The following is a 57,539-nucleotide window of genomic DNA, read 5'->3' as shown; positions in this document are numbered from 1 at the left end:
CGGCGGCCTGACGCCCTGGGTGTCGTCGATGACCACCAATCTCGGCATCGCGGTCGCGGCAGCGCTGCTTATCTGGCTGGTCGGCCCCGGCGCTTTCCTGATCGTCCATTTGCCGATCGTGATCCTGGCCGGATCGGCCGGAATCTGGCTGTTCTACGTCCAGCACCAGTTCGAGGAGACGGAATGGGCGAAGGACGAAGAGTGGGAATTCCAGCGTGCCGCCCTGCACGGCTCGTCCTATTATGATTTGCCGCCGGTGCTGAACTGGTTCACCGGCAATATCGGCGTCCATCACGTGCACCATCTCTCGGCCAAGGTGCCGGGCTACCGGCTGCAGGAAGTGCTGCGCGACTATCCCGAACTGCGCGGCATCGGCCGCGTCACGCTCCTCGACAGCCTGCGCTGCGTCAAGCTGGCGTTGTGGGACGAGAACCGCCGCAAGCTGATCTCGTTTCGCGAAGCGCGGGCCTTGGCCTAAAAGCAATTCCAGCAAAGTGTGAGGCGGTTTTCCGGGCTTTCGCTTGGGAATTCCGTAAGACAAAGAAAAAAACCGCCGCACCGAAGGCGCGGCGGCATCTCCCAAAAACCGGCTCAGGCAGCCTTGCGCTCCTCGCGCATCCAGACCTTGCAGCCCTGATCATGTCAGGCGCCTTTTCGGCGATCATGATGGACGGTGCATTGGTGTTGCCGCCGATGAGCGCCGATTCCTCCCTCGCGCCCCGCGGATATTTCCGTCCGGACAGCCAGGAGAAGGCCCGATCACAGTCTTTGTAAAGACAGGCGGAATTACCGTCGCGTCAGCTGTTGCGAACGCGCCGCCAGGAGTATTTCGGCCCCTTCGGCTCCGACGCTTCGGTCGGCTGATAGTAAAGGCCCAGCCCGCCTGTGCGGCCTTCTTCGAGGCGCTTCAGCAGAACCGGGTTGGAGATCTCGAACTCGTCGAAGCCGAGGCGCAGCATATGCGGCAGCTGGTCGACGAGCACCTGGCCCGTGGCGCGGACCGCGCCCTCGAAATCGTAGCGGCTGCGCAGCAATTCGCCCTTGGAAAACGAGCGGCCGTCGCTGAAGGCCGGAAAGGCCAGCGCCACCAGCGACAGCTGGTCGAGCAGATCCACGATCTTTTCCAGCTGGTCGCCCGGCAGCAATGCGACGCCCAGCCGCTCCTTGGCCGAGCGCCGCACCTCGGCATCGAGGCCGAGAAATGCCTGCAACGGCAGGATGAAGCGGCCATTGCCCGCCAGTGCATCCGCACTTTCGGCATGTGTCCACTCGTCTTCGCGAAAACCCGTCCGGGTCCAGAGGCGGGTCTCCGCTGTGGTCTGTTCAGTCATAGAAAATTCCTAAAGCCCTAAAAATCGAAAGTCCGCGAAAGCCGGTCCACACGAAACCGGCGGCCTCCGAGCGGAAGCCGCCGTTGCAGGCCAGCCTCACCTGAATATCACCATAGCTTAAAGGGATGCGTCGGTCAGCGACACTTCCAGTCCCGACAGATGGATGCCGCACTCGGTCTTGGCATGACCGGCCCAGCGTCCGCTTCGCGCATCCTCGCCCGGCTGCACCGGCTGCGTGCATGGGAAGCAGCCGATCGACAGATAGCCGTACGCAACCAGCGGATTTTCGCGCAGCGCATGCGCGCGCATGTAGTCAGCCTGGTCGGATGTCGTCCAGTGCGCCAGCGGATTGACGCGTACGCGCGGGCCGACCGCCTCGAACACCGGCAGCGCGGCTCGCGTCGCCGCCTGGAAGCGCTTCCGGCCGGTCAGCCAGGCGCGGAAGGGGGCGACGCCGCGCGCCAGCGGCTCGACCTTGCGCACGTCGCAGCAGGCATCGGTATTGCTCTGGTGCAGATTGCCGGTCGGATCGACCCGCTCGAGCGCCGCGTCTTCGGGCTTGATCACCCTGATGTTGGTCAGCCCGAAATCGGCGACCAGCGCATCGCGATAGCCCAGCGTCTCTTCGAAATGCTTGCCGGTGTCCAGGAAGATGACCGGCAGCGTGCGGTCGACCTTGGCGATCATATGCAGCAGGACGGCGGAATCCGCGCCGAAGGACGACACGGCGGCGATCTCGTCATGAAACAATTCGCTCGCCGCGCGTTCGATGATGTCGAGCGGGCTCAGATGTCCATACAGCGCGTCGAAGCCCGCCGCTTTGGCGGCGATGCTGTCGTCGACGTCGACGATGCGGTCAAGCGGCCTTGGTTTCGCCAGCATAGAGCGCCTCCTTGAACGGCGCGGGACCGACACGGCGGTAGGCGTCGATAAAACGTTCACTGGGACCGAGCCGAAGGCCGAGATAGGTGTCGACGATCTGCTCGATGGCGTCCGTGATCTCTTCCGAAGAGAAGCCGCGGCCGATGATTTCGCCAACCGAGGTGTTCTCGTCGGCCGATCCGCCAAGCGTCACCTGGTAGAGTTCGGAGCCTTTCTTCTCGACGCCGAGGATACCGATATGGCCGACATGGTGATGTCCGCAGGCATTGATGCAGCCGGAAATCTTCAGCTTCAATTCGCCGATCTCGCGCTGCCGCTCCAGCGAGGCGAAGCGAAGCGAAATCTCCTGCGCGATCGGGATCGAGCGCGCTGTCGCCAGCGCGCAATAATCGAGGCCAGGGCACGCGATGATGTCGCTGATCAGGTTGGAATTGGCCGTCGCGAGGCCAATGTCGACCAAAGCGTCGTAGACCGCTTTCAAATCGGCGCGCGCCACATGCGGCAGGATCAGGTTCTGCTCATGGCTGACGCGCAGTTCGTCGAACGCGTATTTCTCGGCGATGTCGGCGACCGCTTCCATCTGGCTGTCGGTGGCATCGCCCGGCACCTCGCCGATACCTTTCAGCGAAATCGTCACCGCGGCATAGTCGGGATGGCGATGGGTCACGACATTCTGGTCGAGCCAATCCGAGAAGCTTTTGGAATCGAGCCGCGCCAGCTTGATCGCCGCGTCGCCTTCCGGCCGGGCGGTCAGTGCCGGCGGCGCGAAATAGGCGTCGATGGCACGGATGTCGGCTTCCGGCAGCTTCAGCTCGGCGTCCTTCAGCTCCTGCCATTCGGCCTCGACCTGGCGGGTGATTTCCTCGACGCCGGTCTCGTGGACGAGGATCTTGATGCGCGCCTTGTACTTGTTGTCGCGGCGGCCATAGAGGTTGTACACGCGCAGGATCGCGGTGCAGTAGGACAGCAGGTCGGCTTCCGGCAGGAAGTCGCGGATCTTGCGCGCCACCATCGGCGTGCGGCCCTGGCCGCCACCGACATAGACGGCAAAGCCGAGCTCGCCGGCGGCGTTCTTCTTCAGATGCAGACCGATATCATGCGTCTGGATGGCGGCGCGGTCGCGCTCGGCCCCGGTCACCGCGATCTTGAACTTGCGCGGCAGGAACGAGAATTCCGGATGCACAGACGACCATTGCCGCAGGATCTCGGCATAGGGGCGCGGATCAGCGACCTCGTCGGCGGCGGCGCCGGCAAAGTGATCGGCGGTGACGTTGCGGATGCAATTGCCGCTGGTCTGGATCGCATGCATCTCGACGCTGGCGAGATCGGCCAGGATCGCCGGAATGTCGGACAGCGCCGGCCAGTTGAACTGGATGTTCTGGCGCGTGGTGAAGTGGCCGTAGCCCTTGTCGTATTTGCGCGCGATGTGGCCGAGCATGCGCAGTTGCGCGCTGTTCAGCGTGCCATAGGGCACCGCGATGCGCAGCATGTAGGCGTGCAGCTGCAGGTAGACGCCGTTCATCAGCCGCAGCGGCCGAAACTGATCCTCGGTGATCTCGCCGGACAGCCGGCGTTCGACCTGGTCGCTGAACTCGGCGACGCGGGCCTGGACAAAATCGTGGTCGAACTCATCGTAGCGGTACATGTTTCGTCTTTCAGGGCGCGTCCGCCCGTATTTTGTTAAGCTGCCCGCGCAGCCTGCTTGCCCAGATCTTCCCGGATGGTCGGGCCGGCAGCGCGGATCTTTTCGCGCAGCCGCACCGGCACGACGATGCCATTGACGACTTCAGCGTCGATCAGATTGACGTCGACAACCTGATTGTTGGCGTTGGCCTTGGCGCCGATTGCTTCCAGCCTGTCCTCTGCCGCTTGGTCATGGGCAAGGTCGGCATGGTCGACCGTCTCGGCCCAGCCACCATCGGTGTACCAGACGGCGATGCCGTCGGAGAGGCGGTTTGCGGTCAGTATCTTCATGGCTGGACCTCTGCGTCGGCCGCATTGGCGGCGCTCTCATGACTATGTGCCGCGAGCGGCTCGGAACGTTCAAAGTTGGCGCCGGCAACCGCGTCGCCGATGATGGTCATCACCGGACCGGCCAGATCGGCGCGCTCTTCCAGCGACGGCAAATCGGCCAGCGTGCCGTGGAAACGGCGGCGGTTCTGCAAGCTGGCATTCTCGACCACGGCAACCGCCGTGTCCGGCGACAGGCCGGCCTCGATCAGCCGTCCGGCGACTTCGGCGGCGACCGAGCGGCCCATATAGACGGCGACGGTGGCGCCGGAAATGGCGAGCTTGGCCCAATCCGGCAGCGAATTGCCCTTCAGATCATGGCCGGTGGTGAACACCATCGACGAGGAGACGCCGCGCAGCGTCAGCGGCAGCTCGAAATCGGCGGCGGCGGCAAAGGCGGCGGTGACGCCGGGGACGACATCATAGGCGATGCGGGCATCGCGCAGTGCGGCCATCTCCTCGCCGGCGCGGCCGAACACCAGCGGGTCGCCCGACTTCAGCCGCACGACGCGCTTGCCCTGCCTGCCAAGCTCGACCAGCAGCGCATTGATCTCGGCCTGGCTCTTGGTGTGGCATCCCTTGCGTTTTCCGACCGGCAGCCGCTCGGCGTCGCGGCGGCCCATGGCGACGATCGCCTCCGGCACCAACGCGTCATAGACGATGACGTCGGCTTCCATCAAAAGCCGATGCGCGCGCAGCGTCAGAAGATCCTCAGCACCTGGCCCGGCGCCGACCAGGGCGATATGGCCCGAAGCCGGAGCCTTCGACAGCAACAGATCGGCGGCGGCGTCATGCGCCTGCGAAAGCTCGCCGGCTTCGACGGCGCGCGCCGGTGCACCCTGGAAAAAACTGCTCCAGAACTGGCGGCGTGCGTTGCCTTTCGGCAGCAGCTTTTCGGCGGCACCCCGGAACGAGGCGGCAAGCGCTGCCAGCGGCCCGAGCGACGGCGACAGCATGCGGTCGATGCGGCTGCGCAGCATCTGCGCCAGCACCGGACCCGCGCCTTCCGTGCCGATGGCGATGGCGACCGGGGCGCGGTTGACCAGCGCCGGGGTGAAGAAATCGCACAGCTCCGGCCGGTCGACGGCATTGACCGGAATGCCAAGGCGGCGCGCATCGTCGGCGACGCGGCAGTCGAGCCTCTCGTCGCCGCTGGCGGCAAACACCAAGACCGAGCCTTCGAGATGCGCGGCGTCGTAGGGGGCGTCGATACGGATGGCGCCGGTCGCGGCGATGAAGCTCAGCAATTCGGCATCGGCAACATCGGCGATGATGCGAAGCACAGCACTTGACTGATCGAGCAGCCGCGCCTTGGCCAATGCTTCGACTCCGCCGCCGACGATGGTCACGGCTTCGCCGTCGACCCGCATGAAGACCGGGAACGCGGTGAGCTTGGGATTGGTGTGCGGCATGACGAACAGATTCCGGAACAATTCGGCAGTTTTAGGCGCGGACGCGAAAAAGCTGAAGGAACCCACTCGCGCATCCCCTGACGGGAGGCAATCGGTTTTCCGCAAGCCAAAGGGCCAAGAGAAAAATATTCCACATCCGCATATCAGGCGGATTCAAGCTGCTGCCGCAGGCCTTGTTCTGCGGCTCTTTTATCCGGCAGTCGGCCAAGCTGCAAAATTGTTTTTTCTAAATTCTACCAATTTAGTAGATTAAAGCCATCACCTCGGACATTGCTCGGATAGACGATAGATCGGGCTCGATATGGCTGCGTGCGATCTCGGCGAACGAAGTGGAACGTTCCCGCTTCGCCACGCGTTCTGCCCCTGCCGTAACAGACAATCGTCGGCTGGATTTGAACCTTCAAACAGGAGCCCGCAAATGAGCAAGATCAACCTGAAACATGGCCTTCTGGTCATGGTGGCCGATGGCGAGAAAGCGCTGTTCCTGAAGAACGAGGGCGACAATCTCTATCCGCACCTGCAGCTCTTCCAGGAGATGAACCAGGACAATCCGGCAACGCGCGAACAAGGCAGCGACAGTCCCGGCCGCTACAATGACGGCCCCTCCGTGCATCGCAGCGCGGTTGAGGAAACCGACTGGCACCGGCAGGGCAAGGAACGCTTTGCCGAAGAGATCGCGGACCGGCTCTACAAGCTCGCCCATCACGGCATCTTCGACGACATCGTGCTGGTCGCGCCGCCGCTGGTGCTCGGCACCATGCGCAAGAAATTGCACAAGGAAGTCACCGACAAGGTGCAGGCGGAGATCCCAAAGACACTGACCAACCGCCCGCTGATCGACATCGAGGCCATGCTGCAGGCGGCGTGACGCTCATCGATCATTCGCTATTGGCGCGCGCAGCGGTTTTGCTGCGCGTGCCTTTCGTTTTCGGTGCCTCTGGCCACCAATTTACGTCTTGCGGGTTGAGTCGCCCGCACCCCCTCCACCATATTGAAAAAGGCGGCGGCTTCGGGCGGCGCACACCCGACATTTCCCGAAAGGCGCTCCATAGACAATGCCGCATGACACGCCCCTTATCGCCACCATCGTCGCCGGTCTGGGGCTGGCATTCATCTTCGGGGCGCTCGCCAACCGTTTTCGCATCCCACCGCTGGTCGGCTACCTCGTCGCCGGCGTGCTGGTCGGACCGAACACGCCCGGCTTCGTCGCCGATGCCGGCCTTGCCAATGAGCTGGCCGAAATCGGCGTCATCCTGCTCATGTTCGGCGTCGGCCTGCATTTCTCGCTGAAGGATCTTCTCTCCGTCCGCGCCATCGCCGTACCCGGCGCCATTGTCCAGATCGGCTTTGCCACCGCGCTGGGCGCCGGCCTTGCCTGGATGCTCGGCTGGTCGATGGGCGCCGGCCTGGTCTTCGGTCTGGCGCTTTCCGTCGCGTCCACAGTGGTGCTGTTGCGCGCGTTGCAGGAGCGACGGCTGATCGAGACCGAGCGCGGCCGCATCGCCGTCGGCTGGCTGATCGTCGAGGACCTCGCCATGGTGCTGGCGCTGGTGCTTTTGCCGGCGTTGGCCGGCGTGCTCGGCGGCCAGCCGCAGGTCGATGACCATGCGAGCCTTTTGTCGCTGCCGGCCAGCTACGGCATCTGGGGCGTCGTCGGCCTCACGCTCGCCAAGGTCGCCGCCTTCGTCATCGTCATGCTGGTGGTCGGCCGCCGGGTCATTCCGTGGATCCTGCATTACGTCGCCCATACCGGCTCGCGCGAACTGTTCCGGCTGGCGGTGCTGGCGATCGCGCTCGGCGTTGCATTCGGCGCCGCCAAACTGTTCGGCGTCTCGCTGGCGCTCGGTGCCTTCTTCGCCGGCATGATCATGAGCGAATCCGAGCTCAGCCACCGCGCGGCGGAGGAATCACTGCCGCTGCGCGACGCCTTCTCGGTGCTGTTCTTCGTCTCGGTCGGCATGCTGTTCGATCCGTTCAGCCTGATGAGCAATGGCTGGCCGATCCTGGCGACGCTGGCCATCATCGTCATCGGCAAGTCGCTGGCCGCCTTCGTTATCGTCATCGCCTTCCGCTATCCGCTGGGAACCGCCTTGATGATCTCGGCCAGCCTCGCGCAGATCGGCGAATTCTCCTTCATCCTGGCCGAGCTCGGCGTCGGGCTGAAGCTGTTGCCCGAACAGGGACGCGAACTGATCCTGGCAGGCGCCATCCTGTCGATCCTGGTCAATCCGCTGATGTTCCTCGCCCTCGACTGGATGAAGCCATGGCTGGACGCGCGCGCCGCCAAGGCAGCACCACCGGAAGAGGCCAAGCCGGTCGGCCCGGCGACGCAGCCCGGACAAGTGGCCTCGGTGGCCGCCGCGGCAAAAGAGAATGGCCCACCGCCACGCACAACGCTTTCGGGCCACACCATCCTGATCGGCTACGGCCGCGTCGGCAGCCTGGTCGGCGCGGCGCTGAAACAGGCATCGCTACCGTTCCTGGTCATCGAGGACGCCGACAAGACGCTGGCGAGGCTCAGAGACGACGGCGTCGAAATCGTCTCCGGCAATGCGGCCAGTGCGGGCGTGTTTGCCGCCGCCAATCCGCAGGGGGCCAAACGCTTGATCCTTGCCATCCCCAACGCCTTCGAGGCGGGGCAGGTCGTGCTCAGGGCACGCGCCGCCAACCCCGGCATCAACGTCATCGCACGCGCCCATTCCGATGCCGAGGTAGAGCATCTCAAGGGGCTCGGCGCCGACACCGTCATCATGGGCGAACGCGAGATCGCCCGCGGCATCGTGCAAGAAGTGCTGGAGCAAAAGCCGATGCCGCGCCCCGAAGCCATTGAGCCCTCCCCGGCCTGAGGCTTGCCACAGGCGCATCGATCATCCAACGAAGGCGGAGCCGCCATTATGCGCGACACTGGCGAGATACTTTGCCGGCGGCTTGCCGAGCGCTTTCTTGAACATGGTGATGAAGGCGGTGACGGAGCCGTAGCCGAGATCACCCGAAACCCGCTGGACACTCGCACCGGAGGCCAGCTCCCGTATGGCGACGATCAGGTGCAATTGCTGGCGCCAGCGGCCGAAGCTCAGTCCGGTCTCCTTCACCACAAGGCGAGCGAGACTGCTTTCTGACAGCGCGACGCGGGTGGCCCACTCGGCAAGCGTGCTGCGGTCGGCAGGGTCTTGCGCCAACGCTTCGGCGATCCGCCGCAAGTGCGGCTCGGCGGAGATCGGCAGATGCAGCTGCTGGACCGGCATGCGCGGCAGTTCGGAGAGCAGGATCGTGGTCAGCAGCACGTCCCTCGCCTCATCCTCCTCCACGCGATCGGCCAGCTCAACGATCAGTTCGCGCAGCAGCGGCGAGATCGACAGCGTGCAGCACCGGTCCGGCAGATCGGCGGCTCCCGGCTCGATATAGACGAAGAAAATCCGCGCATTGGCCGTCGCGATATTGCTGTGTTCCATGCCACCGGGAATCCACACCCCGCAATGCGGCGGCACCATCCACAGACCGCTGGGCACGCGGCAGGTGACGCCACCGCCGAGCGCGAAGACGAGCTGGCCCTTCCGATGCCAATGGGTCGCCACTTCCGCTTTGGTTTCGGTGACATCGACGCGAACCGCAATTGCAGGAGCGATCACATCATCGACGTCGAAATTGACCCAGGGGTAGCGGAGAGGCTGTCTCATGATTGACGGCTTTTAGCGACTATTCGCCATGATAGCTAAATTCTTTGATCCGGGAAGTCGATAGGCTCCGGTTCGTGGCTGGCATTTCACAAACCGGCAGGAAGCCTTCCCATGCGCGCCCTCGTCATCTCTCCCGACAGCCCCACCGGACTGACGTTTGCCGAGGCCAACGAACCTCAACCCCTCGCCAACGAAGCGCTTGTCTGCGTCCACGCAACCTCGTTGAACCGCGGCGAACTGCGCCTGCTCACCATACGCCCAAAAGGCTGGATACCCGGCCAGGACATCGCAGGGATTGTCGAACGGGCGGCAGCCGATGGCTCCGGGCCTGCCGTCGGCGCCCGGGTTGTGGCTTTGGTCGACGAGGCCGGCTGGGCCGAACGGGCGGCCGTTCCGACCGACCGTCTCGCCGTCATCCCGGACGATGTCAGCTTCGGGTCCGCCGCCACGCTTCCGGTCGCGGGCACGACGGCTCTCAGGGTCTTGCGCCATGGCGGCGACCTCGCGGGACAGCAGGTGTTGATCACCGGCGCCAGCGGCGCGGTCGGCCGTTTCCAGATCCAGATCGCCCGCGAGCAAGGCGCCGCGGTGACTGCAATCGCCGCCGCCCGGCACGCCGAGGATCTCCGCGGTCTTGGTGCTCACGAAGTCGCCGAGTCGATCGAACTGGCCGAAGGGCCATTCTCTCTGATCACCGAGTCGGTCGGCGGCCAAAGCCTCGCCCATGCCATCGAACGCATCGCCCCCGGCGGCACCATCGTCATGTTCGGTTCGAGCAGCGGCGAACTCACGCCGGTTGGCTTCAGACAGTTCGTTCCGGGCCATGAGGGAGCGAGGCTTCAGACTTTCGCCTACTACACATCCGGTCCAGCAATTGGCGCGGACATCGCCTCGCTGCTCGCTCTGGTCGCGGCTGGCCGGCTGGAAACCCGTGTGTCCATGACCGTGCCGTGGACAGACATCACCCAGGCCCTGGACGCCCTGCGCCAGCGCAGCTTCAGCGGCAAGGCTGTTCTCACCATCGCCGGATGAGCAGTCTGTCAGTGCTCAGACGTGCTGGCCGCCATTGATGTGGATTTCCGAGCCCGTCACATAGGACGCCTGCTGCGAGCACAGGAAGAAGATGATGTCGGCGACTTCCGAGGTGGCGCCAAGGCGCCTGAGTGGGATCGTCTCGACGATCTTGTCGGTGCCCGGCGACAGGATCGCGGTGTCGATCTCGCCCGGCGCAATCGCATTGACGCGGATACCGTGCGGGCCGAAATCATGCGCCATCTCGCGCGTCAGCGAACCGAGCGCCGCCTTCGAGGTCGCATAGGCGGTGCCGGCGAAAGGATGCACGCGCGTGCCGGCGATCGAGGTGACGTTGACGATCGAACCTTTTGCTGCCGCAAGCTCCTTGAAGAGACCACGCGCGAGCATGATCGGCGCGAAGAAATTCACCTGGAACACATCGCGCCAGACATGCATCGGCGTGTCGATCGAATCCATGCGGCTGTTGCCGTCCTTGAGCTTCGGCGAAATGCCGGCATTGTTGACCAGCGCGTGCAATTGCCCGCCATGCGCTTCCAGCCGGTGACGTATCTCCGAGACGGCGATGCCGACATCTTCCTGGTCGGCGAGATCGACCTTGATGTGGTCCTCTGGGCCGGCCGGCCACGGGCAATCCTCGGCAAAAGCCTGGCGCGAACAGGTGATGACCCGCCAGCCCTCACGCGAAAAGCGCTTGACCGTGGCATGGCCGATGCCGCGGCTGGCTCCGGTCAGCACGATGGTTTTTCTGGTGTCGGTCTCAGCCATGTCTGTCACTCCGGCCGGAGATGTAGCCGAATGCCGCGAAGGTGGCGAGAGGCCGAATTGTCACCGCAGCTCTCATATGAGGAACGGATTGCCAGCTCGCATTTGGTTCGAAGCTAGAATGACGAGCCGCTCAGCCGCCGCCGAGAATATCCAGGATTGAGGTTTTCCGCTTCTTGGTCGGGCCGCCGACGCTGCCCGGCGGTACCGGATGCTTGATCGAGGCCGTGGTGCCGCCGTCGCCCGGCATGTCGAAACCGTCGGCATCGACCGTTTCGGCCGGACGGCGGACCGGTGCTTGTGCGGGTACAGCAGCAGGTGCCGGCGCGGCAGCAGGCTCAGAACGGCTGACGGCCACGGCAGGCAACGGCGCCGCCTGGTTGTTATCCGCAGACGGAATATCGTCGGGCACGATGGTATCGGGCGGCGTCGATTTCCAGGTGCCGGGCAGCGGCTTGACCGGCACGCCTTCATGCGCGGCAACCATGAATTCGTGCCAGGCCTGTGCCGGCAGCGCGCCACCGGTGACCTTCTTCATCGGCGTGCCGTCATCATTGCCGAACCACACGCCGGTGGTGAGGTTTGCGGTGTAACCGACGAACCAGGCGTCGCGCGAATTCTGGCTGGTTCCGGTCTTGCCGGCAGACGGCCAGGCGAAGGCCGCCTTCTTCGCCGTGCCGATCTCGACCGTGCCGGTCATCATCGAGTTCATCATGCCGACAATGTTCTGCTTGACGACGCGCGGCGCGCTGCCGCCATTGTCGTCATAGAGCACCTTGCCTTCGGTCGTGGTGATGCGGCGGATGAAATGGATGTCGGGCTTGTAGCCGCCATTGGCGAACGGCACATAGGCCGATGTCAGCTCCAGCGGCGTCACCTCCGAAGTGCCGAGCGCGATCGAGGTGTTGGCGATCAGATCGGACTGGATGCCCATGCGGTGCGCCGCCTCGACCACCGCGTCGGGGCCGACCTCCATGGTTAGCTGTGCCGCGACGGAATTCAGCGACTTCGCCAAAGCGGTCGCCAACGTCACCTTGCCGAAATACTTGCCGCCGTAATTGTCCGGTGTCCACTTGCCGATCTTGATCGGTGCGTCGTTGCGCACGCTGTCGGGCGTGCGACCAGCTTCCAGCGCGGCCATATAGACGAACGGCTTGAACGCCGAGCCCGGTTGACGGCGTGCTTCGGAGGCGCGGTCGAACTGGCTCGTCGAATAGTCGTAGCCGCCGACCATGGCGCGCACGGCGCCGGAATTGTCGATCGAGACCAGCGCGCCTTGGCTGACATTGAGCTTCTTGCCGCTCTCGTCGATCAGCCGGCGGATCGACTCTTCGGCGAGCTTCTGCAGGTTGAGGTCGACGGTGGTGTCGACGACGATGTCGCTGCGCACGTCGCCGATCAAATCGGGCAGCTCTTCCATGATGGTGTCGGCGACGTAGTTTTCCGAACCGGTCCAGTAGGATGGCGCGCGCGTTGCCGGCGCGCTCATCGCCGAGGCCAGTTCCTTGGCGCTGATCTTGCCTTCGTCGCGCATGGCGGCGAGCACCAGCTGCGAACGCTCCTCCGCCGCCTTCGGATCCCGCGCCGGCGACAGTCGCGACGGCGCCTTCAAGAGGCCGGCGAGAAGGGCCGCCTCCGACAGAGTGACATCGCGCGCGCTCTTGCCGAAATAGCGGCGCGAGGCCGCCTCGACGCCATAGGCGCCGGAGCCGAAATAGACCCGGTTGAGGTACATTTCGAGGATCTGGTCCTTGGTATGCTTGTGCTCCAGCCACAGCGCCAGCAGCACTTCCTGCACCTTGCGCTCCAGCGTGCGGTCGGGCTTCAGGAACAGGTTCTTGGCCAGTTGCTGGGTCAGCGTCGAGCCGCCCTGCGAGAAACGCCGGCCCAGAACATTGGTCACCATGGCGCGCGACAGGCCGATCGGGTCGATGCCGAAATGCGAATAGAAGCGGCGGTCCTCGATGGCGATGACGGCTTCCGGAATGTAGGGCGACATTTCGTGCAGGCCGACCGCCTCGCCGCCGCTCATGCCGCGGTTGGCAAGCAGTTGCCCGTCGACCGAGACGATCTTGATGTTGGGCGCGCGGTCGGGGATCGACCAGGTGGTGGCCGCCGGCATCTTGGCGCCGTAATAGACGACAATGCCGGCCACCGCGATGCCGCCCCAGATGCAGAGCACGAAGCACCAGTAGAACATGCGCGCCATCACGCCGAACAGCCCGCGCCGGGGTTTGCCGCGCTTGCCGCGTGACGATGATTTTGCCTTGGAGGTTTTGCGCGCCGAAGATGATTTGCGATTGGCCGGCACGACCCGATCCTCCTCGTTCACCGAAAAACCGGCCGCGGATTTCGCCTTTGGCGATCCCTCGAAGCTGGGTTCGATGCGACTGTCTCTGCGGTTCGCCATGCGTTGCGCTGTCTTCCCGGTGTCAATGGCGCTCGGGTTGGAGGGTAGATGCGGCGGTTTAAGGGCGCGTTAAAGCAGGGTTTATGCACCCTTCTGAAATTCCTTAAGAATTTCTAAAATCCGCTGCCGCCAACTGGGTCCGAAAGGCGCATCCTCGCGGCCTGTCTGCCGCAAAAGGCAGAGGCCCTGGCTACCCCGAATATTTCAATTCTGCTGGATCGAAATGCCCTTGTCGTCGATCTTCAGTTCGACGCCCTTGGGCTTGGTCTGTTCGTGATAGACATATGCACCGAGCGCGATGACCACGACAACGAGCGCGCCGACAAGGAGATAGAGAGTGTTCTGTTTCACGGCGCGCTCCTTTGGCAGCAATTCCAGGAAAGCACAGGCTTTCTCCTGAGGAATTGCGTTGAATGAAAACTTAGAGCGTCAAGCTCGCTTCAGAACCTTGACCAGCACCAGCAGGATGACGGCGCCGATCGTGGCGTTGATGATGGCAGCCAGAATGCCGCCGCCGATAGCGAAGCCGAGCCTTGGAAATAGCCAGCCGGCGATCAGGGCGCCGATAATGCCGACGATGATGTTGCCGATGAGGCCGAAGCCGAAGCCCGAGACGATGAGGCCGGCGAGCCAGCCGGCAATGGCGCCGATGATGATGAAGATGAGAAGGCTTTCGATGCCCATGACGCGTTCCTCCAGGAAGAGAGGCTACGGAGCGGAAGGCCCCGAATCGGCCTCGATATCAACGACTTCAGGCTATGCGAAAGCAGTTGCACCCGCCAGCGACGCTCATTGGTCGTCGTCATCGTCGCTGGAGACTGGCCGCCAGCTGGTCGGGTCGACCTTTTTCTGGGTATCGCTGTCGGTGTAGACCCACCAGGCGCCGTCGCGATATTGCCCGACGGATTCGCTGACGACGCCGGCGCCGTCCTTCCACAGGACAGTGACCTTGGATCCATCCGTCGGGGCGGTCGCTATCGGTTTGCGGTCTGCCACGTCATCCCCCTCATTGAGTCGACAGAACGCCACGACGCGTGTCTGGTTGCAAGGCTGCCGGAAGAGTTATCCGAAGGCCATCAGCTGTGGGCAAAAATATCCTCTTCGTCCCAACCCATCAAATCGAGCTTGGCACGCGTCGGCAGGAAGCGGAAGCAGGCGTCGGCTTCCTTGGTGCGCCCGTCCCGCGCCAGGCGTCCAGCCAGCACCTCGCGCAGACGGTGCAGATAGAGAACGTCGGAAGCGGCATATTCGAGCTGTTCGGGCGACAGGGTCTCGGCCGCCCAGTCCGACGATTGCTGCGCCTTCGACAGGCCGACGCCAAGCAGTTCGAAGCAGATGTCCTTCAAGCCGTGCCGGTCGGTATAAGTGCGGGTCAGCCGCGAGGCGATCTTGGTGCAGAACACCGGCTCCGGCATGACGCCGAAGGCGTTGTAGAGCACGGCGAGGTCGAAACGGCCGTAGTGGAACAGTTTCGATATGCCGCGGTTGCGGAGCAGGCTGACGAGGTTCGGCGCTTTCTTCTGGCCGGGCGCGATCTGGATCACGTCGGCGGAGCCATCGCCCGGAGAGATCTGCACCACGCACAGCCGGTCGCGGTGCGGGTTCAAGCCCAGCGTCTCGGTATCGATGGCCACCGCGTCGACATTGTAGTGGGCGAGGTCGGGCAGATCGTTCTTGTGGAAGCGGATGTCGGGCATAGTTGTCTCCGGATCGCGGCGTAACTCGTCCTCGCCGCGATCCGCTGAAAAATCAACAAGAAAACTTCCCAGCCTCCTCAGCGCGTCAGCGCATCGAGAATGCGCGCCCACGAGCGCTGGCCCTTGTGGAAGGAGGTCAGCTCGTATTTCTCGTTGGGCGAGTGGATGCGGTCGTCGTCGAGGCCGAACCCGACCAGCAGCGATTCCATGCCGAGATAGGTCTGGAAGTCGCCGACCACCGGTATCGAGCCTCCGCTGCCCGTCGTCACCGCTGGCTTCGGCCATTCATCCGACAGCGCAGTCTTGGCCTTGGCCAGGAATGGCGAGTCGTAGGAAAGCTGAATTGCCGGCCCGCCGCCATGCGGGTGGAATTCGACCGAACAGTCCCTGGGAATGCGCGCCTCGACGAATTCCCGGAACGCGGCGCGGATCTTCTCGGGGTCCTGCTTGTGGACAAGACGGAAGGAGATTTTCGATGATGCTTCCGCGGCGATCACCGTCTTGAACCCCTTGCCGGTATAGCCGCCGATGATGCCGTTGAACTCGGCCGTCGGCCGCGCCCAGGTCAGTTCCATCACCGAGCGGCCTTTTTCGCCCGACGGGATCGAGAGGCCGATCGGTCCGAGGAAGGTCTCGGCTGTCTCGCCCAATGTCTCCCAGGATTTCAGGATCTGCGACGGCGTCTCCTCGACCCCGTCATAGAAGCCGGGAATGGTGATGTGGCCGTTCTCGTCATGGATGTCGGCGAGGATTTTCGCCAGGATGCGGATCGGGTTGGCGGCGGCGCCGCCATAGAGGCCCGAATGCAGGTCGCGATCGGCGGCCTTGACGGTGACCTCCTCGCCGACCATTCCGCGCAGCGAAACGCAGATCGACGGCGTCTCGCGGTCCCACATGCCGGTGTCGCAGACCAGCGCGAAATCGGCCTTCAGCTCATCGGCATTGGCCTCGAGGAACGGCTTCAGCGACGGCGAACCGGACTCCTCCTCGCCCTCGAACAGGATGGTGATGCGGCACGGCAGATTGCCATGCACCTGTTTCCAGGCGCGGCAGGCCTCGACGAAGGTCATCAGCTGCCCCTTGTCGTCCGCCGAGCCGCGGCCGGTGATTACCTTGTGACCGGGCTCGATCTCCTTTACCGCCGGCGCAAACGGGTCGTTCTCCCAAAGCTCGATTGGGTCGACCGGCTGCACGTCGTAATGGCCGTAAAATAGCACATGCGGCGAGCCGGCGGGGCCTTCATGGTGCGCAACCACCATCGGGTGTCCCGGCGTGTCGCGCACGGAAGCGTCGAAGCCGATCAGCTTGAGCTCCGCCACCAGCCATTCGGCGGCCTTGCGGCAGTCGGCGGCATAGTGGGAATCGGTCGAGATCGACTTGATGCGAAGCAGGCCGAACAGGCGCTCCAGGCTATGGTCGAGATTTTTATCGAGACGGTCTAGGACGGAGGAAATAGTGGACATTACTGCGGGCCTTTCTTTTCGGTGCCGGGACCGTAAAGGCAGCGCATCAAAACGAAAAGCCCGCGATCGTTGGACCACGGACCGTAAACACTTGTCAGAAGGCAAAAAAGAACCGCCGTGGTGGAGGGGAACCACGGCGGTCTTTTACTCGAAACGATGCGGCAGCCCGGAGAGGGGGGATAGGCTGCCGCAATTGTCCGGGATAGGCGGGGGACGGGCCTTGCTCCGGACTCGGCGAAAACTGCCGATGACCCTTATTTGTGTCTCGGATCGTGGCGTTTCAAGGGCACAAAAATTACACTTTTGTAACATAGCCGTGAGCGCCGAGGCAAACAGCAGCAGGGCCTATCGGCAGGCAAGCTCTGTCAGCATGTCGCCGCAACACCTGTTGGAAGCCCGCCTTTGCCATGGACCGCGCCGTCCTGCCGCGCTATCCCTGCCGGCATGAAAAAAGGCGACCATCTCTTCCTTATCGACGGCTCCGGCTACATCTTTCGCGCCTATCATGCGCTGCCGCCGCTGACCCGCAAATCCGATGGGCTGCCGGTCGGCGCGGTCTCCGGCTTCTGCAACATGTTGTGGAAGCTGATGCAGGACGCCCGCAACACCGATGTAGGCATCGTGCCGACGCATTTAGCGGTCATTTTCGATTATTCGTCGAAAACCTTCCGCAACGATCTCTACCCGGAATACAAGGCCAACCGCAACGCGCCGCCCGAAGACCTGATCCCGCAATTCGGTCTGATCCGCCAGGCAACCGTGGCCTTCAACCTGCCTTGCATCGAGATCGAAGGCTACGAGGCCGACGACCTCATCGCCACCTATGCCAGGCTGGCGTGCGAGGCCGGCGGCGACACCACTATCATCTCCTCTGACAAGGATCTGATGCAGCTGGTCGGACCCACGGTCGGCATGTACGACCCGATGAAGGACCGCCAGATCGGCATCCCCGAAGTAATCGAGAAATGGGGCGTGCCGCCGGAAAAGATGATCGATCTGCAGGCGCTGACCGGCGACTCCGTCGACAATGTGCCGGGCGTACCCGGCATCGGGCCGAAAACGGCGGCGCAGCTTCTGGAACAGTTCGGCGACCTTGACGGGTTGCTCGCCCGGGCCAGCGAGATCAAGCAGGACAAGAGGCGCGAATCCATCATCGCCAATGCCGACAAGGCGCGCATATCGCGCCAGCTGGTGACGCTGAAGAACGACGTGCCGGTGACCGACGGGCTCGACGATTTCGTGCTGCATGCGCCGGATGGGCCGAAGCTGATCGGCTTTCTCAAAACCATGGAATTCACCTCGCTGACCCGCCGTGTGGCCGAGGCGACCAGCACCGAAGCCGGCGATGTGCAGGCTGTCGCAGTCACCGTCGAGCGCGCCGACACCGCGCACGGCCCCGATGTCGGTTCCGGCATAGCGGCGCCTGCGGCAACACAGGATGAAGCCAAAACCGAAACCGCCAGGGCCGGCGACGCCCCTTCGCTGCTTGCCGCACTTCGCCTTGAAACGGCCGCTGCGGCCAAAATCGATCCCGCCGCCTATGTTGCCATCCGCGACACGGCGACGCTCAAGGCCTGGTTGGCCCAAGCCAAGGAGACCGGGATCGTCGCCTTCGACACCGAAACCACGTCTTCCGATCCGATGCTGGCCGACCTCATCGGTTTCTCCCTGGCGATCGGCCCCGGCCGCGCCGCCTATGTGCCGCTCGCCCACAAGAGCGGCGCCGGCGACCTGCTCGGCGGCGGCACGCTGGAGAACCAGATTCCGGTCCGCGAGGCGCTGGCGCTGCTGAAGCCGCTGCTGGAAGACAAATCGGTGCTCAAGATCGCCCAGGACGCCAAATACGACATCGTCGTCATGAGCCGCCACGGCATCGATATCGCACCCTTCGACGACACGATGTTGATTTCCTATGTGCTCGACGCCGGCACCGGCCACCACACTTTGTCCTCGCTTGCCGACAAATGGCTCGGCCATGCCACGACGCCGCTCAAGGATCTCGCCGGTTCCGGCAGAAGCTCGGTCGGGTTCGACCAGGTCGACATCGACCGGGCGATCACCTACGCCGCCGGCCATGCCGACGTGACGCTGCGGCTGTGGCAGGTGCTGAAGCCGCGGCTTGCCGCCAAGGGCCTCGTCTCGGTCTATGAGCGGCTGGAGCGGCCGCTGGTGCCGGTGTTGGCCCGGATGGAACAGCGTGGCATCTCGGTCGACCGCCAGATCCTGTCGCGGCTCTCCGGCGAGCTGGCGCAAGGCGCCGCACGGCTGGAGGAGGAGATCTACGGCCTTGTCGGCGAGCGCATCAACATCGGGTCGCCAAAGCAGCTGGGCGACATCCTGTTCGGCCGCATGGGCCTGCCCGGCGGCTCCAAGACCAAGACCGGACAATGGTCGACTTCCGCGCAGCTTCTGGAAGACCTCGCCGCCGAAGGCCACGAACTGCCGCGCAAGATCGTCGACTGGCGCCAGCTGACCAAGCTGAAATCGACCTATACCGACGCGCTGCCCGGCTTCATCCATCCCGACACCAGGCGCGTGCACACATCGTATGCGCTGGCCGCAACGACGACGGGCCGGCTGTCCTCCTCCGATCCCAATCTGCAGAACATCCCGGTGCGCACCGCGGAGGGACGCAAGATCAGGACGGCCTTCATCGCCGACAAGGGCCAGAAACTAGTCTCGGCCGACTACAGCCAGATCGAACTGCGCGTGCTTGCCCACGTCGCCGAGATCCCGCAGTTGAAGCAGGCCTTCGCCGATGGCGCCGACATCCACGCCATCACCGCCTCGGAAATGTTCAACGTGCCGGTCGAAGGCATGCCTTCCGAAGTGCGCCGCCGCGCCAAGGCAATCAATTTCGGCATCATCTACGGCATCTCGGCCTTTGGGCTGGCCAACCAGCTGTCGATCCCGCGCGAGGAGGCCGGCGCCTACATCAAGAAATACTTCGAGCGTTTCCCCGGCATCCGCGACTATATCGAGGCAACAAAAGCCTATGCCCGCGAGCATGGCTTCGTCGAAACCATCTTCGGCCGCCGCATCCACTATCCTGAGATCCGGTCGTCAAACCCGTCGATCCGTGCCTTCAACGAGCGCGCCTCGATCAACGCCAGGCTGCAAGGCACCGCTGCCGATATCATCCGCCGCGCCATGGTGCATATGGACGAGGCGCTGGAAAAGGCCGGCCTGTCCGCCCGCATGCTCTTGCAGGTGCATGACGAATTGATCTTCGAGACGGTTGAAGCGGAAGTCGAGGCGACGATCCCCGTGGTGCGCAGGGTGATGGAGAACGCGCCGATGCCGGCCATCTCGATGTCGGTGCCGCTGCATGTCGACGCCCGCGCAGCGAACAACTGGGACGAGGCGCATTGAAGGTGCGATGATTGTCTTTGTCACCGGAGACCTGCTGGCCGCCCAGGAAAGCTATATCGCTCAAGGCGTGGCAGAGGGCAATCAAGAGGGCCTTGGCACCGGACTTGCGCTGAAGATTTCGAAAAAGTGGCCGAATGTGCAGGCTGCGTTCAAGAAATATGCTCGGACCGGCAGGTTTATTGGGGGTCATATCTGGACATTGGAGCCAGACGGCAATCAGCCGGGCTTATTTATCTGGCAACCCAGCCAGATATGGTATCACGCCACGCTTCCCTATTTACGGAAAGCAGTTCGCGGGCTTGTGAAATGGGCCGACAAAAACCGGGTAGAATCCATCGCCTTGCCAAAAATCGGGTCTGGCCTTGGCAAATTATCTTGGCTCGACGAGGTGAAACCCCTGCTTATGGAGCAGCTAACACCTGGGCCTACGCGGTACGTCGTCTATGAGACATTCTTGAACGAATTCGAGAATAGCGCACCGCCTCGGCTCAAGTAGGAAGCAAGCTAAGCCGCTTCAGCCAGGCACTTGGCACACGTCCCCCGAAACTCGATGACCGCCTTCTTCGCAGCAAACCCGGTCGAGCGCACCCATTCGTCCAGCCGGTGGCCGACGTCATGGTCGGACATCTCCATCACCTGCCCGCATGTGTCGCAGATAGCGAAGGCTGTCATCGAATGCGTATGGTCGTGCGGTTCGGCGCAGGCGACGAAGGAGTTGAGGCTTTCCAACCGGTGCACGAAGCCTGACTTCACCAGGCTGTCGAGCGCCCGGTAAACCTGTAGCGGCGCGCGGAAACCGCGCTCGCGCAGCTGGTCGAGAAGCGTATAGGCGCTGAGCGGTCCGCTGGCGGCCTCGAGCTTTTCGAGCACGCTCAGCTGATTCTTCGTCAGCACATCCCTTGCCGCCATGATCCCGTTTTCCGATCGTTTAGAGCATGATGCCGAAAAGTGTGGAGCGGTTCTCGGACGACATCATGTTCTATCTGTTTGATCCAGCGCCGCTCGCAAATCATTTCTGCCATGCGACGGTCTCAATTCCCTTGAGATAGCGATGAAGCGGGCTTTTTGCCACTGTTTCCGTTATCGCCATCGACACCATGACCACCACCGCCGATTGACGGCACCGACCACATTCAAAATACTGACAAAATTCGCGACGAAAGGTGCCGCACTTGCAAATTCGATCGGGCTTGGGGAAGCAATTATGATCAAACTGACACGACGGACGCTGCTCGTCGGCACGTCGGCGCTTGTGGCTGCCGGTACGGTCTCGTTCCGCGCCCTCGCCGCCTCGCGCACCTATCACGCGCTGCTGGTTGCCTGCACCGACTATCCGAACCTGCCGCAGAAGAACTGGCTGATCGGGCCGAAGAACGATGCCGGCCTAGTGCGCGACTATCTCCTGAAGAACACGCCCGATCCGGTGAAGTTCTCGGCCGAGAACGTGATCCTGCTCGCCAAGGACGTCGAAGGCGCCAACGGCCCGCCGACGCATGCGGCGATCAAGGCCGCTCTTGCCGACCTCGCCGGCAAGGTGCAACGCGACGATTTCGTCTATCTGCATCTGTCGGGCCACGGCGCCCAGCAGCCGCAAGCCAAGGCCGGTGACGAGACCGACGGCCTCGACGAGATTTTCCTGCCGTCCGATATCGACAAATGGATCAACCGCGAAGAGGGCGTGCCGAACGCGCTGGTCGACAACGAGGTCGGCGCCGCACTCGACGCCATCCGCGACAAGGGCGCCTTTGTCTGGGTGGTGTTCGACTGCTGCCATTCCGGCACCGCGACGCGCGCCGCGGAAGTCGATGACGAACTGGAGCGCAAGGTCGAGTTCGCCGACCTCGTCGGCGGCGACGACGCGGCGAGAGCAGCCGCGGTGAAGGCCTATGACGACATCTCGGCAAGCGCATCGCGCGGTTTCGACGAGAATGGCGGCCGCAAGCCGGCCTTCAACCTGACGCCGACCGGCGCAGAGCCGATCGCCAGGGGCAAGCTGGTCGCCTTCTATGCCGCGCAGACGGTCGAGACGACGCCGGAAATGCCGCTGCCCAAGGGCACGCCCGACGCGCCGCGCTTCGGCCTGTTCACCTTCACCATCCTGTCGAAATTGGCCGAGAACCCCAACGTCACCTATCGCCAGCTCGGCCAGGCCGTGCTGCAGCAATATTCGGCCGACGGCCGCACAAGGCCGACGCCCCTGTTCGAGGGCGAACTGGACGCCCGCGTGTTCGGCACCGACAAGACCGACGCCGTCATGCAATGGCCGATTGCCGTCAAGGACGGCGATGTCGCGATCGGCGCCGGGCTGCTGCAGGGTCTGACCCCCGGCAGCAAGCTCGCCATTTTGCCTTCGGCGCTGTCGAAGCTCTCCGACGCCGTCGGCTATCTCGAAGTGAAATCGGCAAAAAACCTCGAAAGCCAGCTCGCACCGGTCGAATTCGACGGCAAGCCGGCGCTTGCGCCGACGGCGGTGCCCGCCGGCGCCTATGCGCGCGTTGCCGAACTCGCCGTCGACTACAAGCTGCTGGTGGCAAAGCCGGCGCCGACCGCAGGGCTCGAAAAAGAAACCGAGCTGGTCAATTCGGTTCTGGACGAATTGGTGGCGAAGCCGAAGTCCGGCTTCCACATCGCGCTGGTCGAGCCTGGCAAGAGCGCCGATCTGCGGCTTGCGGTGCTGCGCGAAAAATCCATGGACGGCGCTGCCGCCAACGCCAGCGACGAACCGGCGCTGTGGTTCCTGCCGGCGTCCGGCGACATCAGCCTGAAGGACGGCAGCAAGCCGCCGCGCATCGTCATCCATCAGGATGGCCGCGACAAGCTTGCGGAAAACACAGCCAAGACCCTGACCACGATCTTCCGCGCCACCGGCCTGTCGCGGCTCGCCGCGGCGTCCGACTACCGGCCGGACGAGGTCAGCGTCCAGTTCCTGATCAAGCGCCAGGACAGCGATGCGCTGGAGCCGATCGAATCGTCAACGGTGCCGCGCGTTTCGCCGGGCGATCAGGTACACATTGCGGCCAAGAACGGGTCCGACGAGTTCGTCGACATCAACGTGCTGTATATCGGCAGCGACTATTCGATCGCCCACATCGTCGCCGAGCGGCTGGCGCCGATCAACCAGCAGGCCGACCAGGGCCTGAAGGAAGGGCTGCTCGCCTTCACCGACACCAGCTTCGGCATGGAGCGCATGATTGCCGTGCTGACCGAGGCGCCGCCGCAAAGCGAGAAAGAGGATCTGAGCTTTCTTGCCCAGGAAGGCGTGCGCGCCGTGACGCGTGCCGCATCGGGAACGCCTGGTTTTTCCGACATGCTGGCCGACATCGGCATGGCACCGGCAACGCGCTCCGTGATGCGGCTTGCCGACAAGAGCGGTCCCAAAGGCGCGGTGATGATCTTCCCGATGGAGACGGTGCCCCGCGCCTGACCTGACATTGCTTCGCCGGCTCTTGTAGGCGTGATATATGAACATTCCCGGCTCGCGACACCTCTATGCGCCGCGGCTGGATGCAACAGATGAGGACATCAGTGACTATCCCCGTGCTCTCCTGGCGTGCAGCGACGGTCGGCCTTGCCGGCAGCCTGTTGCTGGTTGCCAGCGCCTCGGCGGACGAGAATTGCGGCCTGTGCGCCAAGCAGATCGTCACCAATTCCGAGCTCGCCACCTGCTTTCTCGACCAGTACGACCAGATCGCCAAGACCGGCAACACGGCCGTTGTCGTCGATCTCTCCAGCTGCGCCTCGCGCGGCGTGGTCGAGCCCTTGCCGTCACCCAGCAAGGCGGCTGCCGAACCGGACGTGCAGTTCATGATTTCGCGCACGCAGCTCGATTGCCTGAAAAAGAAGCTGGAGACACCCGGCATCGTGCTCGATCCCACCGCCATCATCCAACTGGACAGCTGCGGATGAAAAAGCCGGGGGGCGCTGCAACGCAGAAATCGCCGGCCACATCGGCGCCTCCGCCGGCCAAGAAGCCGGCGACCTTGCCCGAAACCACCGAAGGCTTTCCGTGGCCGAGCAGTCACGAGATCAAGAAGGAAGCCAACCCCTTCACCGACCGCGACTGGCGCATGCTGATCTACGCCTGGTCGGGTCTCGCCGTGCGCCTGGCGATCATCTTCACCTTGGCCTTCTCGGTCTTCCAGTTTCTCGCAAACCAGGAACAGAAGCGCGTCGAGCAGACGATGTCGCTGGTCGAGCTTTGGGAAAGCAAGGATTTTCAGCAGGCGCAGCGCGCGCTCAAGGAGCGCCTCTCGTCGCTCAACGCCAAATACGACAATCTGCTCAGCGCCACGCCGTCGCCAACCGAGGAACAGGTTTTCCGGCAACGCATCGGCATCGAGGCGATGACTGCCGGCGGCGGCACCATGCCGATCGCCGATTTCAACGACAATTTCGACCGCATCGTCTATTTCCTCAATCGTCTCTCCATCTGCGTCGAGGGCAAGCTCTGTTCGCGCGATGTCGCCGATGCCTATTTCCGCGACTATGCGGTGTCGTTCTGGAGCTATTTTGCCGGCTACATCGAAAAAGAACGCAAGGCCGGTTCCGCCAATTATGCCCAGGCGATCGAGAATTATGTGCGTCACGGGTCGCCGCCGTCCGCCGACTCCAAATAGCGGCGCAACAAGGTGCCGGTCAGCTCCCATGCCCTGCGTGCTTTCCGGTGGCTGGTCATGCTCGGTCTTCTGGCGCTGGCGTCGGTCGCCCGTGCCGAGGACCTCGATTTCCATCTCGATCTCAACACCGGCGGCCACAGCGCCAGGGTCACCGACCTTGCCTTCACGCCGGACGGCGAGGAACTGGTCTCCGCATCTGACGACAAGACCATCCGCATCTGGGACTGGCAGAGCGGGGTGACGCTCCGCACCATTCGCGGCTATCTTGGCAATGGCAATGACGGCAAGGTCTTTGCGATTGCCGTGTCGCCGGACGGCAAGACGATCGCCGCCGGCGGTTATTTCGGCGCCGGCATCGGCGACAAGCCCCCTTATGGCGATATCAGGCTGTTCGATTTCGCCACCGGCAAGATCAAAACCGTGCTCAAGGCCGCCGACTATGCCATCTATGATGTCGCCTTTTCACCCCACGGAAACACGCTCGCCGCCGGCGGTGGCGATGGTTTCGTCTACCTCTGGCGGGCGGACGACAAATCCGCGTCGGGCTGGACGCTGGCGGAAAAACTCGATGCCGATTCCTGGCGTGTGGAAAAGCTCGCCTTCGCCGCTGCGGGAACCCGGCTGGCGGCAGCGACCACCGACAATGGCATAAGGCTCTGGGATGTCGCCAAGGCTGAGGAGATCGCCTTGCCCGCCGAGGCCGAACCGCTGCGCGATGTCGGCGTCGCCGCACTCGCCGTGTCATTGGATGGCAGCCTGTTTGCCACCGGCAGCAAGGACGGCGACGTCCAGCTCTGGCAGGCCAGCACGGGCAAATTCGTCCGCGCCATGCCGAAGCAGGATTTCCAGATCGGCGCTCTGAGCTTCGCCACGGGTTCGCGGCTTGTCGCGGCCTGCAGCTACCACTGCGCCGACAAGCATCGCTCGGTGGTCTGGAATACCGACAGCGGCGAGCAACTGCTCGACTATAACGGCCATGACGGCACGGTCTTTGCTGGCGCCGGCAATGCCGACGGCTCGCTGGTGGCGACAGCCGGCGGCACCCGCAACGCCATCCAGGTCTGGAACCCCATGACCGGCGAGCGCAAGGCGCTGCTGCAAGGGGTCGGCGAACCGGTGACGGCGATCGGGATCGATGCGGCGAGCAGCTCCATCGCTTGGGGCAACACCAACCCCTGCCCTGAACGCGTGTCCTGTCCCGAGCTGCAGGGCACGCTGGACAAGGTACTGGCACTACCGACGGCCGAGCGGTTCTTCGAAGACCCGGTGGCGTTGGCGGAACAGGGCGCCTATGCCCGCGCGGCACTCGCACAGGGTGAGTGGTCGCTCCGTGCTGCCCCCGGCGGCAAGGACGGCCTGGAGAATGCCGTGCTCGAAATCGCGAGCGGCGGAAAGGTGATGCACAGCATCGAGAATGCCGCCACCGATGGCTTCGTCCATTCGGCTTACACGCTGATCGGCAATGGGCTTGGCCTGATCACCGGCGGCAGCGACGGCACGCTGTTGGAATACAAAACCGCGACCGCCGATGTATCGGGTGAATTCACCGGCCACACCGGCGAGATCAACGCCATGGTTGCCGCCGAGAAGGAAGGGCTGTTGGTCACCGGCAGCGCCGACCAGACCGTGCGGTTGTGGAATTTGAAGAGCCACAAACTGATCGTGTCGATGTTCTTCGCCGGTTCCGAATGGATCGCCTGGATGCCGCAGGGCTACTATTATTCCTCCGCCGACGGCGACAAGTTGATAGGCTGGCACGTCAATCAGGGTCGCGACCACGAAGGGCGTTTCATCAGCGCCGGCCAGCTGAAGAAATATCTCTGGAGCCCGGAAATGGTGCGCCGGGCCATCATCCTGCGCAGCGCCGAACAGGCGGTCCAGGAAATGCGCCCCGGCGTCGACCGCGAGCTGGAAAAGCTGCTCGAGCGCAAATCGCCGGAATTCGGCATCAAGCTTGCCGCCGACCAGAGCAACGTCCGCGAGGGCTATGTCGCCGTCGAGATTTCGGGCGTGCAGGAAGCCGGCGCCGATGTCGCCGGATTTTCGATCCTGTCGAACAGCCGCAATGTCGGCGATGTCACCGCACGCTCGGCCGATGGCGGCAAGAGCATCATCGTCGAAGTGCCGGTCGAGAATGGCGAAAATACCATTCGCATCACCGGCACCAACGAGTTCGGCTATCTGACCGAGCGCAGTGTCACAGCACTTGGCAGGAAAACCGAAAAGCCCGCCAACAAGGGCAAGCTCTACGTCGCCGTGATCGGCGTCGACAAATATCCCTTCCTCACCGATGCATGCGCCGGCCACGCCTGCGATCTGCGCTATCCCGTCGACGACGCTACCGAATTCCTCAAGGTGATCTCGCAGAAATCCGCGCCCTTGTTCTCGGCGATGGAGACGCTGGTTCTGGTCAACCGCGAAGCGCTGGATGAGGCGCCCGATGCCGGCAAGGACGTGTTCAAGGTCGCCAGCGCCGACAGCATCCTGGAGCCGGATTCCGACACCATCGACGACCAGCTCGCCGATTTCCTCGACAGACCCGGCGAGAACGACACCACCATCATTTTCGTCGCCGGTCACGGCATCAACATCGACGAAGACTATTATTTCATCCCCACGGACGGCCGCAAACAGGATCCCGACCGCTGGAAGCGCTCCTCGCTGGTCGACTGGGGCGACATCCAGAAATCGGTTGAGCGGGCCAAGGGCATGCGCTTCATGCTGCTCGACACCTGCCACGCCGCCAACGCCTTCAACCCGCGCTTGGAAAAAGACGCGCAGGACGCACGCATCGTCGTCTTCTCGGCCACCGCTGCCAACAACACCGCCGCCGAACTGCCCGACCTCGGCCATGGCGTCTTCACCTATTCGATCCTCGAAGGCCTGCGCGGCCGGGCCAAGACCTCCGACGGCGGCGTGACGCTGTTCGGCCTCGCCGACTACATATCGCGCGAAGTACTGCGGCTGACCGCGTCCAAGCAGAAGCCGTTCTACTATGTCGGCGGCGTGGAGAACATTGTGCTGGCTGAGCCGTGAGAGGTCGGCACCCAGGCACCCCCCTCTCGCCTGCCGGACATCTCCCCCTCAAGGGGGGAGATCGGTCTCTTCATTGTTGGAGATCTATTTTCAAGGTTGATGATTGGCGAAAGTCGAGGCGACATCCAATCTCCCCCCTTGCGGGGGAGATGTCCGGCAGGACAGCGGGGGGTGCCTGGGCACGGACCAGCATTCTGGTCTTTGCCACCGCCTTGCTTATCCTCTCAGTGCTTCAAGCGTCTGCCGCCCCCATCACCTGCCCGCCCGGCGACACAAACTTCCCGTCCTTCTACTCCGACCCCACACTCTTCACCGACGCCATCGCCGCCGTCGCCAGAATCGAGCCGTCCAACCAACGCCTCACCGGCATCACAGTCCCCCACCACCTGCTCGTCGCAGATCTCGTCGCACTCGGTTTCCACGCCGCGTCCGGCTTCCGCTACAAGCGCATCGTCATCCTGTCACCGGACCATTTCCACGAGACGCAGAAACTCTTCGCCACCACGACGCGCGGCTTCGACACCGTGCTTGGCCCGGTCCTGGCCGACACGGCAGCCCTGCACCTTCTCCAGGCGAACAGCGACATGGTCGAGGACTCCTGCCTCTTCGCCAAGGAGCACGGCGTTCAAGCCATGCTGCCCTTCCTGCACCATTATTTTCCCGAGGCAACCATCGTGCCGGTGGCGATGTCGGTCAAGGCGAAGCGCGGCGACTGGGACCGGCTGGCGCAGGCGCTGAAAGCGATCGTCGACAAGGACACGCTGATCATCGAATCCACCGATTTCTCGCATTATCTGCCGCAGCACGAAGCCAGGCGTTTCGACCAGCAGACGCTGAACATGCTCGCCGCCGGTTCGCTCGACGGCATCGCGGCGCTGCGCCAGCCGGATCACGCCGATTCGGTCGGTGCGCTCTATATCCAGACCAGGCTGCAGCGCGAACTGTTCGGTGCTGCGCCCCTGGTCGTCGCCAACGAGAACTCGCAGGCGCATTCGGGCGACTATGTCGAGCGCACCACCAGCTATGTCGTGGCGCTGTTCGGCGCCTTCGGCCCCGGCTTGAACAATCCTGCCCGTCCCGACGACAAGCTCTATTATTTCGCCGGCGACGTGAATTTCGGTCGCGCCATGATGAGGATCCTGGTCCGCGACGGTGTTGCCGAGAAGATCGTCGACAGCGTGCTGGCCCTGACCCGCTCGCGGCCGCTGATCGTCAATCTCGAAGGCGTCATCCTGCCCAACGTCCCTGAAGCGATCGACGACATGACGCTGGCGATGCCAACCGATCTCGCCATCGGCATGCTGAAGAAATTGCATGTCGCCGCTGTCAGCCTTGCCAACAATCACGCCTATGACCTCGGCCCGTCAGGCTATGCCGAGACGCTGGCCGCTCTGGACGCCGCCGGCATCGCCCATTTCGGCCAGGGCGAGACGCTGGCGCTTGCCGATCTCGACCTGGTCGGGCTGACCGACATTGATACCAACGGCTCCAGGAACACCGACCTTCTGACGCCTGCTTTGCTCGACCGGCTGCTGCACGACAATGCCGAGCGGCCGGTGATTGCCTTCGTCCATTGGGGCCGCGAGTACAAGACGGAGCCGTCGCCGCGCGAGGAGATGCTTGCCGACCAGATGCGGCTGCGCGGCGTCACGGCAATCGTCGGCGGCCATCCGCATGTATCGAGCGAGGCGATCCTTCCGCTCGGCGGCGGCGATGTTGCGGAGATCTATTCGCTCGGCAATTTCCTGTTCGACCAGAAGGCCGAACGATCGTCCGGGTCGATGCTGGAACTCAGGGTGTTCAGCCAGGGCACGATCTTTGCCAGGCTGATCCCGCTGCCCAATTATTTCGAGATGGGCTCGAAATAACGCGATTCCCGAAAGGACGTGACAGGACCTCAACAGCCTTGCATATCTTCCGGCAGATAGCAGACCGCCGGCTTGGTGCTGGTTTCAAACAGCGACTGCTTCGGCCTGAAATAGAAGAACGTGGCCGGCTTGCTCTCCCGTGTGCTGCCATCGGCGAAATGGGCGGCGATGCTGAAGCGATGGATCGACGACATTGACGACCACATTTTCAGCCGTGCCGTGTAGGCGCTGAGATGCTTATTGCCGCGCACCGGCATGGGGATGCTGTAATCGGTCTTGCCGATCGGAAATTCGATGTTCTGGTAGCGCAGCGCTTCGGGCGACGCGCCGCCGCCATCGCCGCATTCGGCGAGCGATTCTGGAACCTCGATGCTGACCAGCGAGACGATGACGCGAAACGGCTCGCTCTGTTGGTAGATAGCGCCCTGTTCGTCCGCCCAGGAATAATCGAGCTTGCCAATCCCGATCACGCTCATTTTCTCGACGCTGCCGCTGATGTAATCGACAACGTCGCCGAACTTGACCTTGTTGGCCACCTGGGCGCGGCAGACATCCAGGCTGTCCCTTGACGGGCAAGTGAAGCGCTCGGTCTCGAGCGTGGTTGTGTCGACGCCGGCTTCAATCAGCACGTTCTTGATCGAGACGTCGACGCCGTCGCCGAAAGTGCCGATGTCCTTCGTGAACGTGCGGCTCGGCTCGCCGGTCGCGTTGTCCTCCTCGTCGGTCCTGGTGAACTGGATCGACATCTTCATGTCTTTCACGTCGCCCCAGCCATTGTTGACGATCGAGAAGTCGGGGCGGAAGCCGACGCAGCCATAATGCTCGCTGATCGACAGCATCGGCTTGCGGTAGGCCTCGCTCGCGGCCACCTTCATTTCCAGGCTGTCGATCTTGACCCTCGACTGGTCGGTGGTCTTGAGGTCGACTTCGGCGAAGGCCGGCGCCGTCTCCCAGTCCATGCCTTCATAGACATTGCCGGTACGAATCTCTCCGGTGCCGTTCCAGGCATCATTGTACTGGTCCGACACCGGATAGATCGCGATGTCTTCGTCGCGCACCAGATGCTGGTACTGCATGTCGGCCTGCTGCGTCATGCGCTGGTCGACGGCAATGCCGATCTCGACCTTGTCGGCGGAACCGCCGCCGGTCTGCGCCTTGAGCAACCCGCCCACTCTGGCATCGGCCAGCACGTCGGGGCGCGCACCGCCGATCTCCTTGCCCATCGCCCATTGCGACCAGTAGACGGTGCCGCCGGGCAACCGGGTGCGGCCCTTGCCATCCTTCAGCCCATCGGCAAAAGAGCCGACGAATATCTTGCCTGTCTTCGTCTCCAGCCTGCCCTCGCCATTCGGCACACCGGCCCTGAATTGCCCTTCATAGCGATTGCCGTCGGCATCGACATGGATCGCATGGCCGTCGAGCTGGCCGGCGACCCAATGGCCGTCGAGAATCTCGCCCGAACGCAGCTCCAGCCGGCCTTGTCCTTCGGGGCGGCCATTCCTGATCTCGCCGAAATAGCTGGAATAGATCGTCTTGGGGTCGTAGCTCGCCGAGCCGCGTACGCGCCAGACCAGCCTGCCCTTGCCGTTGACGGTGCCGTCGGCTGCGACGGTGCGGTCCGGCGACACGCCGGCTGCCGGCTCCCAGGTGAAATCAAGACCCAATTCCGGGTGGGAATCCCAGACCCGTACATTCTTGCGCAGCACCGAACGTGTTTCGCTTTGATAGAGGATTTGCACCCGCTCGGCCCAGGCGCCATCGGGTGCGGCACCGCCTTGATCGGCCATAGCGGAAAAGCATGTCAGTGCGGCCAGCATGGATGCAGCCGCCATCGCTTTGACCCCGAAGATCATTCTTGCCCGCGCCAACTTACCCAACCCCTTGGATCGCCTAGCGTAAGCACCGCTGCAACACAGTGCAAGAGAGGTGTTTCGATACAAAAAAAACCGGCGGCAGGAACGTCCCGCCGCCGGTTTGGTAGTGCTGGTTATCGCCGCTGTTTGCCGGCGAAAGATCATTCAGCCTTATTTGTACAGGCTGTTGATCCACGCCACGTTGGCGGCGTTCAGGCGCACCGCAGTGTTGGCGTTGGGGCTTTCGGCCACGTTCACGCCGGTGACGACGCGCTGCTTGGCGCCATTATCATAGGCGTAGACCGAGCTGCCGCTCGATCCCGGATAGGTGTCGCAGTCGTACTGGAAATACTCCGCGCCGACGTTTTCGGCTTTCACTTCGCAGGTCGCCTTCCACATCGTTCCCATCGGCTTGTCGCCGGGGTAGCCAACGATGTTTGCGGTGAAATCGCCGAGGTTCTCATAGTTGGCATAACCCAGCCAGCCGAGATTGGTGCCGACATCCTGCTTCAGCGTGATGATGCCGAGATCCCACGGAATGACCGAGCCGTAGTAACCCTGATAATTGTCGATGAAGCCCTGCAAGATATAGACGCTCTCGTAGCTGAAAGCGCCAAACGGTGCATCGTCGGCGGTGTTGCCGTTGAGCGACGGCACGAAGATGACGTCGTCGAGCCAAGCCTTGTCTTCATTGCTGTAGAGGCAATGCGCCGCGGTGAGCACCGTGCGCGGACCGATCAGGGTTCCCGAGCAGCTGCCGTAACCGCTCTTGGCTTTGCCTTCGATATAGCCGATCGCGGTGAACGGGTACGTCTTGGTGTTCTTGATCTGCTCGCGGTCGTCGGCCCCGAACACCTGGCGGCCGGCTTCGTCGCCGCCCGTCAGCCCGGTCTTGTTGGCCGCTGGTGCGTTAGCGGGCGCATTCAGTTCCTTGATGACAAGGTCCTTCAGCGTCTCGCCGGCATCGATCTTGATGTCCTTGCCATCGGCGGAACGTCCGACGATGCCATAGGATTTGACCGCCGTGCCCTCGTCGGTCAGCGGCGCTGCCCGGCTGGCTTCATCTTCGATCAGTTTCGGCGGCGCGATCGGCTTTGCACGGCCGGGCTGGTAGTCGCCCGTTCCGAGATCGCGCATGCTTTCGCCATTGCCGGCATTCGCTGAGCCGGGATCGGCGGCGAAGGCAGGCATCGTCCACAGTGCGGTGGATAGCAGTGCGGACGCAATGATAGTGCTTGTCAGTTTCGTCATGGTGAGACTCTCCCAAAAGTCAGCAAGGAGTGGAGCAAAATACAGAAATATTGTCGAGATCGTGGTGGAGTTAAAAAATTAGTTTGGTTACCCGCCCGTATCGGATCATCGGTCCGGGCGGCCTCGTTAAAGCCCTCCGCCAAACGCACCCGCGTCGATATACTGCCTAAAATAATCCAACATTGGCAATGACAAATCGCTTCCACGTAGCCCGTGGGGGGCTATAGGGTTTGGGTGGGCTCTGCCCGATGGGGCACGATTAGCAAAAGTCGTATTTCGGTTTTATGACCGCGCGGATGTCGTTCGTTCTGGCAGAAGGCGATCGAGGTACCGGTACCGCTTCTGTTGGTTATGCGTCATGGCGGCATGGCTCGGCATTTTTCATCTCAGGAGGGTTTCAAGGTGAACATTATCCATCGGTTCAGGCCGCTTGCCGCTGCATCGCTGCTGGGCATCGCGGCCGCTTTCCCCGCCGTCAACGCGCTCTATGCAGCCGACGACGCCGTCAGGCCGGAAGCGGCGGTCTCGCCGATGCAGCGCGTTGCCGAAGCCCGGGACAAGGCCAAGGCCGAGAACCCCGACGGCGCCGACCGCGTCTATGGCGGCAAGGAAGCCGATAAGGGGGCCTATCCGTTCCAGGTGGCGCTGCTGACCAGCGCCCGGCTGGACCCCAGCCCGGCCTCGCAGCCAAACGCGCAATTCTGCGGCGGCAGCCTGATCGCGCCGCAATGGGTGCTGACGGCGGCGCACTGCCTCAACGACAAGGGCCGGCCGATTTCGCCCGATACGGTGACCGTGCTGACCGGCGCCACCGATCTTACCGAAGGCAAGCGCTACAAGGTGATCGAGGTTATCGTCAACGAGGGCTACAGCGAACAGACGCTGGACAATGATCTCGGCCTGCTCCGGCTGGCGGAGCCCGCCGATGCGCCGGTCATCAAGATCACCAATGAGCCGACGCCAGACAGCGGCAAGACCACGGTCATCGGCTGGGGCAAGATGCAGGACGGCACCTTCCCGACCGCGCTGATGGTGGCCGATCTCGATCTCGAGCCGAGCGCAGCCTGCAACAGCGGCATCAAGTCGATCTATGCGCATGACCTGAAGGCCGCGCTTGGCGATCTCTCGCACCGGATGCGATATTCCGAAAAGGGCATCGACGCCGCTGCCAATGCAATTGCCGCCGATATGTCGGATCCGCTGACCAAGAACATGATCTGCGCCGGCACCGACAGCGGCGAACGCGATGCTTGCAACGGCGACAGCGGCGGGCCGCTGTTCATGACCGGCGCCAACGGTCCGGTCCAGGTCGGCGTCGTCTCCTGGGGCGAAGGTCCGTCCGACGGCACCGCTGCTTGCGGCCACAAGAACGCCTACGGCATCTACACGCGGCTGGCTAACTACACCGGTTGGATCGAAGCCAAGATGAAGACCCCGGCTCCGGCAGCCGCGGCGGCGCCCAAGGCCGGTCTCGGCACGGCCAAGAAGCCCTGAACGAGCCCGAAGCTTGATAAACGCAAAACGGCGGGATCTTTCCCGCCGTTTTGATTCATGTCCTGTGCCGGCTGTTCCGCTTACTTCCGTGGCGGTCCCTTGCGCTCCGTCGAAGCCGCCCACAGATTGATGTCGGACTCGCGTGCGTAAGTGTCGATTTCGGCGAGCTCGGCATCGCTGAAGTCGAGCACCTTGAGCGCGCCGACGCAGTCCTCGACCTGTTCGGGCCGGCTGGCGCCGATCAGCGCCGAGGTCACCCGGCCCTTGCGCAGCACCCAGGCTAGCGCCATCTGCGCCAGCGTCTGGCCACGCTTGCCGGCGATCGCGTTCAGCGCCTGGATGTTGGCGATGGTCTTTTCGTTGATGAAGGCGGGCCGCAGCGACTTGCCTTGGCTGGCGCGGCTGCCCTCGGGGATGCCGCCGAGATATTTGTCGGTCAGCATGCCTTGCGCCAGCGGCGAGAACACGATCGATCCGACACCGAGCCCTTCCAGCGTATCGAGCAGTCCGTCCTCTTCGACCCAGCGGTTGAGCATCGAATAGCTCGGCTGATGGATGATGCAAGGCGTGCCGAGCTGCTTCAATATGTCGGCCGCCTCGCGCGTGCGCTGCGAATTGTAGGACGAAATGCCGGCATAGAGCGCCTTGCCGGAACGCACCGCATGGTCGAGAGCGCCCATCGTTTCCTCAAGCGGCGTATCCGGATCGAAGCGGTGCGAATAGAAGATGTCGACATAGTCGAGCCCCATCCGCTTCAGGCTCTGGTCGAGGCTCGCCAGCACATATTTGCGGCTGCCCCATTCGCCATAAGGCCCTGCCCACATCTCATAGCCCGCCTTGGTCGAGATGATCAGCTCGTCCCGATAGCCGGCGAAGTCGGTGCGCAATATCTCGCCGAAGGCGATCTCGGCCGAGCCGGGCGGCGGGCCGTAATTGTTGGCGAGATCGAAATGGGTGATGCCGAGATCGAAGGCCTTGCGCGCGATCGCCTGCTTGGTCTTGTGCGGCGTGTCGTTGCCGAAATTGTGCCACAGGCCGAGCGAGATCGCCGGCAGTTTCAGGCCGGATCGCCCACATCTGTTGTAGAGCATTTTCTCATAGCGGTGTTCAGCCGGCTGCCAGCGCATGGGTACAGATCCTGGATTGTATGGGTGTCGGCGCGAGCGCGCCGACACCCTTCTACCTCATTTCTGCTTCGCCAACAGTCCTTTTGCGTCCTTGACGCCGAGTGCAGCCGGCCGCTCGCAGCTGGTCTGCATGGCGACGAACTTGCCGGTCTCGCCCGACCGCAACAGGCCGGTCATGACATCGACGGCATGCAGCGCGAGCTCCATCGAGCAACGATGCGGCCGGCCCTCGGCGATCGCCAGCGCCATGTCGGCAAGGCCTGCGGTGCGGTAGTTGGCCATCATGCCCTGGCCGTGCATTTCGTTGGGCACGCCGAACGGATGCTGCCATTTCGGCAGTTTCTTCACCGGTTTTGCCGCCTTGGTTATGCGCACGTCGCCACCGAAGAAATTCGGATCCGGCACGAACACCGTGCCCGTCTCGCCATAGAGTTCCATCGGCGCGTGACCATGCGCCCAGACGTCCCAGCTGGTGTTGAGCGTGATCACGGCGCCGTTCTCGAACTCCAGCAGGCCGTGGATCGTCGTCGGCGTGTTCACCGGGATTTTTTCGCCCGCGCGCGGTTTCGACGAGATCGTGCGTTCCTTGGCAGGCGTCGTCGCGAAGGCCGCCACCTGCTTCACCGGCCCGATCAGCTGGATCAGGTTGGTGATGTAGTAGGGCCCGATGTCGAGCACCGGCCCGGCGCCCGGCTGGAAGAAGAAATCGGGATTGGGGTGCCAGTGCTCCATGCCGTGGCCCATCACATGACAGGTGCCGCTGGTGATCTTGCCGAGCGCGCCGGTGTCGATGAGGTTGCGCACCAGCTGGTGCGCGCCGCCGAGGAAAGTGTCCGGAGCCGAACCGATGCGCAGCCCTTTCTTCTCGGCCCGGCTCTTGAGGTCGAGGCCTTCCTTGACCGACAGCACGAACGGCTTTTCCGAATAGACGTGCTTGCCGGCATCGAGGATCTGCTTCGACACCCCGTAGTGCACCGCCGGGATGGTGAGGTTGACGACGATGTCGATCTCGTCATCCTTGAGCAGTTCTTCGACGGTCTCGGCGCGCAGCTTGAACTCCTTCGCCCGTGCCTTGGCCGCGTCCATGTTGATGTCGGCGCAGGCGCGCATCTCGATGCCGCGAAACAGAGGCGCCAGCGAGAAATACGCTTTCGAGATGTTGCCGCAGCCGATGATGCCGATACCCAGTTTCTTTGCCATGATGATTGTTCCTAGTAAGCCTTGACGGATGCGAGCGAGCGGCTGGCGAAGCGCTCGATGTCGTTGGGGTTGTCCTGTTCCATCACGTAATATTTGGCCGCGCTCTTCGCCCGAAGTGTCTTGATCAGGCCGGCCCAGTCGATGGTGCCGTGGCCGACATCCGCCCAGCCGTCCTCGTCAAGGCCTTCGCCTGACTTGGCCATGTCCTTGACATGGACGGCGCTGATGCGCTTGCCGTGCTTTTCGATCCACGGCAGCGGATCAACGCCGCCGCGGACTACCCAGGCGACGTCCATCTCCCAGCCGATGTCGGGCGCAGCCGACAGGATGTGATCCTGCGGCACCGAGCCGTCGGCGAGTGTCTTGAACTCGAAATCATGGTTGTGCCAGGCAAAGCCGTAGCCGGCTTTTTTTGCGGTCTCGCCGACCTTGGCCAGACGCTCGCCAAAGCCGCGCCAGCCGGCAGCGTCGGCCGGCCGCTGCTCGGCCAGCAGATAGGGACAGATGACGAGCGTGATGCCGAGTGCGTCGGCTGTTTTGCGTACGCCGTCGAAATCATTCTCCAGCGCATCGATCGAGAAATGTCCGGTCGGCATCGAAAGCCCGTTCTTGTCGAGTTCGGCGCGGAACGCCTTGGGGTCGTCATAGACGCCGCCGAAACCTTCGACTTCCTTGTAGCCGAGCTTACCAAGCATTTTCAGGATGCCGTCCCACGGCTTGAAATTGCGGGCGCTGTAGAGTTGGAATGACCAGTTCATCGTCTCTGTCCGTTTCTTGGGTGGTTAAGGCTTGGGGATGTTTTCGGGGGATCGTTTTCGCGAGATCGTTTTAGGGGGATCGTTCTTGGGAGGATGGTTTGCGGATGATTCTAGAGGGTCACAGGCGATTGCCGGTCGCAGCGTCGAACAGCGAGGCGCGCGCCGGATCGAAACCGAACTGGATCGGATCGCCGCTGCGCAGCGTCCGTTCCGCCTCGACGCGGAAGGAGAGGTTGCGGCCGGCAAGCTTCGTCCACACCAGCGTGTCGGAACCCATCGGCTCCACGATCTCGACCGAACCGCCGGCGGAAAACGGCATCGACTTAGCCGCGTCACCGAAAGCGATATGTTCAGGCCGGATGCCCAGCACGCAAGCGCCGGCCGGGCGCTCCGTGCCGTCAAAGGTATAGCGATCGAGCGGCACCGAAACACCGTCGGTCCTGAACACTGGAGCAGCACTGGCCTCCAGCTCCCCTTCGAGGAAATTCATCGCCGGCGAGCCGAGGAAGCCGGCGACAAACCGGTTGACCGGCCGGTTATAGATCGTCTGCGGCGCGTCAAGCTGCTGGATGACGCCGCCGCGCATGACCGCGATACGGTCGGCCAGCGTCATCGCCTCGATCTGGTCGTGGGTGACGTAGATCATGGTGTTCTGCAGCTTGCGATGCAGAAGCTTGATTTCGACGCGCAGTTCCGAGCGCAGCTTGGCGTCGAGATTGGATAGTGGCTCGTCGAACAGGAAGACGTCGACGTCGCGCACCAGCGCCCGCCCGATCGCCACGCGCTGGCGTTGGCCGCCGGACAAGGCCGCGGGCTTGCGCTGCAAAAGCGGCTCGATCTGCAGGATCTCGGCGGCGCGGGCGATGCGCTTGGCGATCTCGTCCCTGGGCACGCCGGCAACGCGCAGGCCGAACGACAGGTTCTTCTCCACCGTCATTTGCGGATAAAGCGCATAGGACTGGAACACCATGCCGATGCCGCGATCCTTGGGCTCTTCCCAGGTGACGTTCTTGCCCTTGATGAAGATGCGGCCTTCGGAAATATCGAGCAGCCCGGCGATGCAGTTGAGCAAGGTCGACTTGCCGCAGCCCGAGGGACCGAGCAGCACGATGAACTCGCCCTCTGCGACCTCGAGATTGAGGGTCTGCAGCACCGATACAGAGCCGAAGTTCAGGGACAGGTCCTGGATCGAAACGCTGGTGCCGTTGGCTGCCGTCATCGCCATCACCCTTTCACCGCACCGGCGGCGATGCCGCGCACGAAAAGCTTGCCGGAAATGAAGTAGACGATGAGTGGCACAAGGCCGGTCAGGATGGTGGCGGCCATGTTGACGTTGTACTCCTTCACGCCTTGCACCGAATTGACGATGTTGTTGAGCTGCACCGTCATCGGATAGGTGTCGGGGCGGGTGTAGACGACGCCGAACAGGAAGTCGTTCCAGATGCCGGTCACCTGCAGGATGATGGCGACGACGAAGATCGGCAGCGACATCGGCGCCATGATCCGCAGGAAGATGCCCCAGAAGCCGGCGCCGTCGACCCGTGCCGCCCTGAACAGCTCTTCCGGCATCGAGGCAAAATAGTTGCGGAACAAAAGCGTGAGGATCGGCATGCCGAAGATGGAATGGACGATCACCAGGCCGCTGAGGCTGCCGTAGAGGCCGATCTCGCGCAGGATGATGACGATCGGATAGATCATCACCTGATAGGGGATGAAGGCGCCGACGATCAGGATGACGAAGAATGTGTCGGCGCCCTTGAAGCGCCAGTTGGCGAGCGCATAGCCGTTCACCGAGGCGATCGCGATCGACAGCAGCACCGACGGCACGGTGATGCGCACCGAATTCCAGAAGCCGCGCGAAAGCCCGTCGCAATTGAGGCCGGTGCAGGCGGTCGCCCACGCCTTCACCCACGGTTCGAACGTGATTTCGAGCGGCGGCGAGAAGATATTGCCCATCCGTATCTCGGGCATGCCCTTGAGCGAGGTTACGACCATCACGTAGAGCGGCAGCAGATAGTAGACCGCCACCACGATCAGCGTGCCATAGAGGAAGATATTGCGGCGCGAGAAGACATGCCGCGGCTTCGGCCCGCGCGGCCCGGAGGCTTCGCGCTCGGCGGCACCCGCGCTGGCGGGCAAAGGGACGGCCGGGTCAGCCACGCTTCCTGCCTCCAAATTCAAGGTAGGCCCACGGCACGACGACGATCACCACCGAGAGCAGCATCATGGTCGAGGCGGCAAAGCCCTGGCCAAGATTCTGTGCGAAGAACATGTAGTCGTAGACATATTTGGCCGGCACTTCGGAGGCGATTCCGGGGCCGCCGCTGGTCTGGGCGACAACGAGGTCGTAGACCTTGACGATGCCCGACGCGATGATGACCAGCGTGGTGATGAAAACCGGCCGCATCATCGGGATGACGATGAACAGATAGGTCTTCCACATCGGGATCCCGTCTACCCGCGCCGCCTTCCAGATGTCCTCGTCGATGCCGCGCAGGCCGGCCAGCATCAAGCACATGATGAGCCCGGTGCCTTGCCACAGCGCCGCAATCGAAATGCCGTAGATGACGATGCTGGAATTGTAGAGCGGGTCGAAGTTGAAGCTCGTCCAGCCGAGGTCCCGCACCACATGCTGGATGCCGAAATCCGGATTGAGCAGCCACTGCCAGACCAGGCCGGTGACGATGAAGGAAAGCGCGAACGGATAGAGGAAGATGGTGCGGAACGTGTCCTCGAAACGGATCTTCTGGTCGAGAAGCGCTGCAAGCAGGAAGCCGATGACCAGTGAGAACACCAGCGAGATCGCGCCGTAGATCAAAAGGTTCTCGATCGAGATCAGCCAGCGCGGCGTCGCCCACAGCCGGTAATACTGGTCGAGCCCGGCGAAATTCAGCCGTGGCAGCAGCTTCGAATTGGTAAAGGAATAGAACACCGTCCAGACGGTGCCGCCGACGAAAACCACCGACGCGGTGAGGATCATCGGGATCGAGGCGACCTTCGCATTGATGTTGCGGAACAGCGGGTTGGGGCGTTCGCTCTTGCTCATCTCGTCAGCCGGCTGGGTAAGGGCGGTGCGATCCCGGCCCTGCTTTCGCAAGGCCGGGAGCGAGGTGTATTGCCTCCAACGTCAGTCTGCCGAAGCGATGAGGTCGGCGAAGCGCTTCTGCGCGTCTTCGATGGTCAGGTCCGGCTTGGCGAAGAATTCGGCGAAGAGATCTTCCTTCTGCTTCTGGGTATCCTGCGAAAGCAGTTGGTCCGTCCACGGGATGACGGCGCCCTTGGCGAGGATGGCCAGACCCTTCTTCATGCAGTCGTTCGCCGCATTGAGATCGACGTCGCCACGCACCGGCAGCGAGCCCTTCTTGAGATTGAAGGCGACCTGAGTCTTAGGGTCGAGCAGCGTCTCTGCCAACACCTCCTGCGCCTTGGACTTGTCGGCATCCTTGAGCAGCGGGAAATAGAAGGCGTCGCCGCCGGTGGCGATCACTTCGTTCAGACCGAGGCCCGGCAAGCAGGCATAGTCCTTGCCGGCGACCTTGCCGGCAACCTGGAACTCGCCTTGCGCCCAGTCACCCATGATCTGGCCACCGGCCTTGCCGGTGATGACGAGATTGGTTGCCTGGTTCCAGTCCTGCACATTGGTGTTCTTCGCCATCTTGCGGGCATCGTCGGCGGCCTTGAAGACCTTGGCGATCTCGGGCCCGGCGGCGAACTTGGCATCCTTGTCCTTGTAGACCTTAAGGAACGCGTCGGTGCCGCCGACCGCCGCCAGCAGCACGTCGAAGGCGCCGGAAGATTGCCAGGCCTGTCCGCCGACAGCGAGCGGGATGATGCCCGCCTTTTCCAGGGCGGGCGCTGTCGCCACGAATTCATTCCAGTCCTTCGGCAGCGGCACGCCGGCCTTCTCGAAGGCTTCGTTCGACAGCCACAACCACTGCCAGGAGTGGATATTGACCGGCACGCAATAGATCTTGCCGTCGATGGTGCAGCTGTCGAGCAGGCTCTTCGGCCGCACGATTTCCGTCCACTTGCCCTTGGTGGCGACATCGGTGAGGTCGCGCATCAGGCCGGCCTGCACCAGTTCTTCGGCCTGCCGGCCGTGATTGAACTGGGTGGCGCCCATCGGATCGCCGCCGGTGATGCGGCTGATCATGATCGGCCGTGCCGTGCCGCCGGATCCGGCAATGGCGCCGTCGACCCAATGATTGCCGGTGGCGTCGAAGGCCTTGGCGAATTCCGCAACCGCCGCCGCCTCGCCGCCCGACGTCCACCAATGGGTGACTTCCAGGTCGGTGGCGGCCGCCGGGCCGGCAAGCTGAAGCGCGGCCGTCGCGGCAAGGGCAGCGGTCAAAAGTCTATAGCGCATTTCGGTTCCTCCCAGAATCTGAAACGTTACAGATTTTCGATACGGCAATTATGCGGTGCGTGCAACCCCTGAGATAAACGCGCTCGAATGTTTTTTCGAGGCGCGAACAAATTCGTTGCGTGCAAACCGGCAAACTCCGCGCAAAACCGGGTGCTGCGCTGCAAAATCATGCTGCAGCGCAAGAAAACCGTCTCGAACCTGATTCTCGCGCAACGTTTCTGGCCGCCAAAACCCTGCCAAAACCATGGCTTGAGAGACCCACGCGCAGCGATGTTGGAAATCTGTAACGTTTCAGTATATTGAGGCTGACGGCGAAGAACCGTGCCACATCGTCATCGAAGCGATTGTCGGCTGGTCCGGCGGCTGCTATGCGCCTGACGGGGCGGGACGAATGGACAGGGACCAGACGGAGAAGGACGACGAGGCGTCGGCGCATGAGCGGCCGACGCTGAAAACGCTTGCTTTCATGACCGGGCTCGGCGTCACCACCGTCTCGCGCGCGCTCAAGGATGCACCCGAGATCGGCGCCGAGACCAGGCGGCGGGTTCAACTCGTCGCCAGGCAGATCGGCTACCGGCCGAACCGCGCCGGCGTGCGCCTGCGGACTGGCAAGACCAATGTTATCAGCCTCGTGCTCAATACCGAGCGCGAGATCATGAGCTTTGTCTCGGACATCATCTACGGCGTCTCGGAGGTCATTGCCGACACACCCTATCACCTGATCGTCACGCCCTACTCGCGCTCGCAGGATCCGCTGGACCCGGTAAAGTATCTGGTAGAGTCCGGCTCGGCCGATGGCGTCATCATCTCACGCACGCAGCCCAACGATCCGCGCGCCCGCTACATGCTGGAGCGTGGCATACCCTTTGCCACGCATGGCCGCACCGATATGGGGCTTGTCCACCCCTATCACGACTTCGACAATTACGCCTTCGCCGCCGAAGCGGTGCGCCATCTGGCCAGCGTCGGCCGGCGCCGGCTGGCGCTGGTAGCGCCGCCGGTCGGGCTCACCTATTACGACCACACGGTCAATGGCTTTGCCGACGCACTGAGCGAGGTCGACGCCAGCGAAGTGCCGTTCAACGCTGTTTCGATCGACCAGTCGATCGATCAGATCAGGACGCGGACCGCGCAGTTGATGCGCCGCGACGTCAGGCCGGACGGTTTCGTCAGCAGCGCCGCCGCAGCAACGCTGGCCATCGTCGCCGGCATCGAGGATGCCGGCCTGAAACTCGGCCGCGACGTCGATGTCGTGTCCAAGCAATCGTCGGAACTGCTGCATCTGTTCCGCCGGGAGTTGCTGATCGTCAACGAAGATTTCCGCCTCGCCGGCACCGAGCTTGCCCGCGCCGTGCTGGGCTGGATAGGCGGCGCGGCACCTGGCTCTTTGCAGACTGTGGTCAAGCCAGGCGACGTCGTCGCGTATCAGGGCTGACTGGCACGACCTGAGAGGTCCGCCTCACCTGACCCTATCCGGCCGCTCCACTTCCCCATGGCCCATGGAAAGCGCCCTGCTCGCCGATGCGCTCGAAGCCATGCGCGCCGAAGAAGTCGCGCTGCGCCTGGATCAGGTTCGAGGTGCCGCGGCCCTGGCGGTAGCTGTCGAAATAGGCAAGTGCCGACGCCAGTGCAGGCACCGGCGAGCCTGCTTCCGATGCCTTGGCAACGGTGCGCCTAAGCGACGGATGCGCCTCCTGCATCATGGTGGTGAAAGCCGGCGCCATCAAAAGGTTGGTGGACGCGCCGCCCGAGCCGAAGGCTTCCGCCATGGTGTCGAGCATCTGCGAGCGGATGATACAGCCGGCACGCCAGATCTTGGCGATGGTCGGCATCGGCAAGTTCCAGTTGAACTCCTTCGAGGCGGCGCTCATCACCGCGAAACCTTGTGCATAGGCGGCGATCTTGCCGGCGAGCAGCGCCAGCTCCAGGTCTTTCAGAAGTGCCGCCTTGTCGCCGGAGATCTTGATGACGCCGATATTGCCATAGGCTTTTTCGGCCGCCTGCCGCTCATCCTTGATCGAGGACAGCACGCGGGCCGCCACCGCCGCCTCGATGGCCGTCGCCGGAATGCCGAGCTGCTGCGCCTCGATGACAGACCATTTGCCGGTGCCCTTCTGGCCGGCACGGTCGAGGATGATGTCGACCACCGGCTTGCCGGTCTTTGCATCGTCGGCGGCCAGCACCTTGGCGGTGATCTCGATCAGATACGAATCGAGCCGGCCCTTGTTCCAGTCCTCGAAGACCTTGCCGATCTCCTTCGGCCCCATGCCGAGACCGTCACGCAGGATGCCGTAGATCTCGGCGATCATCTGCATGTCGGCATATTCGATGCCGTTGTGGATGGTTTTCACGAAATGCCCGGCGCCGTCTGTGCCAAGCCAGGCAGCGCACGGTTCATCCTTGAACTTGGCCGAGATCGCGGTCAGCACGCGTTCGACGCGCTTCCAGGAGTCTTCGGTGCCGCCGACCATGATCGACGGTCCATGGCGCGCGCCTTCCTCGCCGCCGGATACGCCCATGCCTATGAAGGTGAGACCTGAGCCCGACAGTTCCGAAAAGCGCCGCATCGTATCGCGGAAATTGGCGTTGCCGGCATCGATGACGATATCGTTGTCAGACAACACGCCGCGTAGCGCTTCGATCTGTTCGTCGACCGGCTTGCCGGCCAGCACCATGATGATGACCGGGCGCGGCGGCTTGATCGCAGCTGCCAGTTCCTCCAGGCTGTAGCAGGGCACCACCATGTCCCTGAGCGAACCGGCGCCTTCGAGGAAGGCATCGGTGCGCGCCTTGGTGCGGTTGAAGACGGCGATGCGGTGCCCGTGCTCGGCAATGTTGAGCGCGAGGTTGGAGCCCATTGTGCCAAGGCCGATCAGGCCTATTTCGGCTTTTTCCATCGTTTCTTCCCTGCTTTCGGATTTTGTTGAGGCCGCGTTTTTCGGGATGCCCATTTTTCGGCGAGATGATTGACGGGCCTTTCGCGCCACGTCAACCGCCTCGCCGAATTGTGTTGCGTCGGCGTTGTGTCAGACCGAGTCAGGAAGGGTCAGTTGGTGACCAGGCGACGCCTTGCCGATCGAACATATGACGTTAGGTTGAACTTATGGCAGTCAAACGGATGGACAATGTCGGAATCGTCGTCGATGACCTCGACGAGACGATTGCCTTCTTTCGCGAGCTCGGCCTCGAACTGGAAGGGCGGGCGACGATCGAAGGCGAGTGGGCCGGACGTGTCACCGGGCTCGGCGATCAGCACGTCGAGATTGCCATGATGCGCACACCGGATGGCCATAGCCGGCTCGAGCTCTCCCGCTTCCTCACGCCGACGGTCGTCGCCGATCACCGCAACGCCCCGGTCAATGCCCTGGGCTACCTGCGCGTCATGTTTACCGTGGACGACATCGACGACACGCTTGAAAGGCTCCGCAAGCGTGGCGCGCAGCTGGCCGGTGAAGTCGTCCGTTACCAGGACGTGTATCGGCTCTGCTACATCCGCGGGCCGGAAGGGCATCTCATCGGGTTAGCCCAGGAACTCGGCTGAGCGCCCTTCGCAGGCGGGCTGAATATCACTCGGCGCGGATATCGATCGGCGCTTCGATCTTTACCACTTCGAAATCCGAAACCAGAATATCGAGCCGCGCCGTCCAGCGGCCTGGAATCGGAATGACGAGATTATCGACGCGCCAGGTGCCGTCGCCTGGCTTGGTCGCCGGACGCTTGATCGGCTCGATCCCCGAATCGGGCTTGGACAGCACCAGCGTCACTTCCTTGGCGTCGAGCGGGCCGAAATCGCCGGTCATGATGACGATGGAGGCGGTGACCTCCCCGGTATGGCCGGGCGTGATGTCGATGTCGGCCATCGCCTTCATAGTGTGGATATGGGTCGACGTCGGTTGTGCCGCGGCGATTGCCAGGGCCCGTGGCGGCGGCGTGAAGCGCCAGCCGGCGGCAACGCCGAAGATCAGGAGCACGATCAGCATTTCGACTGAGATCGAGCGGCTAAGCCGTCGCCGCACTTCCGTCGCTCCGGCCTCGGCCAAGGCGGTGAGCCGCCATCGATTGACCGCCGCCAGCGTGAACAGAAACACCAGCAGCGCCAGCTTGATCAGCAGCAGCCGGCCATAGGCGGTGTTGACCAGTGCCGCCGGTGTCTGCACCTGGATGATGGCGAGCACCACACCGGCGGCGGCAAGCACTACCACCACGGGCATGATCGCGCGCGAAAACCGCCGCAGGAACGCCCCGGCTTCCACCGATTGGCTGCTCAACGCCAAGCCGAGCGGCAGCAATGCTCCAGCCCAGAAAGCGATGCCGGCGCCATGCAGGAACACCATAGGCCGCGTCAGCCATTGCGGTTCGGCTGCGCTGGCATGGCCGCTGGCGGCAAGGGCTGCACCCACACCGGCCAGCCCGGCGAGCGCCAACGGCCTGGCGCCGGCACGCGATCCGACCAACGACAGCAGGCCAAGCCCGAGCGCCGCCAGCGAAATCAGCACCGTCCAGCCGAAGCTGGTGCCAAGCGCCGTCCGCCAGACCACCGGTTGCGCCAGCCGGGCGAGTGGCGCGCCCAGCGCGTCCAGCCCCTGGAACCCGAGCGACAGGGGTGCTGCGACCAGCCCGCACAGGATGGCGGCAATGACGAAGCGCTGGCCTGAGCGCTGGCCTTGCGCCAGCCATGTCAGCGCGAAGGCGCCGCCAATGCCGAGGAAAAGCCCGATGTAGAGAAGAACCTTGCCGGTCCAGATCGCTGACCGCAAATCTATATCGACAGCTTCCCCCACCGCCGGCGCCGCACTTGGCGCGCCAACGGAAAACAGCACCGAGCCGCCGACAGGATGGCCGTCGGCGGAAATCACCCGCCAGCTCAAGACATGCGTGCCCGGCCCGAGCTTTTGTGGATTGTCGATCTCAACCGTTTGGTCGCTCAACCGAAACGAGGTCAAAGCGACGGGCGTACCGTCGGGCCGCACCAAGGTCAGCACCAGCGGCGACACAGGCTCGCTGAAGGTCAGCGAAAATTGTGTCGGCGCTCGCTCCAGAACCGCGCCGTCGGCAGGCTCGGCCTTGATCAGCGCCGCATGGGCAAAGGCCTGGTTTGGCGTGGCAAGGACGGCAAGCAGCAGGATCGCGGCCAGCAAGCTGAAGCACCTGCCGGCTGTCCGTTCTATCCGCTGGAAACAGGCCACGTGCATGCCATCCACCAAAACGGTGGCGCGCCGCTTCGAGGCAGCGCGCCGCCAATGCATCATTTCTTGGGCAGCAGGTTGAGGCCGGGCGCCGGATCTTCCAGCGCATCCTCATCCTGACCAGCCGCCGGAATCTCTATCCAACGCGTGGTGGCGCCATCGCATTCCTGCACCACCGGAAAATAGAGTTTTTGCCCGGCCGGCAGATCGGCGGCCAACGTGCCGCGGAAGACGAACTCGTCATAAAATTCATCCGGCAGGCTGCCGCCGCTCCAGTCGACTTCCTTGACGCCCGAGGTCACCGCCTCGCCATAGAGCTGGTAGGATTTCTCGTACTTGCCTTTCTTGACCTGCAGCGTCCAGCCCGGCTTCGGCATCGGCTTCACTCCGATCACCCCTTCCGGGATCTGCACGCGCACGGCAATCGTCGCCTTGCCGTCGCAGCCATGCGGCACCCGCAGCACGGCCTTGTAGGTCGAACCGACCGGCGCTTCCTGGGTTTCGAGCGTGATATGGCCGAAGGCAGCGCTTGTCCCCAGGACGAGGAATGCAGCGGCCGGCAAATGATGCTTGTTCATGATGGGTCCCTCTCGAAAAAATTGATTGGCAATAATTGGTCAGTCGTTGTCTTCCAGGGGTGGCGCGCTGCCTATGGCTTGCACGGCAAACTCGACGGTCACGGTTCCGGCCCTCTCGAAAGTCAGCGTAGCGGCAAACATCTGGCCTTCTTTAGGGGGCTGCTTCAGATCCATGAACATCACGTGATAGGCGCCGGGACCCAGCGTGACCTTGCCGCCCGCCGGGATATCCAGGCCACCACTGACCGGGCGCATGGTCATGACGCCATCCTTCACCCCCATTTCATGCAGTTCGGCCTTGCCCGAAATGTCGGAGGAAATCGATAGCAGCCGGTCTGGCGCGCTGCCCTTGTTGACGATGGTGAAATAGCCGCCGGCAACCTTGGCGCCGGCCGGCGTGGCGCGCGACCAGGGATGCTCGATCTCGATGTCACCGGCCTTGAATTCATGCGCAAGGACGGAATGGGAGCCGACGAACAACAGTGCAAAGGCGAACAGGGCGCTGCCGAGACGCTGCTCGATAGTGCTGAATAAACGGGTGCTGCGGTGCAACGCGCCGGCACGAAGAAAACGGAACATGGGTAGGCTCCATGAATATAAGGTCGCGCCGTTGTCGGGCTGCGAACGTGTTTGTCATTGGATGATTATCGCCTGCGCAGGTTACGCAAAGCGAGCGGCGGTTTTCAGCCCGCAAGCGGCGGCGCGCGCGGATTGGCCGGAGAGCGCTCGCGCGTGACGTCGGGATGCCTGACTGCCGGCGGGGCAAAAGCGACTGTTTCCAAGTACTGGCTGACCGGCGCCAGGCCGACGCCTGCCGGCGGCGCATAGGCGACGGAGGCCATGCTGCAGCCGAGCATGCAGCACGCCGGCATATGCTGCTGGTGCGGATCGCCGCCGGGAAGCTTGACCGCTCCCTCATGGCTGCAGATGACATTGCCGAAAGCGTCGAGTTGCGAGGCATCCGGCGCAATGCCGAAGGCAAACACGCCGAGCGTCGACTGGAGCAGCAGCACACAGGCCGCGACAAAGGCGGCCGTCATGCTCCATCTCTTACGCCGGAAGTCCAAAGACCTGCCTCTTCACGCAGCAACGCGTGGATATCTAGCACGCGGCATGTCGGCGGAAAATCGCTAAATCATCGCTGCGGCAACGCGGCGCGTTCGATCCATGTCGCACAAAAGTGCGCAGCGGTTTGGGATAACGCATGAGGCAGAGATCTTGTGCGCATAACGTCCCTTCGGACGTCGCGCTCAGGAAGCCGGGCGGCCGCCGATTTCCGGGATCGACGTCAACAGCGTGTGGCGTGCCGACTTCAGATGCTTGCGGCAGGCGGCGTCGACCTTGCCGAGATCGCGCGATTTCAGCGCCGCGATGTAGGCGAGATGCTCGCCAACCGCGACTTCGTTGCGTTCGCGCTCCTGCGCCTTGTTCCACTGGTAGTGGTAGTGAAAGATCATGGCGATGACGTCGTAGAAATCGACGATGAAGCGGTTGTGCGACGCCCGGTGGATCAGCCGGTGGAAGCGCTCGTCTAGCTCCGAGAATTCGTTGAAGCGGATGGCGATTTCGCTGGCCAGAAGCCGGTGCTCGTCTTCCAGCCGGTCGAGATCCGCCCAGACCGGACTATCCCCAGGCAAGGCGGCAAAGGCCGCCGCCGAGCGTATCTCGAACATTTCGCGGATTTCAGTGAGTTCGAGCGCAAAGGCACGGGTAAATCCTTTCAGCACCCAGTGGCTGTTGCGCCGCTTCTCGATCAGGCCGAAGCGGGAGAAGCGGATCAGGAACTCGCGCACGCTGGTGGTGCCGACGCCGATCTCGCGCGCCAGTTCGAGCTCGTTGATCTGCATGCCGGCCTCTGCACCGCCGGCCAGCAACCTGCGCATAAACGACCGCTCGATGATCTGGGCCAGTGTGTCTGTCTCCTCCTCGGGGAAGAAATCATCCGGCTTCGGCGTCCTGAGCACTGTCTTGCTGCGTTTGTTCCACGCGATCAGCCCGGTCTCTTCCATGCGCGCCAGAATGGTGCGCACGGTGGTCCGGCTGACGCCGAGCAAAGTGCCCAGTTCCGGCTCCGACGGCAGGCTCAGCTTCTCATCGAGCAGCCGCAGACCCCTGTTGTAAGCGTCCTTGTAGACGTTGTTGCTCTTCGACATCCCTGCCCCGTTGCGCGCCGGCGCTTGCTGTGGCTGGCTTGAAGCGCGATATCACATATGTCCTGGCGCTGACCCGGCAAAGCAAAACGCTCTGCGTGTCAGACGCCGCTCCCCACAAGCCAAGCATCCGTCGGACGCATGGTCTCCTCCTGAAAAAACAATTGACGCACAAATGTTTTTTCACGATAAAAGACATTATATGTAAACAGACGCGTGTCAATCCGCGCATCCCCAGGAACAGACCCAGGAAACTGCCCGTGAACGCCTCGAACAGCATTCTTCTGTCCCCCGCCGACAATGTCGCGGTCGCCAATGGCCGCATCGAGATCGGCACCCCTCTGCCCGGCGGCGCCGTCGCCACGGCCTTGATCGAGCCCGGCCACAAGGTGGCGATCAAGCCTATCGCCGCCGGCGAGGCGGTGGTCAAGTATGCCCAGGCCATCGGCCGCGCCACCCAGGACATCGCGCCCGGCGACCACGTCCATTCGCACAATCTGGTTTTTGAATCCGGCCGCCTGCCGGTGGTGCCGCCGAGCGAGGCCGAGCACGCCACCGAAGCTGACCGCGCCCGGACATTCATGGGCTATCGTCGCGCCGATGGCCGTGCCGGCACGCGCAACTTCATCGGCATCATCGCCAGCGTCAATTGCTCGGCCACCGTCTGCCACGCCATTGCCGACGAGGCCAACCGCGTGCTGTTGCCGAAATATCCGGGGATCGACGGCTTCGTCCCGATCGTCCATGGCCAGGGCTGCGGCATGAGCGGCACCGGCGACGGCATGATGGTGCTGCACCGCACGCTCGCCGGCTACACCCGTCACCCGAATTTCGGTGGCGCGCTGATGGTCGGCCTCGGCTGCGAGGTCAACCAGCTCACCCTTTACGGCCAGAAGGGTGCGGCGGCGGGAAAACGCCATTTCAACATCCAGGACGCCGGCGGTTCGCGCAAATCGGTCGAAAAGGCGATGGGCGTGCTCGCCGAAATCGCCGAGGAAGTCGGCCAGTATCAGCGCGAGCCGATCCCCGTCTCGGAGATCGTCGTTGGCCTGCAATGCGGCGGTTCCGACGGCATGTCGGGCATCACCGCCAATCCCGCGCTGGGAGCAGCGGTCGACATCCTGGCCGGCGTCGGCGGCATCGGAATCCTGTCGGAGACGACGGAGATCTATGGCGCCGAACATCTGCTCGCCTATCGCGCGGCAACGCCGGAGATCGCCAAGAAACTCGACGGTTTCGTCAAATGGTGGGAAGACCACGTCGCCAAGCACGGCGCTTCGATCGACAACAACCCCTCGCCCGGCAACAAACGCGGCGGCCTGACCACCATTCTGGAAAAGTCGCTGGGCGCCGTCGCCAAGGGCGGCCAGACTCCGCTCAACGGCGTCTTCGGTTATGCCGAAAAGGTCACCGGCAGTGGCCTGGTGTTCATGGACACGCCCGGTTACGACCCGGTCTCGGCGACCGGTCAGGTGGCGGGCGGCGCCAACATCATCGTCTTCACCACCGGCCGCGGCTCCTGCTTCGGCTGCCGGCCGACGCCGTCGATCAAGGTCGCCACCAACTCGACCATGTACCACCAGATGGAAGAGGACATGGACGTCAATTGCGGCGTCATCGCTTCGGGTGAGAAGACCATCGCCGGCATGGGCCGGGAACTCTTCGAACTCATCGTCGAGACGGCATCGGGCCGCAAGACCAAGAGCGAGGCGTTCGGCTACGGCGACAACGAGTTCGTGCCGTGGCACCTCGGCGCGACGCTCTAACCACCGACGAAAAAAAAACGGGCTGCAACGACGGCTCACAAGGGGAGGCTTTGGATGGACAAACGCCGCATCGGCACGACTGCGCTCGAGGTAACCGAGATAAGCTTCGGCGGGGCGGCGATCGGCGGGCTCTACCGTGCCTGTCCACGCGAAGCGGCGATGGAGACGCTGCAGACAGCCTGGGATGCCGGCCTGCGCTATTTCGACACCGCGCCCTTCTATGGCTTCGGCCTGTCGGAGCGGCGGACCGGCGATTTCCTGCGCTACAAGCCGCGGGATTCCTATGTGCTGTCGACCAAGGTCGGACGGCTGTTCCGCCCGGTGCCGGAAGACCAGGTTCCCGATCATTCCTATGTCGACCCGCTGCCCTTCGCGCTCGACTACGACTACTCCTATGACGGCATCATGCGCTCGGTCGAGTTCTCCTATGCCCGGCTCGGGCTGAACCGGATAGACATCCTGTTTGTGCACGACATCGGCACCTACACACATGGCGTCGAGAAGACGAAGCTGCACTTTCGCCAGCTGATGGACGGCGGCTTGAAGGCGCTGGAAGAGCTTAAAACGTCCGGTGTGATTTCCGCCTATGGGCTCGGCGTCAACGAGGTGCAGATCTGCCTCGACGTATTGCGCGAAGCACCGCTCGACTGCATCCTGCTGGCCAGCCGCTATTCGCTGCTCGACCGCTCTGCTGAAGCCGAGTTGCTGCCGTTATGCCGTGAGCGACAGACTTCGCTGATCATCGGCGGCGTCTTCAACTCCGGCATCCTGGCGACCGGACCGGTGCACGGTGCGCATTTCGACTATCTGCCGGCGACGCAGGACATACTCGAGCGTGTCGGCGCGATGGAGAAAATCGCTGATGAGGGCGGATATCCGCTGGCGGCGGCTGCATTGCAGTTTCCGCTGCAGGAGCCTGTCGTGGCCAGCGTGCTGACCGGAACGGCCAAGCCTGCCAACCTGACGCGCAACCTCGACCTGTTCGACGTCCAGGTGCCGCAAGCGGAATTCGCCCGCTACACTCCCTACACCATCGTGCAGGAGCTCGGCTGACGAAACGCCACAATCACGGTTCTCAAGAAGGAATGAATATTCCATATTGACTCGACGGTGGAATTAATATTCCATGATGATCAAGGAGGATCGGGAGCGTCTGGACGTGGCACTGAGGATCGGCAGGGAGGCTTCTCAGCCAAGCCATGCGCAGGCCGATATGAAACACCGCTTGCGTCGGCCGGACCGATGCACTATCAAAAAGCGGCAACTGTTTTTTATTGATAAAGGTCTGTTTGGGCCGCGCCTATCCAAATGGAGCTTCCGCAACCTTCACCGGGCGATCTAGGGAGGATTCCTAATGAAATTCGTGACCAGCATTCTCAACCGCCGTTCACTGGTGGCACTTGCTGCCGCCTCGATGCTTGCAGGCACGCTGCACACGGCGCCCGCTTCGGCGGCGGACGTGACCATTCCGATCATCGTCAAGGACACCACATCCTTCTACTGGCAGATCGTCCTGGCCGGTGCCCGCAAGGCCGGCAAGGATCTCGGCGTCAACGTACCCGAACTCGGCGCCCAAGCTGAAACCGACGTCAACGGCCAGGTTTCGATCCTCGAGAATGCCGTCGCCGGCAACCCGGCCGCGATCGTCATCGCGCCGACCGAATTCAAGGCGCTCGGCAAGCCGATCGATGAAGCGGCCAGCAAGGTCAAGGTCATCGGCATCGACTCCGGCGCCGACTCCAAGGCGTTCACCTCGTTCCTGACCACCGACAATGTGCAGGGCGGACGCGTAGCCGCTGACGGTCTTGCAGCAGCCATCGGCGAAGCCAATGGCGGCAAGATCGAGGGCGACGTCGCCCTGATCACCAACGCGCCGGGCGCCGGTTCGCTGGAGCAGCGCAAGCAGGGCTTCACCGAGCAGCTGGCCGCGAAATATCCGGGGCTGAAGCTCGTCGCCGACAAATATGCCGACGGCCAGGCAACGACCGGTCTCAACATCGCCACCGACCTGATCACCGCCAACCCGAACCTCAAGGGCATCTTCGCGTCCAACCTGATCATGGCGCAGGGCGTCGGTCAGGCAGTCGCCGAGAACAACCTTGGCGGCAAGCTGGCGCTGGTCGGATTCGACAGCGACGAGAAGCTGATCAAGTTCCTCAATGACGGCGTCATTTCCGCGCTCGTCGTCCAGGATCCGTACCGGATGGGCTATGACGGCATCAAGACCGCGCTCGCCGCCTCGAAGGGCGAGAAGGTCGAGGCCAATGTCGACACAGGCGCCAACCTGGTGACCAAGGCAAACATGAAAGACCCCAAGATCGACGCCCTGCTCAACCCGAAGCTCTGAGCCCGTCGACCAAAAATCCTTTCCGGGGCCTCGCGCCCCGGAAACACCGGATACAAGCTTGAATATCCACCGGCTTGAATCACCTCGACGATGCGGCTTGACTGCATCGCGACGTGCCAATCGTAAGGCCAATCTGGGAGGATTGTCATGACGCCCATGGCGCAGGAACTGCACCCGGCCCCAACGCTAGCGCCCGGCAGGACGATCCTCGAACTGCACGGGCTGGAAAAGCGCTATCCCGGCACGCATGCGCTGAAGCCCGTTCACCTTGCCTTCAAGGCAGGTGAGATCCACGCCATCGTCGGCGAGAACGGCGCCGGCAAATCCACCTTGATCAAGCTTCTGACCGGCGTCATGCCGCGCACCTCCGGCGATGTCATCTGGGAGGGCAAGCCGGCAGCGCTGGCAACCCCGCACGAGGCAATGGCGCTGGGCATCAACGCCGTGCATCAGGAGGTCGTGCTCTGTCGCCATCTCGCCGTCGCCGCCAACATGTTCCTCGGCGAGGAGAATTCGCGCTTCGGCATCCTGCAGCAGCGCGCCATGGTCAAGGAAGCGCAGAAGATCATCGACGGTCTCGGCTTCGACCTGCCGGCGCATGTCATGCTGGGTGACCTCACCATCGGCCAGCAGCAGCTGATCGCCGCCGCCCGCGCCACCGTGCGCGGCACCAAATTCCTCATCTTCGACGAGCCGACCGCCTATCTCACCCGCAAGGAAGCCGACCAGCTGTTCACGCTGATCCGCAGGCTCAAGGGCGAAGGCGTCACCATCATCTACATCAGCCATCGCATGGAAGAGGTGTTCGAGCTCGCCGATCGCGTCTCGGTGCTGCGCGACGGCACACTGGTCGGCACTCGTAACATTGCCGAGACCAATGACGCCGAGCTGGTCAAGATGATGATCAACCGCTCGATCGAGCAAGTCTACCACAAGGAGCATTTCACCCCCGGTGCCGTGATCGTTGAAGCGAAAAACCTGTCGGGCAAGGGTTTCGAAGACGTCTCGATGACGGTGCGCGCCGGCGAGATCGTCGGGCTCTATGGCCTGATCGGCGCCGGGCGGAGCGAGTTCGTCACCACGCTCTATGGCCGCCACAAGAAGTCGGCCGGACAGGTCCTTTGGCAAGGCAAGCCGGTCCACATCAATTCCGAGCACGACGCGATCAAGCTCGGCATGGCGCTGGCGCCAGAAAGCCGCCGCGACCAGGGCCTGTGCCTGAACCTGCCGGTCGGCCTCAACCTCAACCTGCCGATCTACAAGCGCATCTCCAACAACCTGCTGATTTCGAACACGAAGGAAAAGGCTGAAGCCGATCGCCAGATCGCCGGCCTCCGCATCAAGACGCCGACACGCGGCGCGCTGGCCTCCAGCCTGTCCGGCGGCAACCAGCAGAAGATCGTCATCGGCAAATGGCTGGCGCACGGCGCCAAGCTGTTCATCTTCGACGAGCCGACCGTCGGCGTCGATGTCGGCACCAAGGCCGAGATCTACCGCCTGTTCGGGGAACTGTTGTCCAAGGGCGCCGGCATCATCCTGATCTCGTCCTATCTGCCCGAGGTTTATGAGCTCGCCGATACGCTGCACGTGTTCCGGCGCGGCAAACTGGTCGCCAGCCATGGCTTTCGCGCCGCCAGCCACGAAGACGTGCTGACGCAGGCGATCGGCTGACAAAACAAGAAACGGGAGGAACCATGAGCATCGAAACCGTCGCGATCGAAAAACCGAAACGGAACTACAACGTCCTGTTCGGGCTGACGCTTCTGGCGTTGCTGGTTCTGCTCTGGATCGTGCTGTCGGTGGCGACGCCGAGCTTCGCCTCCTCCAACAACATCGCCAATCTTTTGCGGCAGGGCTCGATGATCGCCATCATGGCGGTCGGCCAGACCTTCGTCATCATCACCGGCGGCATCGACCTCTCGGTCGGCGCCGTGGTCGGCTTCGCCACCGTCATTGTCGCCATGATGATCAATGCCGGCTTCCCGATCTGGGTCGCCATTCTGGTGACGCTGCTGGTCGGCGTTGCCATCGGCCTGTTCCATGGCTTCGGCATCGTCAAGATGGGCCTGCCGCCCTTCATCATCACGCTGGCGACGCTGACCTCGTTGCGCGGCATCGGCCTGTTGATGACCAACGGCAATTCGATCAACATCAACAGCGACAGCTTCACCGCGTTCTCGCGCAGTTCCTTTGTCGGCATCCCCAATCTGTTCTGGATGGTGATCCTGGTCGGTATCCCGGCCTACATCTTCCTGCACCACAGCCGCTGGGGCCGCTATCTCTTCTCTGTGGGATCCAATGCCGAGGCCTCGCGCCTCTCGGGCGTCAATGTCCAGCGCACCATCTACATGGCCTACACGCTGTCGGGCCTATGCGCGGCCTTCGTCGGCGTGCTGCTGGCGGCGCGCATCGGCATCGGCAACCCGACCCAGGCCGAAGGTTGGGAGTTGCAGGCGATCGCCTCATCGGTGATCGGCGGCACCTCGCTGTTCGGCGCCGTCGGCTCGGTGCATGGCCCACTGCTCGGCGCATTCATCCTGGCCACCATCAACAACGGCGCCAATCTGCTCAACGTCAACTCGTTCTGGCAGCGCATCATCACCGGCGCACTGATCATCATCATCGTCTATTTCGACGGCCTGCGCCGTCGCGGCAAGTAATCCTCCCTGACCTTCCGTGTCGGTCCGCTCAACAACGGACCGGCGCCTTTTTGAACACTGGAATTGCCGAATGAAAGCTGTTGTCTGCCGCTCGCCCGGCGAGCTTGTCCTGGAAGACCGGCCGGCGCCAGGAGCGCCGCCTGCCGGCTGGGCGCTGGTCGCCGTCAGCCATGTCGGCATCTGCGGCACCGACTACCACATCTTCGAAGGCAAGCACCCGTTCCTCGCCTATCCCCGCATCATGGGTCACGAGGTGTCAGGCACAGTCGTCGAGACCGGCGAAGATGTCGACCTTGCCGTGGGCGAGCCCGTCATCATCAATCCCTATCTCGCTTGCGGAAAATGCATCGCCTGCCGGCACGGCAAGCCGAATTGCTGCGTCAGGATCGAAGTGCTTGGCGTCCATCGCGACGGCGCCATGGCCGAGCAGATCCTGGTGCCGGCGCAGAATCTTTATCCGGCAAACGGCCTATCGCTGGCCGACGCGGCGGCGGTGGAATTCCTCGCCATCGGCGCGCATGCCGTGCGGCGTGCCCGCGCCGAACCAGGCGCCCGCACCCTGGTCATCGGTGCCGGGCCGATCGGCCTTGGCGCAGCGCTATTTGCGCGCATCGCCGGGCTCGATGTCAGCCTGCTCGACATGAGCACGGAGCGGCTGGATTTTGCAAAAGGCGAACTTGGCTTCGCCACGCTCGACGGCTCACAAAAAGCGGCAGCCGAACTGGTGCGCGAGGCAACCGGCGGCGAAGGGTTCGACATCGTCTTCGACGCCACCGGCAACACCGCCTCGGTGCAGTCGGCCTTCGCACATGTCGCGCATGGTGGCACGCTCGTGCTGGTCAGTGTCGTCAAGGACGACATCGTCTTTTCCGACCCGGAATTCCACAAGCGCGAAATGACGCTGGTCGGCAGCCGCAATGCGCTGAAAGTCGACTTCGACCACGTCGCCGCCTCCATCCGCAACGGCGCGGTGCCGCTGGCGAAACTTGTCACCCACCGCACGACACTGGCCGGAACGCCGCGCGATCTCGCAAGATGGGCGCATGAGAAATCCGGGCTGATCAAGGCGGTGATCGAGGTGGGTTCTTAACATGGCAGGCGGTGAACCCGGCCGGAATTGACCATGCCCTGCGCAGGTCGACCCCGGCGCCACAGCACGCGCCACCCCACCACCACCCACCCCCCAGACCCCGGCCGTATCGGCGGAGATGGAGAAAAAAAATCAACAGCCC

51 protein-coding genes (1 of these 51 running past the window's edge) are annotated in these 57,539 nt (G+C 63.1%); 22 read left to right on the top strand and 29 right to left on the bottom strand.

The window, feature by feature from the left end; all coding sequences use genetic code 11:
* A protein-coding gene (locus NKI37_RS24875; RefSeq protein WP_023691976.1) for a fatty acid desaturase crosses the window boundary here: on the top strand, positions 1–478 show its end. It extends 545 nt beyond the left edge of the window; only the last 478 of its 1,023 coding nucleotides appear in the window; its start codon lies off the left edge, out of view; it ends in the stop codon at positions 476–478.
* A gap of 319 nt (positions 479–797) precedes the next feature.
* Here NKI37_RS24875 and NKI37_RS24870 read toward each other — a convergent pair whose 3' ends face one another.
* From NKI37_RS24870 to cysG, 5 genes are all read right to left on the bottom strand, one after another.
* Entirely contained in the window at positions 798–1,331 is a 534-nt protein-coding gene (locus NKI37_RS24870; protein WP_023669768.1) for a DUF934 domain-containing protein, read from the bottom strand.
* Between the two features lie 117 nt (positions 1,332–1,448).
* Positions 1,449–2,213 (bottom strand): phosphoadenylyl-sulfate reductase, encoded by a 765-nt coding sequence (locus tag NKI37_RS24865; RefSeq protein WP_023698193.1) that lies wholly within the window; start codon positions 2,211–2,213, stop codon positions 1,449–1,451.
* On the bottom strand, positions 2,188–3,858 hold the full coding sequence (locus NKI37_RS24860) for a nitrite/sulfite reductase (RefSeq protein ID WP_023683051.1): 1,671 nt from the start codon (positions 3,856–3,858) through the stop codon (positions 2,188–2,190). The genes NKI37_RS24865 and NKI37_RS24860 overlap by 26 nt, the downstream gene beginning before the upstream one ends.
* A 35-nt stretch (positions 3,859–3,893) precedes the next feature.
* Positions 3,894–4,187, bottom strand: coding sequence for a DUF2849 domain-containing protein (locus NKI37_RS24855; protein ID WP_352788393.1), 294 nt, complete (start codon positions 4,185–4,187; stop codon positions 3,894–3,896).
* Positions 4,184–5,635, bottom strand: coding sequence for a siroheme synthase CysG (gene cysG, locus NKI37_RS24850; protein ID WP_352788390.1), 1,452 nt, complete (start codon positions 5,633–5,635; stop codon positions 4,184–4,186). Before cysG ends, NKI37_RS24855 begins: the two co-directional genes overlap by 4 nt.
* On the opposite strand from cysG, the gene NKI37_RS24845 reads away from it, so the two are divergent.
* The 3 genes from NKI37_RS24845 (at position 5,634) to NKI37_RS24835 (ending at position 8,481) form a co-directional block, all read left to right on the top strand.
* Positions 5,634–5,888, top strand: a complete 255-nt coding sequence (locus NKI37_RS24845; RefSeq protein WP_352788387.1) for a hypothetical protein — start codon at positions 5,634–5,636, stop codon at positions 5,886–5,888. The genes cysG and NKI37_RS24845 overlap by 2 nt on opposite strands.
* Positions 5,889–6,053: 165 nt before the next feature.
* A complete protein-coding gene (locus tag NKI37_RS24840; RefSeq protein WP_023704214.1) occupies positions 6,054–6,503 on the top strand; it encodes a baeRF12 domain-containing protein in 450 nt (149 codons plus the stop codon).
* Between the two features lie 187 nt (positions 6,504–6,690).
* The gene (locus tag NKI37_RS24835) at positions 6,691–8,481 is read left to right on the top strand and encodes a cation:proton antiporter domain-containing protein (RefSeq protein WP_023728542.1); all 1,791 of its coding nucleotides are present in this window, start codon (positions 6,691–6,693) and stop codon (positions 8,479–8,481) included.
* Between the two features lie 21 nt (positions 8,482–8,502).
* On the opposite strand, the gene NKI37_RS24830 is transcribed toward NKI37_RS24835, so the two are convergent.
* Positions 8,503–9,312, bottom strand: a complete 810-nt coding sequence (locus tag NKI37_RS24830; RefSeq protein ID WP_352788385.1) for an AraC family transcriptional regulator — start codon at positions 9,310–9,312, stop codon at positions 8,503–8,505.
* A gap of 111 nt (positions 9,313–9,423) precedes the next feature.
* On the opposite strand from NKI37_RS24830, the gene NKI37_RS24825 reads away from it, so the two are divergent.
* The gene (locus NKI37_RS24825; protein WP_352788382.1) at positions 9,424–10,344 is read left to right on the top strand and encodes a zinc-binding dehydrogenase; all 921 of its coding nucleotides are present in this window, start codon (positions 9,424–9,426) and stop codon (positions 10,342–10,344) included.
* A gap of 15 nt (positions 10,345–10,359) precedes the next feature.
* Here NKI37_RS24825 and NKI37_RS24820 read toward each other — a convergent pair whose 3' ends face one another.
* The 7 genes from NKI37_RS24820 to NKI37_RS24790 all read right to left on the bottom strand — a co-directional run bounded on the left by NKI37_RS24820 (position 10,360) and on the right by NKI37_RS24790 (position 16,679).
* Entirely contained in the window at positions 10,360–11,112 is a 753-nt protein-coding gene (locus NKI37_RS24820; RefSeq protein ID WP_023669777.1) for an SDR family NAD(P)-dependent oxidoreductase, read from the bottom strand.
* Positions 11,113–11,242: 130 nt separating this feature from the next.
* Positions 11,243–13,519, bottom strand: coding sequence for a transglycosylase domain-containing protein (locus NKI37_RS24815; protein WP_352788379.1), 2,277 nt, complete (start codon positions 13,517–13,519; stop codon positions 11,243–11,245).
* A 204-nt stretch (positions 13,520–13,723) separates the two neighbouring features.
* Positions 13,724–13,870 (bottom strand): hypothetical protein, encoded by a 147-nt coding sequence (locus NKI37_RS24810; RefSeq protein WP_023686592.1) that lies wholly within the window; start codon positions 13,868–13,870, stop codon positions 13,724–13,726.
* A gap of 78 nt (positions 13,871–13,948) precedes the next feature.
* On the bottom strand, positions 13,949–14,203 hold the full coding sequence (locus tag NKI37_RS24805) for a GlsB/YeaQ/YmgE family stress response membrane protein (protein WP_023704219.1): 255 nt from the start codon (positions 14,201–14,203) through the stop codon (positions 13,949–13,951).
* Between the two features lie 105 nt (positions 14,204–14,308).
* Positions 14,309–14,515 carry a hypothetical protein gene (locus tag NKI37_RS24800; protein WP_023683046.1) on the bottom strand — a complete coding sequence of 69 codons (207 nt, stop codon included), beginning with the start codon at positions 14,513–14,515 and terminating at the stop codon, positions 14,309–14,311.
* Positions 14,516–14,595: 80 nt separating this feature from the next.
* The gene (locus tag NKI37_RS24795; RefSeq protein ID WP_023698188.1) at positions 14,596–15,216 is read right to left on the bottom strand and encodes a ribonuclease D; all 621 of its coding nucleotides are present in this window, start codon (positions 15,214–15,216) and stop codon (positions 14,596–14,598) included.
* Between the two features lie 77 nt (positions 15,217–15,293).
* The gene (locus NKI37_RS24790; protein ID WP_352788376.1) at positions 15,294–16,679 is read right to left on the bottom strand and encodes a M20/M25/M40 family metallo-hydrolase; all 1,386 of its coding nucleotides are present in this window, start codon (positions 16,677–16,679) and stop codon (positions 15,294–15,296) included.
* A 444-nt stretch (positions 16,680–17,123) separates the two neighbouring features.
* Here NKI37_RS24790 and polA point away from each other — a divergent pair, with 444 nt between their 5' ends.
* Positions 17,124–20,051, top strand: coding sequence for a DNA polymerase I (gene polA, locus NKI37_RS24785; protein WP_352788480.1), 2,928 nt, complete (start codon positions 17,124–17,126; stop codon positions 20,049–20,051).
* 7 nt (positions 20,052–20,058) lie between these two features.
* Entirely contained in the window at positions 20,059–20,547 is a 489-nt protein-coding gene (locus tag NKI37_RS24780) for a macro domain-containing protein (protein WP_352788373.1), read from the top strand.
* 8 nt (positions 20,548–20,555) lie between these two features.
* Here NKI37_RS24780 and NKI37_RS24775 read toward each other — a convergent pair whose 3' ends face one another.
* The gene (locus NKI37_RS24775) at positions 20,556–20,960 is read right to left on the bottom strand and encodes a Fur family transcriptional regulator (protein WP_023686595.1); all 405 of its coding nucleotides are present in this window, start codon (positions 20,958–20,960) and stop codon (positions 20,556–20,558) included.
* A gap of 295 nt (positions 20,961–21,255) precedes the next feature.
* On the opposite strand from NKI37_RS24775, the gene NKI37_RS24770 reads away from it, so the two are divergent.
* The 5 genes from NKI37_RS24770 to amrB all read left to right on the top strand — a co-directional run bounded on the left by NKI37_RS24770 (position 21,256) and on the right by amrB (position 29,571).
* Positions 21,256–23,475 (top strand): caspase family protein, encoded by a 2,220-nt coding sequence (locus NKI37_RS24770; protein WP_023815741.1) that lies wholly within the window; start codon positions 21,256–21,258, stop codon positions 23,473–23,475.
* An 89-nt stretch (positions 23,476–23,564) separates the two neighbouring features.
* A complete protein-coding gene (locus NKI37_RS24765; RefSeq protein ID WP_027049727.1) occupies positions 23,565–23,957 on the top strand; it encodes a hypothetical protein in 393 nt (130 codons plus the stop codon).
* The gene (locus NKI37_RS24760; protein ID WP_023669792.1) at positions 23,954–24,667 is read left to right on the top strand and encodes a DUF4760 domain-containing protein; all 714 of its coding nucleotides are present in this window, start codon (positions 23,954–23,956) and stop codon (positions 24,665–24,667) included. The genes NKI37_RS24765 and NKI37_RS24760 overlap by 4 nt, the downstream gene beginning before the upstream one ends.
* Positions 24,668–24,724: 57 nt before the next feature.
* Positions 24,725–27,703: a hypothetical protein gene (locus tag NKI37_RS24755; RefSeq protein WP_352788370.1), complete on the top strand. Its 2,979-nt coding sequence runs from the start codon at positions 24,725–24,727 to the stop codon at positions 27,701–27,703.
* Positions 27,704–27,852: 149 nt separating this feature from the next.
* Positions 27,853–29,571 carry an AmmeMemoRadiSam system protein B gene (gene amrB, locus NKI37_RS24750; RefSeq protein WP_023735125.1) on the top strand — a complete coding sequence of 573 codons (1,719 nt, stop codon included), beginning with the start codon at positions 27,853–27,855 and terminating at the stop codon, positions 29,569–29,571.
* A 29-nt stretch (positions 29,572–29,600) separates the two neighbouring features.
* On the opposite strand, the gene NKI37_RS24745 is transcribed toward amrB, so the two are convergent.
* Together NKI37_RS24745 and NKI37_RS24740 are read right to left on the bottom strand one after the other, a co-directional pair.
* On the bottom strand, positions 29,601–31,403 hold the full coding sequence (locus NKI37_RS24745; RefSeq protein ID WP_352788367.1) for an MORN repeat-containing protein: 1,803 nt from the start codon (positions 31,401–31,403) through the stop codon (positions 29,601–29,603).
* A 192-nt stretch (positions 31,404–31,595) separates the two neighbouring features.
* Positions 31,596–32,675: a trypsin-like serine peptidase gene (locus NKI37_RS24740; RefSeq protein ID WP_352443907.1), complete on the bottom strand. Its 1,080-nt coding sequence runs from the start codon at positions 32,673–32,675 to the stop codon at positions 31,596–31,598.
* Between the two features lie 402 nt (positions 32,676–33,077).
* Here NKI37_RS24740 and NKI37_RS24735 point away from each other — a divergent pair, with 402 nt between their 5' ends.
* Positions 33,078–34,169 carry a S1 family serine peptidase gene (locus tag NKI37_RS24735; RefSeq protein WP_352746999.1) on the top strand — a complete coding sequence of 364 codons (1,092 nt, stop codon included), beginning with the start codon at positions 33,078–33,080 and terminating at the stop codon, positions 34,167–34,169.
* Positions 34,170–34,249: 80 nt separating this feature from the next.
* On the opposite strand, the gene mgrA is transcribed toward NKI37_RS24735, so the two are convergent.
* From mgrA to NKI37_RS24700, 7 genes are all read right to left on the bottom strand, one after another.
* Positions 34,250–35,296 (bottom strand): L-glyceraldehyde 3-phosphate reductase, encoded by a 1,047-nt coding sequence (mgrA, locus tag NKI37_RS24730; RefSeq protein ID WP_352788364.1) that lies wholly within the window; start codon positions 35,294–35,296, stop codon positions 34,250–34,252.
* A 57-nt stretch (positions 35,297–35,353) separates the two neighbouring features.
* A complete protein-coding gene (locus tag NKI37_RS24725) occupies positions 35,354–36,496 on the bottom strand; it encodes a Gfo/Idh/MocA family protein (protein WP_352788362.1) in 1,143 nt (380 codons plus the stop codon).
* 11 nt (positions 36,497–36,507) lie between these two features.
* Complete coding sequence (locus NKI37_RS24720; RefSeq protein ID WP_352788360.1) at positions 36,508–37,254, bottom strand: sugar phosphate isomerase/epimerase family protein; 747 nt, start codon at positions 37,252–37,254, stop codon at positions 36,508–36,510.
* Between the two features lie 118 nt (positions 37,255–37,372).
* On the bottom strand, positions 37,373–38,473 hold the full coding sequence (locus NKI37_RS24715) for an ABC transporter ATP-binding protein (protein WP_023728557.1): 1,101 nt from the start codon (positions 38,471–38,473) through the stop codon (positions 37,373–37,375).
* A gap of 5 nt (positions 38,474–38,478) precedes the next feature.
* Positions 38,479–39,414 (bottom strand): carbohydrate ABC transporter permease, encoded by a 936-nt coding sequence (locus tag NKI37_RS24710; RefSeq protein WP_023669802.1) that lies wholly within the window; start codon positions 39,412–39,414, stop codon positions 38,479–38,481.
* On the bottom strand, positions 39,407–40,300 hold the full coding sequence (locus NKI37_RS24705; RefSeq protein ID WP_023683029.1) for a carbohydrate ABC transporter permease: 894 nt from the start codon (positions 40,298–40,300) through the stop codon (positions 39,407–39,409). Before NKI37_RS24705 ends, NKI37_RS24710 begins: the two co-directional genes overlap by 8 nt.
* A gap of 81 nt (positions 40,301–40,381) precedes the next feature.
* Positions 40,382–41,620 carry an ABC transporter substrate-binding protein gene (locus NKI37_RS24700; RefSeq protein WP_023835023.1) on the bottom strand — a complete coding sequence of 413 codons (1,239 nt, stop codon included), beginning with the start codon at positions 41,618–41,620 and terminating at the stop codon, positions 40,382–40,384.
* 391 nt (positions 41,621–42,011) lie between these two features.
* Between NKI37_RS24700 and NKI37_RS24695 the strand changes: the two genes are divergently transcribed.
* Positions 42,012–43,055 carry a LacI family transcriptional regulator gene (locus NKI37_RS24695; protein WP_023683027.1) on the top strand — a complete coding sequence of 348 codons (1,044 nt, stop codon included), beginning with the start codon at positions 42,012–42,014 and terminating at the stop codon, positions 43,053–43,055.
* A 34-nt stretch (positions 43,056–43,089) separates the two neighbouring features.
* Here NKI37_RS24695 and gnd read toward each other — a convergent pair whose 3' ends face one another.
* Positions 43,090–44,517 (bottom strand): NADP-dependent phosphogluconate dehydrogenase, encoded by a 1,428-nt coding sequence (gnd, locus tag NKI37_RS24690; RefSeq protein ID WP_352788357.1) that lies wholly within the window; start codon positions 44,515–44,517, stop codon positions 43,090–43,092.
* 206 nt (positions 44,518–44,723) lie between these two features.
* Here gnd and NKI37_RS24685 point away from each other — a divergent pair, with 206 nt between their 5' ends.
* On the top strand, positions 44,724–45,161 hold the full coding sequence (locus NKI37_RS24685; protein WP_023692002.1) for a VOC family protein: 438 nt from the start codon (positions 44,724–44,726) through the stop codon (positions 45,159–45,161).
* Between the two features lie 25 nt (positions 45,162–45,186).
* Here NKI37_RS24685 and NKI37_RS24680 read toward each other — a convergent pair whose 3' ends face one another.
* The 5 genes from NKI37_RS24680 to NKI37_RS24660 all read right to left on the bottom strand — a co-directional run bounded on the left by NKI37_RS24680 (position 45,187) and on the right by NKI37_RS24660 (position 49,537).
* A complete protein-coding gene (locus NKI37_RS24680; RefSeq protein WP_352788354.1) occupies positions 45,187–46,812 on the bottom strand; it encodes a copper resistance CopC/CopD family protein in 1,626 nt (541 codons plus the stop codon).
* Positions 46,813–46,865: 53 nt separating this feature from the next.
* A complete protein-coding gene (locus tag NKI37_RS24675) occupies positions 46,866–47,384 on the bottom strand; it encodes a YcnI family copper-binding membrane protein (RefSeq protein WP_352463284.1) in 519 nt (172 codons plus the stop codon).
* A 39-nt stretch (positions 47,385–47,423) separates the two neighbouring features.
* Positions 47,424–47,963 carry a copper chaperone PCu(A)C gene (locus NKI37_RS24670; protein WP_023704234.1) on the bottom strand — a complete coding sequence of 180 codons (540 nt, stop codon included), beginning with the start codon at positions 47,961–47,963 and terminating at the stop codon, positions 47,424–47,426.
* A gap of 104 nt (positions 47,964–48,067) precedes the next feature.
* Positions 48,068–48,424, bottom strand: coding sequence for a DUF2946 family protein (locus tag NKI37_RS24665; RefSeq protein ID WP_023728562.1), 357 nt, complete (start codon positions 48,422–48,424; stop codon positions 48,068–48,070).
* A 210-nt stretch (positions 48,425–48,634) separates the two neighbouring features.
* Complete coding sequence (locus NKI37_RS24660; RefSeq protein ID WP_352788351.1) at positions 48,635–49,537, bottom strand: GntR family transcriptional regulator; 903 nt, start codon at positions 49,535–49,537, stop codon at positions 48,635–48,637.
* Between the two features lie 257 nt (positions 49,538–49,794).
* Here NKI37_RS24660 and NKI37_RS24655 point away from each other — a divergent pair, with 257 nt between their 5' ends.
* The 7 genes from NKI37_RS24655 (at position 49,795) to NKI37_RS24625 (ending at position 57,397) form a co-directional block, all read left to right on the top strand.
* Complete coding sequence (locus NKI37_RS24655; protein ID WP_023683018.1) at positions 49,795–51,300, top strand: UxaA family hydrolase; 1,506 nt, start codon at positions 49,795–49,797, stop codon at positions 51,298–51,300.
* Positions 51,301–51,354: 54 nt separating this feature from the next.
* Positions 51,355–52,353: an aldo/keto reductase gene (locus NKI37_RS24650; RefSeq protein ID WP_352788349.1), complete on the top strand. Its 999-nt coding sequence runs from the start codon at positions 51,355–51,357 to the stop codon at positions 52,351–52,353.
* Positions 52,354–52,426: 73 nt separating this feature from the next.
* Complete coding sequence (locus NKI37_RS24645; RefSeq protein ID WP_023728565.1) at positions 52,427–52,642, top strand: hypothetical protein; 216 nt, start codon at positions 52,427–52,429, stop codon at positions 52,640–52,642.
* Positions 52,643–52,654: 12 nt separating this feature from the next.
* On the top strand, positions 52,655–53,647 hold the full coding sequence (locus tag NKI37_RS24640; protein WP_023728566.1) for an ABC transporter substrate-binding protein: 993 nt from the start codon (positions 52,655–52,657) through the stop codon (positions 53,645–53,647).
* Between the two features lie 147 nt (positions 53,648–53,794).
* On the top strand, positions 53,795–55,318 hold the full coding sequence (locus NKI37_RS24635; protein WP_352788347.1) for a sugar ABC transporter ATP-binding protein: 1,524 nt from the start codon (positions 53,795–53,797) through the stop codon (positions 55,316–55,318).
* Between the two features lie 23 nt (positions 55,319–55,341).
* A complete protein-coding gene (locus tag NKI37_RS24630; protein WP_023683015.1) occupies positions 55,342–56,307 on the top strand; it encodes an ABC transporter permease in 966 nt (321 codons plus the stop codon).
* 70 nt (positions 56,308–56,377) lie between these two features.
* A complete protein-coding gene (locus NKI37_RS24625; RefSeq protein ID WP_352788344.1) occupies positions 56,378–57,397 on the top strand; it encodes a zinc-binding alcohol dehydrogenase family protein in 1,020 nt (339 codons plus the stop codon).
* Positions 57,398–57,539: the final 142 nt, after the last annotated feature.

This window comes from Mesorhizobium sp. M0626, from assembly GCF_040320665.1.
Classification (GTDB): Bacteria; Pseudomonadota; Alphaproteobacteria; order Rhizobiales; family Rhizobiaceae; genus Mesorhizobium.
Note: the sequence above shows the minus strand (reverse complement) of the source record. Positions and strands in the feature narration are given on the sequence as shown.

Bases quoted from the DNA above. Each gene is read 5' to 3' on its own strand.
- NKI37_RS24720 (WP_352788360.1), bottom strand. From the start codon at position 37,254: ATGAACTGGTCATTCCAACTCTACAGCGCCCGCAATTTCAAGCCGTGG.
- NKI37_RS24865 (WP_023698193.1), bottom strand. From the start codon at position 2,213: ATGCTGGCGAAACCAAGGCCGCTTGACCGCATCGTCGACGTCGACGAC.
- NKI37_RS24680 (WP_352788354.1), bottom strand. From the start codon at position 46,812: ATGCACGTGGCCTGTTTCCAGCGGATAGAACGGACAGCCGGCAGGTGC.
- mgrA (WP_352788364.1), bottom strand. From the start codon at position 35,296: ATGCGCTGGCAGCCGGCTGAACACCGCTATGAGAAAATGCTCTACAAC.
- NKI37_RS24755 (WP_352788370.1), top strand. From the start codon at position 24,725: ATGCTCGGTCTTCTGGCGCTGGCGTCGGTCGCCCGTGCCGAGGACCTC.
- NKI37_RS24805 (WP_023704219.1), bottom strand. From the start codon at position 14,203: ATGGGCATCGAAAGCCTTCTCATCTTCATCATCATCGGCGCCATTGCC.
- NKI37_RS24830 (WP_352788385.1), bottom strand. From the start codon at position 9,312: ATGAGACAGCCTCTCCGCTACCCCTGGGTCAATTTCGACGTCGATGAT.
- NKI37_RS24835 (WP_023728542.1), top strand. From the start codon at position 6,691: ATGCCGCATGACACGCCCCTTATCGCCACCATCGTCGCCGGTCTGGGG.
- NKI37_RS24855 (WP_352788393.1), bottom strand. From the start codon at position 4,187: ATGAAGATACTGACCGCAAACCGCCTCTCCGACGGCATCGCCGTCTGG.
- NKI37_RS24650 (WP_352788349.1), top strand. From the start codon at position 51,355: ATGGACAAACGCCGCATCGGCACGACTGCGCTCGAGGTAACCGAGATA.
- NKI37_RS24790 (WP_352788376.1), bottom strand. From the start codon at position 16,679: ATGTCCACTATTTCCTCCGTCCTAGACCGTCTCGATAAAAATCTCGAC.
- NKI37_RS24660 (WP_352788351.1), bottom strand. From the start codon at position 49,537: ATGTCGAAGAGCAACAACGTCTACAAGGACGCTTACAACAGGGGTCTG.
- NKI37_RS24640 (WP_023728566.1), top strand. From the start codon at position 52,655: ATGAAATTCGTGACCAGCATTCTCAACCGCCGTTCACTGGTGGCACTT.
- NKI37_RS24725 (WP_352788362.1), bottom strand. From the start codon at position 36,496: ATGGCAAAGAAACTGGGTATCGGCATCATCGGCTGCGGCAACATCTCG.
- NKI37_RS24780 (WP_352788373.1), top strand. From the start codon at position 20,059: ATGATTGTCTTTGTCACCGGAGACCTGCTGGCCGCCCAGGAAAGCTAT.
- NKI37_RS24760 (WP_023669792.1), top strand. From the start codon at position 23,954: ATGAAAAAGCCGGGGGGCGCTGCAACGCAGAAATCGCCGGCCACATCG.
- NKI37_RS24775 (WP_023686595.1), bottom strand. From the start codon at position 20,960: ATGGCGGCAAGGGATGTGCTGACGAAGAATCAGCTGAGCGTGCTCGAA.
- NKI37_RS24815 (WP_352788379.1), bottom strand. From the start codon at position 13,519: ATGGCGAACCGCAGAGACAGTCGCATCGAACCCAGCTTCGAGGGATCG.
- NKI37_RS24630 (WP_023683015.1), top strand. From the start codon at position 55,342: ATGAGCATCGAAACCGTCGCGATCGAAAAACCGAAACGGAACTACAAC.
- amrB (WP_023735125.1), top strand. From the start codon at position 27,853: ATGTCCGGCAGGACAGCGGGGGGTGCCTGGGCACGGACCAGCATTCTG.
- NKI37_RS24635 (WP_352788347.1), top strand. From the start codon at position 53,795: ATGACGCCCATGGCGCAGGAACTGCACCCGGCCCCAACGCTAGCGCCC.
- polA (WP_352788480.1), top strand. From the start codon at position 17,124: ATGAAAAAAGGCGACCATCTCTTCCTTATCGACGGCTCCGGCTACATC.
- cysG (WP_352788390.1), bottom strand. From the start codon at position 5,635: ATGCCGCACACCAATCCCAAGCTCACCGCGTTCCCGGTCTTCATGCGG.
- NKI37_RS24795 (WP_023698188.1), bottom strand. From the start codon at position 15,216: ATGCCCGACATCCGCTTCCACAAGAACGATCTGCCCGACCTCGCCCAC.
- NKI37_RS24715 (WP_023728557.1), bottom strand. From the start codon at position 38,473: ATGACGGCAGCCAACGGCACCAGCGTTTCGATCCAGGACCTGTCCCTG.
- NKI37_RS24845 (WP_352788387.1), top strand. From the start codon at position 5,634: ATGACGAACAGATTCCGGAACAATTCGGCAGTTTTAGGCGCGGACGCG.
- NKI37_RS24625 (WP_352788344.1), top strand. From the start codon at position 56,378: ATGAAAGCTGTTGTCTGCCGCTCGCCCGGCGAGCTTGTCCTGGAAGAC.
- NKI37_RS24695 (WP_023683027.1), top strand. From the start codon at position 42,012: ATGGACAGGGACCAGACGGAGAAGGACGACGAGGCGTCGGCGCATGAG.
- NKI37_RS24745 (WP_352788367.1), bottom strand. From the start codon at position 31,403: ATGGCGGCTGCATCCATGCTGGCCGCACTGACATGCTTTTCCGCTATG.
- NKI37_RS24840 (WP_023704214.1), top strand. From the start codon at position 6,054: ATGAGCAAGATCAACCTGAAACATGGCCTTCTGGTCATGGTGGCCGAT.
- NKI37_RS24665 (WP_023728562.1), bottom strand. From the start codon at position 48,424: ATGACGGCCGCCTTTGTCGCGGCCTGTGTGCTGCTGCTCCAGTCGACG.
- NKI37_RS24770 (WP_023815741.1), top strand. From the start codon at position 21,256: ATGATCAAACTGACACGACGGACGCTGCTCGTCGGCACGTCGGCGCTT.
- NKI37_RS24700 (WP_023835023.1), bottom strand. From the start codon at position 41,620: ATGCGCTATAGACTTTTGACCGCTGCCCTTGCCGCGACGGCCGCGCTT.
- NKI37_RS24675 (WP_352463284.1), bottom strand. From the start codon at position 47,384: ATGAACAAGCATCATTTGCCGGCCGCTGCATTCCTCGTCCTGGGGACA.
- NKI37_RS24705 (WP_023683029.1), bottom strand. From the start codon at position 40,300: ATGAGCAAGAGCGAACGCCCCAACCCGCTGTTCCGCAACATCAATGCG.
- NKI37_RS24740 (WP_352443907.1), bottom strand. From the start codon at position 32,675: ATGACGAAACTGACAAGCACTATCATTGCGTCCGCACTGCTATCCACC.
- NKI37_RS24670 (WP_023704234.1), bottom strand. From the start codon at position 47,963: ATGTTCCGTTTTCTTCGTGCCGGCGCGTTGCACCGCAGCACCCGTTTA.
- NKI37_RS24820 (WP_023669777.1), bottom strand. From the start codon at position 11,112: ATGGCTGAGACCGACACCAGAAAAACCATCGTGCTGACCGGAGCCAGC.
- gnd (WP_352788357.1), bottom strand. From the start codon at position 44,517: ATGGAAAAAGCCGAAATAGGCCTGATCGGCCTTGGCACAATGGGCTCC.
- NKI37_RS24765 (WP_027049727.1), top strand. From the start codon at position 23,565: ATGAGGACATCAGTGACTATCCCCGTGCTCTCCTGGCGTGCAGCGACG.
- NKI37_RS24645 (WP_023728565.1), top strand. From the start codon at position 52,427: ATGATGATCAAGGAGGATCGGGAGCGTCTGGACGTGGCACTGAGGATC.
- NKI37_RS24825 (WP_352788382.1), top strand. From the start codon at position 9,424: ATGCGCGCCCTCGTCATCTCTCCCGACAGCCCCACCGGACTGACGTTT.
- NKI37_RS24860 (WP_023683051.1), bottom strand. From the start codon at position 3,858: ATGTACCGCTACGATGAGTTCGACCACGATTTTGTCCAGGCCCGCGTC.
- NKI37_RS24870 (WP_023669768.1), bottom strand. From the start codon at position 1,331: ATGACTGAACAGACCACAGCGGAGACCCGCCTCTGGACCCGGACGGGT.
- NKI37_RS24685 (WP_023692002.1), top strand. From the start codon at position 44,724: ATGGCAGTCAAACGGATGGACAATGTCGGAATCGTCGTCGATGACCTC.